The organism is Azospirillum doebereinerae, assembly GCF_003989665.1.
Classification (GTDB): Bacteria; Pseudomonadota; Alphaproteobacteria; order Azospirillales; family Azospirillaceae; genus Azospirillum; species Azospirillum doebereinerae.
Genome location: NZ_RZIJ01000021.1, coordinates 1 through 57,505, shown reverse-complemented (window position 1 = coordinate 57,505; position 57,505 = coordinate 1). Strand labels below are relative to the sequence as shown.

The 57,505-nt window shown below is 68.5% G+C and carries 48 protein-coding genes, 2 tRNA genes and 1 pseudogene (1 of these 51 cut by a window edge); 36 read left to right on the top strand and 15 right to left on the bottom strand.

Annotated features, from left to right (window positions below):
* The 20 genes and pseudogenes from EJ913_RS22825 to EJ913_RS22735 all read left to right on the top strand — a co-directional run.
* Positions 1–429: the 3' portion of a hypothetical protein gene (locus EJ913_RS22825; protein WP_127002211.1), read on the top strand. The gene continues 99 nt to the left of window position 1, outside the view; 429 of the gene's 528 nt are visible here — the last part of the coding sequence; its start codon lies off the left edge, out of view; the stop codon is at positions 427–429.
* Between the two features lie 97 nt (positions 430–526).
* Positions 527–757, top strand: a pseudogene (locus EJ913_RS32740) (IS3 family transposase); the annotation flags it as partial.
* Between the two features lie 440 nt (positions 758–1,197).
* On the top strand, positions 1,198–1,857 hold the full coding sequence (locus EJ913_RS22820) for an isochorismatase family protein (protein ID WP_127002209.1): 660 nt from the start codon (positions 1,198–1,200) through the stop codon (positions 1,855–1,857).
* An 84-nt stretch (positions 1,858–1,941) separates the two neighbouring features.
* Positions 1,942–2,205, top strand: coding sequence for a DUF1427 family protein (locus EJ913_RS22815; RefSeq protein ID WP_127002207.1), 264 nt, complete (start codon positions 1,942–1,944; stop codon positions 2,203–2,205).
* A 72-nt stretch (positions 2,206–2,277) separates the two neighbouring features.
* Positions 2,278–4,131, top strand: a complete 1,854-nt coding sequence (locus EJ913_RS22810; RefSeq protein ID WP_127002205.1) for an amidohydrolase — start codon at positions 2,278–2,280, stop codon at positions 4,129–4,131.
* A gap of 33 nt (positions 4,132–4,164) precedes the next feature.
* Positions 4,165–4,611, top strand: a complete 447-nt coding sequence (locus tag EJ913_RS22805; protein WP_127002203.1) for a DoxX family protein — start codon at positions 4,165–4,167, stop codon at positions 4,609–4,611.
* A 14-nt stretch (positions 4,612–4,625) separates the two neighbouring features.
* Complete coding sequence (locus EJ913_RS22800; protein WP_127002201.1) at positions 4,626–5,327, top strand: YoaK family protein; 702 nt, start codon at positions 4,626–4,628, stop codon at positions 5,325–5,327.
* A 143-nt stretch (positions 5,328–5,470) separates the two neighbouring features.
* Entirely contained in the window at positions 5,471–5,815 is a 345-nt protein-coding gene (locus tag EJ913_RS22795) for a DUF1289 domain-containing protein (protein ID WP_127002199.1), read from the top strand.
* A 117-nt stretch (positions 5,816–5,932) separates the two neighbouring features.
* Entirely contained in the window at positions 5,933–6,604 is a 672-nt protein-coding gene (locus tag EJ913_RS22790; RefSeq protein WP_127002197.1) for a GntR family transcriptional regulator, read from the top strand.
* A 342-nt stretch (positions 6,605–6,946) separates the two neighbouring features.
* Positions 6,947–7,771, top strand: coding sequence for an enoyl-CoA hydratase/isomerase family protein (locus EJ913_RS22785; protein WP_127002195.1), 825 nt, complete (start codon positions 6,947–6,949; stop codon positions 7,769–7,771).
* A 32-nt stretch (positions 7,772–7,803) separates the two neighbouring features.
* Positions 7,804–9,303, top strand: coding sequence for an aldehyde dehydrogenase family protein (locus EJ913_RS22780; protein ID WP_127002193.1), 1,500 nt, complete (start codon positions 7,804–7,806; stop codon positions 9,301–9,303).
* Positions 9,304–9,364: 61 nt separating this feature from the next.
* Positions 9,365–10,573 (top strand): ABC transporter substrate-binding protein, encoded by a 1,209-nt coding sequence (locus EJ913_RS22775; RefSeq protein ID WP_127002191.1) that lies wholly within the window; start codon positions 9,365–9,367, stop codon positions 10,571–10,573.
* Between the two features lie 33 nt (positions 10,574–10,606).
* Positions 10,607–11,518: a 3-hydroxyisobutyrate dehydrogenase gene (gene mmsB, locus EJ913_RS22770; RefSeq protein WP_127002189.1), complete on the top strand. Its 912-nt coding sequence runs from the start codon at positions 10,607–10,609 to the stop codon at positions 11,516–11,518.
* 2 nt (positions 11,519–11,520) lie between these two features.
* Complete coding sequence (locus EJ913_RS22765; RefSeq protein ID WP_127002187.1) at positions 11,521–12,528, top strand: quinone oxidoreductase family protein; 1,008 nt, start codon at positions 11,521–11,523, stop codon at positions 12,526–12,528.
* 34 nt (positions 12,529–12,562) lie between these two features.
* Positions 12,563–14,083 carry an AMP-binding protein gene (locus tag EJ913_RS22760; protein WP_238522117.1) on the top strand — a complete coding sequence of 507 codons (1,521 nt, stop codon included), beginning with the start codon at positions 12,563–12,565 and terminating at the stop codon, positions 14,081–14,083.
* 335 nt (positions 14,084–14,418) lie between these two features.
* Entirely contained in the window at positions 14,419–14,934 is a 516-nt protein-coding gene (locus EJ913_RS22755) for a Fur family transcriptional regulator (protein ID WP_127002185.1), read from the top strand.
* Positions 14,935–15,099: 165 nt separating this feature from the next.
* Positions 15,100–16,158 (top strand): hemin-degrading factor, encoded by a 1,059-nt coding sequence (locus EJ913_RS22750; protein ID WP_127002183.1) that lies wholly within the window; start codon positions 15,100–15,102, stop codon positions 16,156–16,158.
* Entirely contained in the window at positions 16,158–17,051 is an 894-nt protein-coding gene (locus EJ913_RS22745; protein ID WP_127002181.1) for a heme/hemin ABC transporter substrate-binding protein, read from the top strand. Before EJ913_RS22750 ends, EJ913_RS22745 begins: the two co-directional genes overlap by 1 nt.
* A complete protein-coding gene (locus tag EJ913_RS22740) occupies positions 17,048–18,097 on the top strand; it encodes a FecCD family ABC transporter permease (protein ID WP_211099025.1) in 1,050 nt (349 codons plus the stop codon). Before EJ913_RS22745 ends, EJ913_RS22740 begins: the two co-directional genes overlap by 4 nt.
* 5 nt (positions 18,098–18,102) lie before the next feature.
* A complete protein-coding gene (locus EJ913_RS22735; RefSeq protein ID WP_244939466.1) occupies positions 18,103–18,885 on the top strand; it encodes a heme ABC transporter ATP-binding protein in 783 nt (260 codons plus the stop codon).
* 16 nt (positions 18,886–18,901) lie between these two features.
* On the opposite strand, the gene EJ913_RS22730 is transcribed toward EJ913_RS22735, so the two are convergent.
* The 6 genes from EJ913_RS22730 to EJ913_RS22705 all read right to left on the bottom strand — a co-directional run bounded on the left by EJ913_RS22730 (position 18,902) and on the right by EJ913_RS22705 (position 23,815).
* Positions 18,902–19,741, bottom strand: a complete 840-nt coding sequence (locus tag EJ913_RS22730) for a class III extradiol dioxygenase family protein (protein ID WP_127002177.1) — start codon at positions 19,739–19,741, stop codon at positions 18,902–18,904.
* A 2-nt stretch (positions 19,742–19,743) separates the two neighbouring features.
* The gene (locus EJ913_RS22725; protein ID WP_127002175.1) at positions 19,744–20,103 is read right to left on the bottom strand and encodes a protocatechuate 4,5-dioxygenase subunit alpha; all 360 of its coding nucleotides are present in this window, start codon (positions 20,101–20,103) and stop codon (positions 19,744–19,746) included.
* 46 nt (positions 20,104–20,149) lie between these two features.
* Positions 20,150–21,028 carry an amidohydrolase family protein gene (locus tag EJ913_RS22720; RefSeq protein ID WP_127002173.1) on the bottom strand — a complete coding sequence of 293 codons (879 nt, stop codon included), beginning with the start codon at positions 21,026–21,028 and terminating at the stop codon, positions 20,150–20,152.
* A 28-nt stretch (positions 21,029–21,056) separates the two neighbouring features.
* Positions 21,057–22,145: a 4-oxalomesaconate tautomerase gene (locus EJ913_RS22715; protein ID WP_127002171.1), complete on the bottom strand. Its 1,089-nt coding sequence runs from the start codon at positions 22,143–22,145 to the stop codon at positions 21,057–21,059.
* Positions 22,145–22,876 carry a PIG-L deacetylase family protein gene (locus EJ913_RS22710; RefSeq protein WP_127002169.1) on the bottom strand — a complete coding sequence of 244 codons (732 nt, stop codon included), beginning with the start codon at positions 22,874–22,876 and terminating at the stop codon, positions 22,145–22,147. The genes EJ913_RS22715 and EJ913_RS22710 overlap by 1 nt, the downstream gene beginning before the upstream one ends.
* Before the next feature lie 138 nt (positions 22,877–23,014).
* Complete coding sequence (locus tag EJ913_RS22705; RefSeq protein WP_127002167.1) at positions 23,015–23,815, bottom strand: polysaccharide deacetylase family protein; 801 nt, start codon at positions 23,813–23,815, stop codon at positions 23,015–23,017.
* A 495-nt stretch (positions 23,816–24,310) separates the two neighbouring features.
* Here EJ913_RS22705 and EJ913_RS22700 point away from each other — a divergent pair, with 495 nt between their 5' ends.
* The gene (locus tag EJ913_RS22700; protein WP_244939463.1) at positions 24,311–27,463 is read left to right on the top strand and encodes a carbohydrate-binding domain-containing protein; all 3,153 of its coding nucleotides are present in this window, start codon (positions 24,311–24,313) and stop codon (positions 27,461–27,463) included.
* 250 nt (positions 27,464–27,713) lie between these two features.
* Complete coding sequence (locus EJ913_RS22695) at positions 27,714–28,469, top strand: phytochelatin synthase family protein (RefSeq protein ID WP_244939462.1); 756 nt, start codon at positions 27,714–27,716, stop codon at positions 28,467–28,469.
* Positions 28,470–28,479: 10 nt separating this feature from the next.
* Here EJ913_RS22695 and EJ913_RS22690 read toward each other — a convergent pair whose 3' ends face one another.
* From EJ913_RS22690 to EJ913_RS22680, 3 genes are all read right to left on the bottom strand, one after another.
* Complete coding sequence (locus tag EJ913_RS22690) at positions 28,480–29,226, bottom strand: glucose 1-dehydrogenase (protein WP_127002163.1); 747 nt, start codon at positions 29,224–29,226, stop codon at positions 28,480–28,482.
* Between the two features lie 162 nt (positions 29,227–29,388).
* Positions 29,389–29,465: transfer RNA gene (locus EJ913_RS22685), tRNA-Asp, on the bottom strand.
* A 4-nt stretch (positions 29,466–29,469) separates the two neighbouring features.
* Positions 29,470–29,545, bottom strand: a tRNA-Asn gene (locus EJ913_RS22680).
* A 212-nt stretch (positions 29,546–29,757) separates the two neighbouring features.
* On the opposite strand from EJ913_RS22680, the gene EJ913_RS22675 reads away from it, so the two are divergent.
* From EJ913_RS22675 to EJ913_RS22665, 3 genes are all read left to right on the top strand, one after another.
* Positions 29,758–30,336 carry a hypothetical protein gene (locus EJ913_RS22675; protein WP_127002161.1) on the top strand — a complete coding sequence of 193 codons (579 nt, stop codon included), beginning with the start codon at positions 29,758–29,760 and terminating at the stop codon, positions 30,334–30,336.
* A 796-nt stretch (positions 30,337–31,132) separates the two neighbouring features.
* Positions 31,133–33,796 (top strand): cellulase family glycosylhydrolase, encoded by a 2,664-nt coding sequence (locus tag EJ913_RS22670; protein WP_127002159.1) that lies wholly within the window; start codon positions 31,133–31,135, stop codon positions 33,794–33,796.
* Between the two features lie 414 nt (positions 33,797–34,210).
* Positions 34,211–36,211, top strand: a complete 2,001-nt coding sequence (locus EJ913_RS22665; protein WP_127002157.1) for a methyl-accepting chemotaxis protein — start codon at positions 34,211–34,213, stop codon at positions 36,209–36,211.
* Positions 36,212–36,308: 97 nt separating this feature from the next.
* On the opposite strand, the gene gcvA is transcribed toward EJ913_RS22665, so the two are convergent.
* Positions 36,309–37,226 (bottom strand): transcriptional regulator GcvA, encoded by a 918-nt coding sequence (gcvA, locus tag EJ913_RS22660; protein WP_127002155.1) that lies wholly within the window; start codon positions 37,224–37,226, stop codon positions 36,309–36,311.
* A gap of 244 nt (positions 37,227–37,470) precedes the next feature.
* Here gcvA and EJ913_RS22655 point away from each other — a divergent pair, with 244 nt between their 5' ends.
* The 9 genes from EJ913_RS22655 to EJ913_RS22615 all read left to right on the top strand — a co-directional run bounded on the left by EJ913_RS22655 (position 37,471) and on the right by EJ913_RS22615 (position 48,804).
* On the top strand, positions 37,471–38,316 hold the full coding sequence (locus EJ913_RS22655) for a transketolase (RefSeq protein ID WP_127002153.1): 846 nt from the start codon (positions 37,471–37,473) through the stop codon (positions 38,314–38,316).
* Positions 38,313–39,323 (top strand): transketolase family protein, encoded by a 1,011-nt coding sequence (locus tag EJ913_RS22650; RefSeq protein WP_244939461.1) that lies wholly within the window; start codon positions 38,313–38,315, stop codon positions 39,321–39,323. The genes EJ913_RS22655 and EJ913_RS22650 overlap by 4 nt, the downstream gene beginning before the upstream one ends.
* A 234-nt stretch (positions 39,324–39,557) precedes the next feature.
* Positions 39,558–40,322 carry an SDR family NAD(P)-dependent oxidoreductase gene (locus EJ913_RS22645; RefSeq protein WP_127002149.1) on the top strand — a complete coding sequence of 255 codons (765 nt, stop codon included), beginning with the start codon at positions 39,558–39,560 and terminating at the stop codon, positions 40,320–40,322.
* Between the two features lie 26 nt (positions 40,323–40,348).
* A complete protein-coding gene (locus EJ913_RS22640; RefSeq protein WP_127002147.1) occupies positions 40,349–41,263 on the top strand; it encodes an NAD(P)-dependent oxidoreductase in 915 nt (304 codons plus the stop codon).
* Between the two features lie 84 nt (positions 41,264–41,347).
* The gene (locus EJ913_RS22635) at positions 41,348–42,403 is read left to right on the top strand and encodes a TRAP transporter substrate-binding protein (RefSeq protein WP_127002145.1); all 1,056 of its coding nucleotides are present in this window, start codon (positions 41,348–41,350) and stop codon (positions 42,401–42,403) included.
* Positions 42,404–42,407: 4 nt separating this feature from the next.
* Complete coding sequence (locus tag EJ913_RS22630) at positions 42,408–44,288, top strand: TRAP transporter large permease (protein WP_127002143.1); 1,881 nt, start codon at positions 42,408–42,410, stop codon at positions 44,286–44,288.
* A gap of 137 nt (positions 44,289–44,425) precedes the next feature.
* A complete protein-coding gene (gene tkt, locus EJ913_RS22625) occupies positions 44,426–46,405 on the top strand; it encodes a transketolase (RefSeq protein ID WP_127002141.1) in 1,980 nt (659 codons plus the stop codon).
* Between the two features lie 163 nt (positions 46,406–46,568).
* Positions 46,569–47,525: a D-2-hydroxyacid dehydrogenase gene (locus EJ913_RS22620; protein ID WP_127002139.1), complete on the top strand. Its 957-nt coding sequence runs from the start codon at positions 46,569–46,571 to the stop codon at positions 47,523–47,525.
* Between the two features lie 310 nt (positions 47,526–47,835).
* Positions 47,836–48,804 carry an IS5 family transposase gene (locus EJ913_RS22615; protein ID WP_127002137.1) on the top strand — a complete coding sequence of 323 codons (969 nt, stop codon included), beginning with the start codon at positions 47,836–47,838 and terminating at the stop codon, positions 48,802–48,804.
* A gap of 289 nt (positions 48,805–49,093) precedes the next feature.
* Here the strand turns inward: EJ913_RS22615 and EJ913_RS22610 are convergent, their stop codons facing one another.
* The 3 genes from EJ913_RS22610 to EJ913_RS22600 are packed head-to-tail and all read right to left on the bottom strand — an operon-like array spanning position 49,094 to position 52,953.
* Positions 49,094–50,572 (bottom strand): nickel-dependent hydrogenase large subunit, encoded by a 1,479-nt coding sequence (locus tag EJ913_RS22610; RefSeq protein ID WP_244939460.1) that lies wholly within the window; start codon positions 50,570–50,572, stop codon positions 49,094–49,096.
* A gap of 6 nt (positions 50,573–50,578) precedes the next feature.
* Positions 50,579–51,589 (bottom strand): NADH-quinone oxidoreductase subunit B family protein, encoded by a 1,011-nt coding sequence (locus tag EJ913_RS22605; RefSeq protein ID WP_127002135.1) that lies wholly within the window; start codon positions 51,587–51,589, stop codon positions 50,579–50,581.
* Positions 51,586–52,953, bottom strand: a complete 1,368-nt coding sequence (locus EJ913_RS22600; RefSeq protein WP_127002133.1) for a PAS domain-containing sensor histidine kinase — start codon at positions 52,951–52,953, stop codon at positions 51,586–51,588. Before EJ913_RS22600 ends, EJ913_RS22605 begins: the two co-directional genes overlap by 4 nt.
* A gap of 168 nt (positions 52,954–53,121) precedes the next feature.
* On the opposite strand from EJ913_RS22600, the gene EJ913_RS22595 reads away from it, so the two are divergent.
* Positions 53,122–53,604: an Lrp/AsnC family transcriptional regulator gene (locus tag EJ913_RS22595; protein WP_127002131.1), complete on the top strand. Its 483-nt coding sequence runs from the start codon at positions 53,122–53,124 to the stop codon at positions 53,602–53,604.
* On the opposite strand, the gene EJ913_RS22590 is transcribed toward EJ913_RS22595, so the two are convergent.
* Positions 53,587–54,822, bottom strand: coding sequence for a winged helix-turn-helix domain-containing protein (locus EJ913_RS22590; RefSeq protein WP_127002129.1), 1,236 nt, complete (start codon positions 54,820–54,822; stop codon positions 53,587–53,589). The two genes, EJ913_RS22595 and EJ913_RS22590, sit on opposite strands and share 18 nt — an antisense overlap.
* Positions 54,823–54,961: 139 nt before the next feature.
* Positions 54,962–55,768 carry a 2-oxo-tetronate isomerase gene (otnI, locus tag EJ913_RS22585; protein ID WP_127002127.1) on the bottom strand — a complete coding sequence of 269 codons (807 nt, stop codon included), beginning with the start codon at positions 55,766–55,768 and terminating at the stop codon, positions 54,962–54,964.
* A 153-nt stretch (positions 55,769–55,921) separates the two neighbouring features.
* On the opposite strand from otnI, the gene pabB reads away from it, so the two are divergent.
* Positions 55,922–57,283, top strand: a complete 1,362-nt coding sequence (pabB, locus tag EJ913_RS22580; RefSeq protein ID WP_127002125.1) for an aminodeoxychorismate synthase component I — start codon at positions 55,922–55,924, stop codon at positions 57,281–57,283.
* Positions 57,284–57,505 lie beyond the last annotated feature (222 nt).

Genomic DNA, 57,505 nt, shown 5'->3' with positions numbered 1-57,505 from the left:
CTGGTCAACAACGTGCTGGCGGCGGCGAACTGCAACATACTGGGCGGTTTCGATGCCCATCTGCAGACCGCGCGAGCGGAGGTCGAGGCTCTGCGTGCCGAGCTTGCTGCGACTCAGACAAAAGCTGCCGGCATGGACCGCGAGGCTCAGCTCCTGGCCGGCAACCGGGACGCCCTTCAGCGAAAGATGACGAGCGAGAAGCGCGATCTCGATCGCTTGCAGCTGAAGTTGGCAGGCATGAGGGTCGAAGGCGACAAGGCGCGCGCCAAGTTGGCCGCTCTGCAAGAGCAGCTCAAGGTGGCCGAGACGAAATTGTCCGGCATGGACAAAAGCAATGTGACGGCCGAGGAGATTGCGGCCTTGGAAGCCGATATCGCCGCAAGAAAGGAAGCCGTTACGAGACTTTCGGGTCGGGCATTGCAGGAGTAAGCACCGACTGAACCGCTCCGGGTTTCTTGGCGCTCCCATTTCTTTGAGGATGGAGGCATCATCACGAAGCGGACCTCACCCGAATACGCCTTCAAAATTCGCAAGAGTGCGGTTGCGGAGGCCGCGCACCGGCCATGCCGGCTTCGTCTTGGACGCTCTGGACCAAGCACTTCATAACCCGCCGGACGGCCAAGAAGGCAAAGGCCTCGGTCACCACACCGACGGCAGTCAAGTACACCGAGCGCCTGACCCGGCTGGCACCGAGTTGCCGGTCGGCCTCGTCGGCCACTCCTATGACAACACCCCGGCCGAGACGATCAACCGCCTCTCATGCTCAAGCCGAAGTCGTCGCCATAGCGGCGTGGCGCAGTCCAAATGGCCTCCGACCATCCAAGCGATTTACGTTTCCTTCGAGATCATCGGCAGGGTAGGCGCCCGGTCATGCCGCCGAAGGCCGGCGCGGACGCGCCGCACGGCGCTGTGCATCACCCACAAGGATCTCGTCAGAGAAACTCCTCACCTTCATCGGGGGGCTGACCACGATCTACACCTCCCGGCTCGACCTTGGCGAGCAACGGGGAGGCGTCCCTGACGTTGGCATTCACGACGGTGTCATCCTTTCGAGAAAGTTGAACAAGACGTTTGATCTTATCCCAGTATTTCGACGAACCGTTTCGGCTTAACACTGGGGGCACAGGACGAGGTGGCCAACGAGCCGGCCAGCAACGAAGCGACCTCCTCAACATCCCATTGCCCCTGGAGACCGACATGAGCATCACCGCCACCCCGACCCCCGGCAAGTCCCTGCTGTCCCCCAAGGACCACACCCTGGTGCTGATCGACTTCCAGTCGCAGATGGCGTTCGCCACCAAGTCGATCGACACGACGCTGCTGCGCAACAACGCCGCCCTGGTCGCCAACGCCGCCGCCGGCTTCGGCGTTTCGACCATCCTGACCACGGTCGCCGAAAAGAGCTTCTCCGGCCCGATGTTCAGCGAGATCACCGAGCCCTTCCCCGGTCAGGCGCTGCTCGACCGCACCTCGATGAACACCTGGGAGGACGCCGCCGTCATCGACGAGGTCAACCGCATCGGCAAGGACCGCATCGTGTTCGCCGGGCTGTGGACCTCGGTGTGCATCGTCGGCCCGGTGGCCTCGGCGATCGACCAGGGCTTCGACGTCTACTTCATCGCCGACGCCTGCGGCGACATCTCGGCCGAGGCGCATGAGCGCGCGGTGGAGCGGATGATCCAGCTCGGCGCCAAGCCGATGACCGCGCTCCAGTATCTGCTGGAACTCCAGCGCGACTGGGCGCGCGCCGAGACCTACGATCTGGCGACCGGCATCGCGAAGAAGTGGGGCGGCGCCTACGGGCTGGGCGTCACCTACGCCAAGACGATGTTCGGCGCCTCCGAAGGCGGCCACTGAGGGCGGCGGGAGGGGCCGGCGGTGTCCGGCCCCTCCCGACGCTTCCGGAAATCCTGCAACGCTGAGCCTCGGGGGAACGGACCCATGAAACCTTATCTGCTCTCGCTTGGTGCCGGCCTGCTGGTGGGCATCGTCTACAGCCTGCTGAACGTTCGCTCCCCGGCCCCGCCGACCATCGCCCTGATCGGGCTGCTCGGCATCCTGCTGGGCGAGCAGGTGATCCCGGTCGCCAAGCGCCTGTTCGCCGGGCACGAGGTGGCGGCCTTCCTGCGCACCGACTGCGCCGAGCACGTGCTGGGTCAATTGCCCGGCCACGGCAAGGGTGGCAGCGTCGACAAGGGCGCGTAATTCCTTATCCGCCCACCCCGACGCCTCCGGCCCCGCCGCCGATCCCGTCCCACCGCTGAACGGAAACCGATCATGGCATCGACCGACCTGATCCTGACCAACGCGAAGATCACAACGCTCGACCGCGAGAACCCCCAGGCCACGGCGGTCGCCATCCGCGACGGGCGCTTCCTGGCCGTCGGCAACGAGGCCGAGGTGCGGGCCGCCGCCGCGCCCGACGCGGCGGTGATCGACGCCAAGGGCCGCCGGGTCATCCCTGGCCTGATCGACAGCCACATGCACATCATCCGCGGCGGGCTGAACTACAACATGGAGCTGCGCTGGGACGGCGTGCCCAGCCTGTCCGACGCGATGGCGATGCTCAAGCATCAGGCGGCGATCACCCCGCCGCCGCAGTGGGTCCGCGTGGTCGGCGGCTTCACCGAGCACCAGTTCGCCGAAAGGCGCCTGCCGACCATCGAGGAGTTGAACGCCGCCGCCCCCGACACGCCGGTCTTCATCCTGCACCTCTACGACCGGGCGCTGCTCAACGCCGCCGCCCTGCGCGCGGTGGGCTACACCAGGGACACGCCGAACCCGCCGGGCGGCGAGATCGTGCACGACGCGGCCGGCAACCCGACCGGGCTGCTGCTGGCCCAGCCCAACGCGACGATCCTCTACGCGACGCTGGCCAAGGGGCCGAAGCTGCCGCCCGAATACCAGCTCAATTCCACCCGCCATTTCATGCGCGAGATGAACCGGTTGGGCGTGACCGGGGTGATCGACGCCGGCGGCGGCTTCCAGAACTACCCCGACGATTACGCGATCGTCGAGAAGCTGCACGAGGACGGCGAACTGACGCTGCGCATCAGCTACAACCTGTTCACCCAGAAGCCGAAGGAGGAGCTGGCCGATTTCGCCGGCTGGGCCAAGCAGGTGAAACCCGGCGACGGCGACGACACCTACCGCCACAACGGCGCCGGCGAGATGCTGGTGTACTCGGCCGCCGATTTCGAGGATTTCCGCGTCGCCCGCCCGGACATGCCGCCCAGCATGGAGGGCGATCTGGAGCCGGTGGTGCGCCTGCTGGCCGAGAACCGCTGGCCGTGGCGCCTGCACGCCACCTACGACCAGACCATCGGCCGCGCGCTCGACGTGTTCGAGAAGGTCAACCGCGACACGCCCTTCGCCGGCCTGCACTGGTTCTTCGACCACGCCGAGACGATCAGCGACCGCAACATCGACCGGATCGCGGCGCTGGGCGGCGGCATCGCCGTGCAGCACCGCATGGCCTACCAGGGCGAGTATTTCGTCGAGCGCTACGGCGCCAAGGCCGCCGAGCGGACCCCGCCGATCAAGCGGATGATGGAGGCCGGCGTGCCGGTCGGGGCGGGGACCGACGCGACGCGCGTCGCCAGCTACAACCCGTGGGTCTCGCTGTCCTGGCTGGTCACCTCGCGGACTGTCGGGGGCCTGAGCCTGTACCCGGTCGCCAACCGGCTCGACCGCGAGACGGCGCTGCGGCTGTGGACCGAGGCCAACACCTGGTTCTCCAACGAACAGGGCAAGAAGGGGCAGATCAAGGCCGGGCAGTTCGCCGACCTCGCCGTGCTGTCCGACGACTACTTCAGCGTGCCGGAGGACCGCATCGCGCATCTGGGCTCGGTGCTGACACTGCTGGGCGGCAAGGTCGTCCATGGCGAAGGCGATTACGGCCCGCTGGCGCCGGCCTTGCCCAAGCCGATGCCGGACTGGTCGCCGGTCCGGACCTTCGGCGGTTACCACCGCCCCGACGCGGAGCGGACGGCGCTCGCCTCGGCCTGCGGCTGCGCGCAGTCCTGCACCGTCCACGGCCACGACCACGCGGCGGCGCTCGGCGCCGACGTCCCGGCGGCCGACGTCCAGACCTTCTGGGGCGCGCTCGGCTGCGGCTGCTGGGCCGTCTGACCGTTCCACACCCGATCCAGCTGGAGAGTTTCCATGACGCCGCAACGCGACACCCCCGCCTTCGTCGACACGATCCTCGGCTGGCCCGGCCTCTGGTTCCTCGCCCGTCTGGCGCTGGTCGGCGCCTATCTCCTCGGCGGCGCTGTCAAGCTGGGCGACTGGCCGGGGGCGGTGGCGGAGCAGGCTCATTTCGGGCTCCATCCGCCCGCGCTGTGGGCGGCGCTGACCATCGCCGTCGAACTGGTCGGCTCGCTGCTGATCCTGCTCGACCGGGCGGTCTGGCTCGGGGCCGGGATGCTCGGCGTCTTCACCGTGCTGGCCGCCGTCATCGCCAACGGCTTCTGGACGATGGCCGGGCCGGAACGCTTCATGGCGACCAACGCCTTCTTCGAGCATCTGGGGCTGGCCGGCGGCTTCGTCCTCGTCGCCCTGCTGTCCAGCCTGCGCCGCCGTCACCCGGCCTCGGCCGACCGGTTCTGAAAGGGACGCGCTCCATGACCGCCTCACCCGGCCCCGCCGCCCCCTTGCCCTGGCTTCTCCTGCTGCTGTCGGTGACGACCGGGCTGGTCGACGCCATCAGCGTGCTCGGCCTAGGCAAGGTCTTCACCGCCAACATGACCGGCAACATCGTCTTCCTGGGCTTCGCCGCCGCCGGGACGCCGGGCTTCCGCGTCGTTCCCTATCTGGTGGCGTTGCTGTCCTTCCTCGTGGGCGCGCTGGTCGCCGGGCGCACCGGCAAGGCGCACGCCGGCCGGCCGCTGCGGCGCTGGCTGCTGGTCGCGGCCTTCATCGAAGCCGGCCTGCTGTGGATCGCGGCGGTCGTCGCGCTGGATTTCGACATCGCCAGCCAGACGCCGGGGGCAAGCCTCTACGCCATCATCGCGCTGACCGGGCTGGCGATGGGGTTCCGCAACGCCACGATCCGGCAGTTGAAGATTCCCGACCTGACGACCACGGTGCTGACCCTGACGCTGACCGGGCTGGCCGCCGATTCCAGCCTTGCCGGCGGCGCCAACCCCAACTGGCAGCGCCGTGTCGGCGGTGTCTTCGCGATCTTTCTCGGCGCGGTCCTCGGCGCGGTTCTGGTGATGCGGGTGGGGCTGGCGCTTCCCCTCGCCTTGACCGGTCTTCTGGTGATCGTCGGCACGGCCGCCTGCGCCCTTCACCCGGCGTCGGCCGAACCCGTGGCCGCGTGATCCCTTCCGCGATCCGTCCAAGGCCGGTGCTTGATGGGGCGTGGTGTCCATGCTCCACCGGCAAATGGCGACGGCGCCATTGCCCCGCGAAGGAGCCGACACGACATGTCTTCCCGGCAGCCGGACATCGCGCGAAGCACCCTATGAGCACGAAAGACACGAGGAATCCCTGCATCGGAGCCTGCCGTTTCGGCGCGGACGCCGAATGCCGTGGCTGCCATCGTACGAAGGCTGAGGTGAAGGGCTGGAAGCGGTTGTCGGATGGGGAGAAAGCCGCGATCAACCATCGCATCCAGGCACAAGCCGCACTGGAGACGAAGCCGAGCGATGGCAAGCGGCTTCGCAAGCTCGACCGAAAAATCCGGAAACTCGAAGCCAAGCTGAGTGCCTTGAAAGCGGAGCGGGAAACTTCGGCTGGCGCCGCCCTGTCGCGCGCGCCTCCGGAAGGGGGGATCGTGCCGCTCCGCTCAACGACCCTCCGACGCTGAGGAGTTGCGACTTGGTGCACCAAATCACAATTTTGGTATTCTAAACCGCTTGACCGCCATCACCGGGATCGCCACATTGGCGCGTATACGGAACAGATCTTTTGCTCGGAATCTGTGATGCAGGCTGAGAAACCAAGCCGGGTTTCGGAAATGCGCCAAGCCCTCGAACAGGAAATCCTGGAGGGAGCGATACGGCCCGGCGAACGCCTCGATGAACGCGCGCTGGCCGACCGGTTCGGCGTGTCGAGGACCCCGGTGCGGGAGGTGCTGTCGCAACTGGGCTCGACCGGTCTGGTATCCATCAAGCCGGGGGCGGGGGCGTCCGTCGTGCGGATGTCCCCCAAGCAACTCATCGGCATGATGGAAGTGCTGGTCGAACTGGAAGCCTTGGCCGCCGGCCTTGCCGCGCGCCGGATGGCAATAGGCGAGCGCAATCGTCTCAAAAGCGTGCATGATGAAAGTCACGTCGCCGCCTTGGCCGGTGACATCGAGGTCTATGACCGGCTCAACCGCGAACTGCATGAACTGATCTACGCCGGTAGCCGGAACGAACATCTGGAGCAGCAGGCGAAACTGATCCGCAGCCGAATGCGGATATATCGCCAATACCCGTTCCAACACACGGCGCGGCCTTTGAAATCCTACAGCGAGCATGATTTCTTTGTGAAAGCGATCCTCGAAGGGGACAGCGAAGCCGCCCGGATGCACATGCACAATCACATGACCGTAGGCGGCAACATCTTTGTCGACATGGTCGTCGGCATGCCGGCTCTCGGCGAGAGCGCCTAAAAGAGCGTTTCTTGGTCGGAGGCGGCCACGCGCAAGGCGCGGGAAAGCCCTTCGCCGCCAAAACGAACGCCGCTTTCCTGGCGGATACCCGCGCCTGCGCGCGGCTTTCAAACCCACACTCACAGACTGGAACCGGCGGTTTGTTTCGCCGGGCCACTCCGCATGGCGTTATCGGAGCCGGATAATGCGGTTTCCACGGATTGCGGGCATTGTCACCATTTTCGAATTGCATTCCATAAATGATTTTTGGTATGCCATTTATCGTGAATGAAGCGATCCGACGCCGAATTTGGTATTCCTCTACCGCGCCGCAATGAAAAAAGCATGACAGTGGGAGATACGATGAACGGTTGGCCAGAGACCGAAGCCGCCGCGCCGGCGACGACACCATGGCTTACGACGACGGACGCGGTCGCCACGATCCGGCTCAACCGCCCCCGGCAGCACAACCGGATCGATCCGGCGGACATCGTCGTCCTCCATGAGCTGATCGTGACGGCCGAAGCGGATCCCACCGTTCGGGTCCTGGTGCTGACCGGCACGGGAGCGAGCTTTTCCTCCGGCTACGACCTGAGCACTGCCCAAACCTCGGCACGGCCGGGGCCGTCCTCCACCGGTGCGGCCAAGCCGGACACTGCCACGGATGATGGGGAGGTGGCGTTCTCCCGGCTGTGCGACCGGGTCGAGGCGATCCGCGTGCCGACGATCTGCGCCCTGAACGGCGGCGTCTACGGCGGCTCCACCGACCTTGCGCTGGCCTGCGATTTCCGGATCGGCGTGACCGGCATGCGGATGCGCATGCCGGCGGCCCAACTCGGCATCCACTTCTACCCGAGCGGCCTGCGCCGATACGTGTCCCGGCTCGGTCTGGCGACGGCCAAGCGCCTGTTCCTCACCGCCGAAACCATCGGGGCGGAGGAGATGCTGCGGGTCGGCTTCCTTGATCGACTGGTGGAACCCGAGGCGCTGGAAGGGGCGGTGGCGGAGCTGGCCGCGCGCATCGCCGCCTGCGCCCCCCAGGCAACCGCCGGAATCAAGCGGTCGCTCAACGACCTCGCCAACGGCGCGCTGGACGACCGGGCGGGCGAGGCGGCCTTCCGCGCCAGCCTGCGGTCCGACGAATTCACCGAAGCCTTGAAGGTCTGGTCGCAGCGCAAACCTTCCTGAAGGCACCCGACAACCGAAAGCCGAGACGAATCATGGCCGATCAGACACGCGCGCCCACCCTGGATCCCCACGCCCTGGCACGGGAGCTGTCGGGTTTCCTCCTGATCGACGGCGACCTGCGGCCGGCGCTGTCGGGGGCGACCTTCGATGTCGTCAACCCGGCGACTGGCGAGACCGTCGCCACCGCCGCCGAGGGCGACGCGCAGGACGTCGCCGCGGCGGTCGCCGCCGCGTCCAAGGCCCAGCGCGGCTGGGCGCGGCTGCCGGCCCGCGAGCGCGGCCGGCTGGTGGCCGAATGCGGCCGCCGCCTCACCAATCACGCCGAGGAGATCGGCCGGCTGCTCGCTTTGGAGACCGGCAAGGCGATCCGCACCGAAAGCCGGGTCGAGGCCACGCTGGTCTCCGACACGCTGGCCTTTTACGGCGGCCTCGCCTCGGAACTGAAGGGCGAGACGGTGCCCTTCAACCCGTCCATGCTGACCTTTACCCAGCGCGAGCCGATCGGCGTTGTCGGCGCGATCATCCCGTGGAACGTGCCGCTCTACCTGATGGCGCTGAAGATCGCCCCGGCGCTGGTCGCCGGCAACGCGGTCGTCGTCAAGTCGGCCGAGGAGGCGCCGCTGGCCACCCTGCGGGTCATCCAGGTGATGAACCAGGTGCTGCCGGCCGGCGTGCTGAACATCCTGTCGGGCGACGGCCCCGGCTGCGGCGCGCCGCTGGTCGCGCATCCCGGCGTCGGTAAGGTGACCTTCACCGGCTCGGTCGAGACCGGCAAGATCATCGCGCGTCTGGCGGCCGACAAGCTGATCCCGGTCACGCTGGAGCTGGGCGGCAAGAGCCCGATGATCGTGATGGGCGACGCCGACCTCGACCGCGCCATCGACGGCGCCGTCGCCGGCATGCGCTTCACCCGCCAGGGGCAGAGCTGCACCGCCGCCTCGCGCATCTTCGTGCATGAAAGCCTGCACGACGCCTTCGTCGCCAGACTGAAGGCGCGGGTCGACGCGATGACGATGGGCGATCCGCTGGACGAGGCCACCGACATCGGCACCATTGTCTCGCCCCAGCAGTTCGACCGGGTGCAGCGCTACATCGCGCTCGGCGAGACGGTGGTGGGCGCCGTGGCGCACCGCTGCTCGGCCCTGCCGGTGGACGAGCGGCTGACGCGCGGCCTGTTCGTGCAGCCGGTCCTCTTCACCGGCATCCCCAACGACCACGCGCTGGCGCGGGAGGAGATCTTCGGGCCGGTGACCTGCGTCATCGCCTTCCGTGACTATGAGGACGCGCTGGCGATGGCCAACGACAGCGACTTCGGCCTCGCCGCGACCATCTGGACGCGCGACCTGCGCACCGCGATGGACGCGACCCAGCGTCTCCAGGCCGGCTTCGTGCAGGTCAACCAGAACCTCGTCGTCCAGCCGGGCCTGTCCTACGGCGGCGTCAAGCAGTCGGGGCTGGGCAAGGAGGCCTCGTTCGAGGCGATGCTCGACCACTTCACGCACAAGAAGACGGTCATCATCAACATGACCTGATACCCATCATGATTTGAACCAGGAGCCGGCGGCACAAGCCGGCGAAACGGGAGGAAACACCATGACGAAGCCCATTCTCGCCGTCGCGCTCGCGGCGGCGTCGCTGGCGGCTGCCGGCAGCGCGCAGGCCGGCCCGGACGCGATCCGCATCGGCGTGCTCAACGACCAGACCGGGCTCTACGCCGATTTCGGCGGGATCGGCTCGGTCGAGGCGGCGAAGCTGGCGGTGGAGGATTTCGGCGGCACGATCCTCGGCAAGAAGATCGAGATCATCACCGCCGACCACCAGAACAAGCCGGACATCGGCCTGACCATCGCCCGCGAATGGTTCGACGTGCAGCAGGTCGACGCCATCGCCGAGCTGACCAACTCGGCCATCGCCATCGGCGTGCAGAATCTCGCGAAGGAGCGTGGCCGGATCACGCTCGCCACCGCCGCCGGCACCACCCGGCTGACCAACGAGGATTGCTCGCCCACCAGCTTCCACTGGATGTGGGACACCTACTCGCAGGCCACCGGCACCGCCCGCGCCGTGCTCCAGGGTGGCGACAAGAGCTGGTTCCTGCTGGCGGCCGACTACGCCTTCGGCCACCAGATGGCGGCGGAGCTGTCCAAGACCGTGCAGGAGAACGGCGGCACGGTGGCCGGGCAGGTGAAGCACCCGATCGGCAGCGCAGACTTCTCCTCCTTCCTGCTCCAGGCCCAGGCGTCGAAGGCCCAGGTGATCGGGCTGGCCAACGGCGGCACCGATACCTCCAACGCGATCAAGCAGGCGGCGGAGTTCGGCATCACCGACGGCGGCCAGAAGCTGGTCGGCCTCGCCGTCATGATCAGCGACGTGCACGCGCTGGGCCTCGCCAGCGCCAAGGGGTTGATCGCCACCGACGGCTATTACTGGGACCGCGACGAGGGCAGCCGCGAGCTGGCCCGGCGCTTCGAGGCGCGCATGAAGCGCAAGCCCAACATGGTGCAGGCCGGCGTCTATTCCGCCGTGGTCCATTATCTGAAGGCGATGCAGGCCGCCGGCACCGACGACGGCAAGGTGGTGGCCGAGAAGATGCGCGAACTTCCGGTCAACGATCTCATCACCAAGGGCGCCACCGTCCGCGCCGACGGTCGGGTCGCCCGCGACATGTACCTGATCCAGGTGAAGACCCCCGCCGAATCCAAGGGGCCCTGGGACTACTACAAGATCCTCCGCACCATCCCGGCCGATCAGGCGACGATGCCGCTGAGCGAGAGCAAATGCTCTCTGGTCAAGAAGAGCTGACGCGGCCCGAACGGATCTCAGAAGGATAAAGTCATGGCACGGATTGCGTTCATCGGGCTGGGCAACATGGGCCGTCCCATGTGCGACAACCTCGTCAAGGCCGGCAACGGCGTCGTCGGCTACGACATCGCGCCGTCGATGCGCGACGCCTACGCCGCCGCCGGAGGCCGCGTCGCGGCCACCCTGGCCGAGGCGCTGGCCGAGGCCGACACCGTCATCAGCATGATCCCGACCGGCCGTCATGTGCGCGCCGCCTACGAAGGGGAGGGCGGCGTGTTCGCGCTGGCCCGCTCCGGCACGCTGATGATCGACTGCTCGACCATCGACGTGGAGAGCGCGCGGGCGGTCAGCAAGGCGGCTTCCGACGCGGGCTTCGTGATGGTGGACGCGCCGGTCTCCGGCGCCGTCCCGGCGGCCCAGGCCGGCGCCTTGACCTTCATGGTCGGCGGCACCGCCGAGGGCTACGAGCGGGCCTGCCCGGTGCTGTCGGGCATGGGGAAGAACCTGTTCCACGTCGGCGCGTCGGGCAGCGGCACGGCGATGAAGATCTGCAACAACATGATGGCCGGCATGAGCATGGTCGCCATCAGCGAGGTCTTCACGCTGGCGGAGAAGCTCGGCCTCGACAACCAGGCAGTCTACGACGTCGTCAGCCGCTCGTCGGGCAATTGCTGGGCCTTGCAGGTCTACTGCCCGGTTCCGGGGCCGGTGCCGACCTCGCCGGCCAACCGCGACTACCAGCCGGGCTTCACGGCGGCGATGATGCTGAAGGACATGCGCCTGTCCCAGCAGGCGGCCGGCGCCAGCGGCGCCGCGACTCCGCTGGCCGGCGCGTCCGCCGCCTTCTACCAGATGCTGGTGGAGAGCGGTCACGCCGCCAAGGATTTCAGCGCCGTCTTCGAGCTGATCTCGGGCCGCCTCAGCCATTCGCCGGCGGAGGGTTGAGTATGGCCGGCACCACGCCCCAGGGCAACACGGTCCAGGCGGTCCGCGTCCATCAGCCCGGCGGTCCCGAGGCGCTGGTGCTGGAGACGGTCGCGCTGCCTCCCCCCGGTCCGGGGGAGGCGCTGGTCCGCCACACGGCGATCGGCGTCAACCTGATCGACACCTACCACCGCTCCGCCCTGTCCGGGCAATACGCGATCCCGCGCCCGGCGGTGCTGGGCGTGGAGGGGGCGGGCGTCGTCGAGGCGGTCGGCCCCGGTGTCGACACGGTCCGGCCGGGCGACCGCGTGGCCTACTGGATGCTGCTCGGCGCCTACGCCGAAAAGCGCATCGTCCCCGCCGCGCGCCTTGTCAGACTGCCGGACACGGTGTCCGACGCGGTGGCGGCGGCGGCCATGGTCAAGGGCACCACGGCGCAGTACCTGCTGCACCGGGTCTACCCGGTGAAGGCGGGCGACACGCTGCTCGTCCACGCCGCCGCCGGCGGGGTCGGGCAGCTTCTCTGCCAGTGGGCGCGCAGCCTGGGCGCCACGGTGATCGGCACGGTCGGTTCGCCGGAGAAGCTGGACATCGCCCGAAGCGCCGGCTGCGAGCACGCGATCCTGTCCCGTGACGAGGATTTCGCCGTGCGCGTCCGCGACATCACCGGCGGGCGTGGAGTCGACGTGGTCTATGACTCCATCGGACAGGACAGCTTCCTGCGCTCGCTCGACTGCCTGCGGCCATTCGGCATGATGGTGAATTACGGGCAGGCCAGCGGCCCGGTGCCACCGCTGGACATCGGCGTGCTGGCCCAGAAGGGCTCGCTGTTCCTCGCCAAGCCGACGCTGGCCACCGTCACTTGCAGCCGCGCGGACATCGAGGCGCTGGCTGGGAACCTGTTCGCGGCGCTGGCCGAGGGCCGCATCCGGGTCGAGGTCTCCCGGCAGGCGCCGCTCGCCGAGGCGGCGGCGGTGCATCGCGACCTGGAAGCCCGCCGGACGACCGGATCGATCGTTCTGGTCCCTTGAGCGGGCCGGAAGCCGAGAGGCGATTGGAAACGCAATGATGACCGAAAACCTCTACAGCCTGCTCCTGCCGTCCGACCCGCAGGACGATGCGCGCGCCGCCCTCCGGACCGAGACGGACGCGGTGTGGAGCTACGGCGACCTGCGGCGGACGGCGGGCCGGATCGCGCGGCTGCTCCACGAAACCGGCGTTATCCGGGGCGACCGGGTGGCGGTGCAGGTGGAGAAATCACCCGAAGCCCTGTGCCTCTACCTCGCCGTCCTGCAACTCGGCGCGGTCTACCTGCCGCTGAACACCGCCTACACGCTGACCGAACTGCGCTATTTTCTGGGCGACGCGGAGCCGGCGGTCTTCGTCGGGCCGCCGCATTCCGCCGGGGAGGTCGAGGCGCTCGATCCCTCGGTTGCACGGAAGGTTTTGACGCTCGCCCCGGACGGCGGCGGCAGCCTGATGGAGGCCTGCCGTGACCTTGCGCCCTGGGACGCCGTCGCCGACGTGACGGCGGACGAGGTGGCGGCGATCCTCTACACCTCGGGGACGACGGGACGCCCCAAGGGCGCCATGATCACCCACGGCAACCTCGGCTACACCGCGCGCACCCTGACCCGCCTGTGGGGCGTGACCGAAAGCGACGTGCTGCTGCACGGGCTTCCCATCTTCCACGCGCACGGGCTGTTCATCGCCATCAACACGATGCTGCTCGGCCGGGCCTCGATCCTGTTCCTGGCGAAGTTCAACGCGGACCGCGTGGTCGCCTTGCTGCCGCGCGCGACGCTGTTCATGGGGGTGCCGACGCTCTACACCCGCTTGCTCGCCGACCCGCATCTGACGCCGGCGCTGTGCCGGGCCATGCGGCTGTTCACCTGCGGGTCGGCACCGCTGTCGGCGGAGACCTTCGCGCGCTTCGAGGAGCGCACCGGCCACCGCATCCTCGAACGCTACGGCATGACAGAGACCGCGATCATCACCACGAACCCGCTGGAGGGCGAGCGGGTGCCCGGCACGGTCGGCTATCCGCTGCCGGGGCTGGAGATCCGCGTCGCCGACGAGGCCGGACGGGCCGTGGCGCCGGGAGAGGTCGGCGGGCTGGAACTGCGCGGCCCGAACGTCTTCAAGGGCTATTGGCGGATGCCCGAAAAGACGGCGGCGGAATTCCGTCCCGACGGCTTCTTCATCACCGGCGATCTGGTCAGCCTCGCCCCGGACGGGCGGGTCAGCATCGTCAGCCGCGCCAAGGATCTGATCATTTCCGGCGGCTACAACGTCTACCCCCGCGAGGTGGAAAGCGTCCTCGGCCGCATCGCGGGCGTGCGCGACGCCGCCGTCATCGGCGTGCCGCACCCGGATTTCGGCGAAGGGGTGATGGCGGTGGTCGAGCGCCAGCCGGAATGCGGTGCCCTTGACGGGGCGGAGATCGTCGCCCAGGCGGCCCGCGAGCTTGCGGGGTACAAGCTGCCCAAGATCGTGGTAATCCAGGATTCCCTTCCCCGCAACGCCATGGGAAAGGTGCAGAAGAACGAGCTTCGCGAGCGGCACAAGGATGCGTTCAAGAGGTGAATTGCGTTTCCGCGTGCGGCAAATTCATGTGCACAGCGCGGATCCTGCGACAGCCCGGCCTCCATGCGGAGACCGGGCTGTCGCATTTCGTGGCAGCGCCCGGCTCGACCGGATCAACTCTACCCATTCGATATATGACCAAACCGGACAACCCATGCGGGTCGGCCGAAAGGGGAAGATCGCCAAATAAATCGGATCGGACGCATCTTTCCTGTGAAAGAGTCGGGGGGCTCGAACGTCTCAGTAAAGGGGGAGGCAATGCGTCGGGACAAGCGACGCGTGGCCGGGGAGCAACCGGGCACCCGCGTGGGCGGGGCAGAAAGGGTTACGATCCGATGACGTCGCTGGAACGGCTTTGCCAGGAACGGGGATTGTCGATGAGCCGGCAGCGCCGGCTGATCATCCGCGTGCTGAGCGAGGCGCGCACGCATCTGAGCGCCGCCGACCTCCATCAGCGGGTGACCGAACTCGACCCGGACATCAGCCTCGCCACCATCTACCGGACGCTGACGATCTTCGAGGAGGAGGGCGTCCTCAAGCGTCTCGACTTCGGCGACCGCAAGATGCGCTACGAGCAGGCGGACAAGGAACCGCACGACCATCTGCTGGACACCACGGACGGCTCGGTGGTGGAGTTCCAGGCGCCGGAGGTTGCCGCGCTGCTGGCGACCATCGCCGCCCGGCTCGGCTACCGGCTGGACGGCTACCGGCTGGACGTGTTCGCGTCGCCGGACGACTCCCGCGCCGAGTCCGCGCGCGCTTGTGTGACGGCCGTGCAACCTCCGGCGAAACGGCCGAGAAGCCGCCACCATCACCATGACGGCCGGGAACACAGCGCGCCGGGACGGTGAGTTTTTGGCAGGCCCCCATCCCCCGCGCCCGCGCGTGGCGCGTGGCCTTGACGACCGGAGTCGCCGTCTCCACTCTGATCGTGATGTCGGCTGCCTCGCCGCCAGCCATGCCGCGATGACCCTTCTCTTGGCCAGCCTGAGGCGCTTCACCAGGGGATTTCGACGATGAGCGACCGCAGCTCCGACCTTCTTGCCCGCATCGAGGCCTTGCGCGCCGCCGAACCGCGCCTGCGCGCCCGCGACCTCGCCCAGAGGCTGGGCGTGAGCGAGGCGGAGTTCGTGGCCGCCGGCTGCGGCCGCAGCGCGACGCGGCTGCGCCCCGACTGGGCCGAACTTTTGCGGGCGCTGGAGCCGCTGGGGGAGGTCATGGCGCTGACCCGCAACGACAGCGCGGTGCACGAGCGCCATGGAATCTACCGCAACGTCCAGATCCATGGGATGCAGGCCCTGGTGCTGGACGAGGACATCGACCTTCGCATCTTCCTCGGTCGCTGGCACCACGGCTTCGCGGTGGCGGAGGGCGCGGCGGAACAGCCGCGCCGCAGCCTGCAAATCTTCGACGTCGACGGCACGGCGGTCCACAAGATCTACGTCACCGGCAAGACCGACGCCCAGGCATACGCGGCGCTGGTCGCCGCCTTTCGCGCCGGGGACCAGAGCCCGGCCCTGACGGTGACGCCCAAGGCCGACGCGGGGACAGGCGACGGCGTGGCCGACGATCAGATCGACGTGCCGGCCTTCCGCGCCGCCTGGGACGGGTTGCAGGACACGCACGACTTCTTTCCGCTGCTGCGCCGCTTCAAGCTGGCCCGCACCCAGGCCCTGCGGCTGGGCGGGGAGGGGCGGGCGGAAGCCATCCCGGTCGACGCGCCGCGCCGGGTTTTGGAATTGGCCTCGGCGCGCGGCACGCCGATCATGGTCTTCGTCGGCAGCCCCGGCGTGATCCAGATCCACACCGGCCCAGTCGTCCGGATCGAGCCGGCGGGGCCGTGGATCAACGTGCTGGACCCGGCCTTCAACCTGCATTTGCGCGAGGATGCGGTGACCGACGCGTGGATCGTGCGCAAGCCGACGCAGGACGGCACCGTCACCTCGGTCGAGGTGTTCGACGGTGCGGGCAACACCATCGCCCTGTTCTTCGGCAAGCGCAAACCGGGACAGCCGGAAGACCCGGCGTGGCGCGATCTGGTCGCCGCGCTGGCCCTGGCGCGGGACGCCGCGTGATGCCGGCCCTGTCCTTGCGCCGTCCGTTACGCCGTCGCGCGCTGCTGGGCGGTTTGGCGGCGCTGCCGGCCCTCGGTGGTGTCTTGGGCGGCACACTGCATGCGGCGGCTCCCGAACGCATCGTCGCGCTGGGCGGCGCGGTGACTGAGACGGTCCACGCGCTGGGCCGCAGCGGCGAACTGGTCGGCATCGACCGCACCAGTCTGTTCCCGCCCGATCTGGTGCGCGGGCTGCCCCAGGTCGGCTATGTCCGCACGCTGGCGGCGGAGGGCGTGCTGTCGCTGAACCCGACGCTGATCCTGGCCTCGGCCGACGCCGGGCCGCCCGCCACGCTGGAGCAGCTGGAGCGCTCGGGCGTCCGTCTGGTCCGCCTGCCGGAAGCGGTCGACGCCGAGGGCGCCGCCCGGCTGATCCGCGCCGTCGGCGCCGCGCTGGACCGCGGGGTGGAGGGCGAGGCGCTGGCCACCGCGCTGGAGCGCGACCTCGCCATCCTGTCCGCTGCCCAGGCCGGCCATCCGCCGGGGCCGCGCGTGCTGTTCGTGCTGGGCATCGGCAGCGGCCCGCCGATGGTCGGCGGGCGCCACACCGGCGCCGAGGGCATCATCCGGCTGGCCGGTGGCCGCAACGCCATCGACGGCTTCGAGGGCTACAAGCCGCTGTCGCCGGAAGCCGCTCTGGTCGCCGCCCCCGACCTGATCCTGACCACCGAGCAGTCGCTGACCCAGCTCGGCGGCCCCGCCGGGCTGCTGGCGCGGCCGGAGCTGGCCGGCACCCCCGCCGGCCGGGCCGGGCGGGTCGCCGCCTTCGACGCGCTGTATCTGCTGGGCTTCGGCCCACGCACCGGGCAGGCGGCGCGCGACCTCGCCAAGGCGTTGACGGAGAGGAACGGTTGAGCGGTGCGGTCCTGCCGCGCCGACGGGCGGTCCAGGCCCGCCACCGCGTGGTGGCGCTGAGCGGTCTGGCGCTGCTGGTTCTGGCCGCCGCCTTCGCGTCCCTGCTGGTGGGGGCGATGGCCATTCCCCCGGCGACGGTCTGGGCGGTGCTGACCGAGGGGGCCGGCGATCTCGGGCAGCGCACGGCGATCCTCGATCTGCGGCTGCCGCGCACGCTGATGGGGCTGCTGGTGGGGGCGAGCCTGGGGTTGGGCGGCGCCGCGCTTCAGGGTTTGTTCCGCAACCCGCTGGCCGATCCGGCCCTGGTCGGGGTGTCGGGCGGGGCGGCGCTGGCCGCCGTCACCGCCATCGTGCTGGGCGACGCGCTGGTCGCCGTGGCGCCGTGGGTGGCTCCGTGGTCGCGGTGGTTCGTCGCGCTGGCCGCCTTCCTCGGCGCCATGGCGGCGGCGCTCTGCGTGCTGGGACTGGGGCGCGGGGTCGCCACCACCATGCTGCTGGCCGGGATCGGGGTCAACGCGCTGGCGATGGCCGGCATCGGCCTGCTGGTTTTCGGGGCCAACGACCGGCAGCTGCGCGACATCACCTTCTGGAATCTCGGCAGCGTCGGCGGCGCCACATGGCCGGCGGTCGCGGTGATCGCCCCCCTCATCCTGGCGGCGGCGCTGCTGATCCTGTCCTGCGCGCGCGGGCTGGACGCGCTGACGCTGGGGGACCGGCAGGCGGCGCATCTCGGCGTGCCGGTCGAGCGGCTGGGGCTGCTGGTGGTCGGCGGGGTGGCGCTGGCGGTGGGGGCGGCGGTGTCTATGTCGGGCATCGTCGGCTTCGTCGGGCTGATCGTGCCGCATCTGGTGCGCCTGTGCGCCGGGCCGGACCACCGCACGCTGCTGCCCGGATCGGCGCTGATGGGGGCGGCGCTGATGGTCGGCGCCGATTGCGTGGCGCGGAGCGTCGTCGCCCCGGCCGAGCTGCCGGTCGGGCTGGTCACCGCGCTGATCGGCACGCCCTTCTTCCTGTGGCTGATCCGCCGCCGGGGGGCCGCCGCGTGACCGCCATGACCGCGATGATCGAGGCGCGCGGCATCGTCGTCCGCCATGGCCGCGACCCGGTGCTGCACGGCGTCGACGCGGCGGTGCGGGCGGGGCGCGTGCTGGCGGTGCTGGGGCCGAACGGGGCGGGGAAGTCGACCCTGCTCGGCGCCCTGGCCGGCGATCTGCGGCCGGCTGCTGGGAGCCTGACCTTCGACGGGCGCCCGCTGGCCGGCTGGCGCCCGCGCGATCTGGCGCGCCACCGCGCCGTGCTGCCTCAGAACGCCGTCGCCGCCCCGGATTTCCTGGTGGAGGAGGTGGTCGCGCTCGGCCGCCTGCCCTTCGCCCGCAGCGCCGAGGCGCTGGACGACGCCCGCGCGGTCGCCGACGCCCTGCGCGACGCCGGGGCCGAGGCGTTGGCCGGGCGACTCTACGGCGCGCTGTCGGGGGGCGAGCGGCAGCGGGTGCAATGGGCGCGGCTGCTGGCGCAGATCTGGTCGCGGACGACCCGCCCCGGCGCCGTCCTGCTGGACGAGCCGACGGCCGCCATGGATCTGGCGCACCAGACCGCCCTGCTGCGCGAGGCCCGCGCGCTGGCTGGGCGCGGGCTGGCGGTGGCGGCGGTGCTGCACGATGTCAACGCCGCCGCGCTCTACGCCGACGACGCGCTGCTGCTGCGCGACGGGCGGGTCGTCGGGTCCGGGCCGGTGGCGGAGCTGTTGCAGCCCAGCCCGCTCACCGCCTGTTTCGGCGTTCCGGTCGAACGCCTGACCCGCGCCGACGGTCGCCCGGCCTTCGTGGTGGGGTAAGGGCCGGGCTTGGCGGTTACGCGCTTTCCAGCACCAACAGGCCGGCGCCGGTGTTGGAGATCGGGATGTGGTAGTTGCTGTGGACCTTCGACACCTTGTCCCCCAGCGCGCCGCGCATGATCAGCCACAGGATCAACTCGGCCCCCTGCGCGCCGGCCAGCCGGACCAGATCGTGGATGGAGTAGCGCGCCAGGGTCTCCGGCTCGTCGACGATCTTCTCCAGGCACATCAGGTCGAAGGCCTTGTTGATGAAGCCCGCCCGCTCGCCGTCCAGCTGGTGCGACAACCCGCCGGTGCCCAGCACCACGACCTTCAGGTCCTTGCCGTAGGACTCGACCGCCCGGCCGATGGCTTGCCCCAACTTGAAGCAGCGGGCCGGGGTCGGCAGCGGGTGCTGCACCGTGTTGACCGCCACCGGGATGGTCTTGACCGTCCTCGCGGCACGGTCGGGCCACAGCAGCGACATCGGCACGGTGAAGCCGTGGTCGACCGCCATCTCCTGGCAGGAGCAGATGTCGAACTCGTCGGCCACCAGCGATTCGATCAGGTGCCAGGACAGCTCCGGGTCGCCCGGATAGGGGGGAAGCGGCTGCAGGCCCCAGCCCTCGTCGCGGTTCTCGTACTCGAAGGCGGCGCCGACCGAGAAGGTCGGCATCTTGTCGAGGAAGAAGTTCAGGCCGTGGTCGTTGTAGACGACGATGGCGACGTCCGGCTTGACCTTGTCCAGCCACGCGCGAACCGCCGGGTAGCCGTCGAAGAACGGCTTCCAGTAAGGATCCTCGAACAGCTCCTTGGCGATGGCGTTGCCGATCGCGGGGATGTGGGAGGTGGTGACGCCACCGACGATCTTGGCCATGGTCAGTGCCCCGCCGCTTGGAGTTTCGCCTTGAATTCCTCGACCGTCATGCCGGTCTGCTGGGCGCCGACGTCCTGGACGTTCAAGCCGAGCATGCCGATGAACTTGGCGAGGTAGTAGATGTTGCCGCCGGCCGCGATCAGGTCGAGCGCGTTGCGCGCCTTGATCGCCGCCTTCTGGGCCTCGTTCAGGCCGAAGCGGTCGCAATAGCCGTCCTCGTCGGCCAGGAAGGCGGCGCGGCCGGCTTCCTCGTTGAACGAATAGCACATCTTGTTCAGGGCATAGCCGCGCATCGCCATGGCCCCGTCGAAGATGACGGTTCCGGGGATCGGGTCCTTGGTGGGGGAGGGTTGCAGGGGCATCGGCGTTTCCTCGTGTGTTTTCTTGAGCAGGGCTTCTTGTTCCGGATCAGCTCCAGTAGAGCCGCATCGGGTTGTCCACCAGCAGCGCCCGCTGCTTGGCGGCGTCGGTGGCGATGTGGGGGATGACGTCCACCAGGGCGCCGTCGTCGGGCATGTGGGTCGTCATGTTCGGGTGCGGCCAGTCGGTGCCCCACAGCACGCGGTCGGTGAAGCGGTCCACCAGGGTACGGGCGAAAGGCACCACGTCGGCGTAGTTGGTCGCCGACCCCTCGACGCTGAGGCGCTCGGGGCAGCTCACCTTCGACCAGATGTGCGGGTTGTCGGCCATCAGGGCGACGAAGCGCTGGAAATCGGGGTGGCCGGCCCCCTTGGCGATGTCGGGGCGGCCCATGTGGTCGACCACGACGGTGGTCGGGAGTCCGCTCAGGAAGGGGGTCAGCTCCTCCAGGTCGGGCGCTTCGAAATAGACGACGATGTGCCAGCCGAGCCGGGCGATCCGCTCGGCGATGCCGCGGTAGAACTCCTTCGGGGTGGCGTCGACCAGACGCTTGACGAAGTTGAAGCGCACGCCGCGCACCCCGGCCTCGTGCAGGGCGTGGAGTTCCGTTTCGGTGACGGAGGGGGCGACCGAGGCGACGCCGCGCGCCAGCCCGTTCGATGCCATCAGCGCGTCGACCATCGCCCGGTTGTCGTGCCCGTGGCAGGTCGCCTGGACGATGACGTTCCGCTCGAAGCCGAGGAAATCGCGCAGCGCGAACAGCGCCTCCTTCGGCGCGTCGCCGGGGGTGTATTTGCGCTGCGGCGCGTAGGGGAAGACGTCGCCCGGTCCGAAGACGTGGCAGTGGGCGTCCACCGCCCCCGGCGGCGGGGTGTAGGACGGCTTGCGCGGGGCGGGGTGGAAGGTCAGCAGGCTGTTGGCGTCCATCGGACAAACCCCTTCGGAAAAATGCGCGTCAGTCGGCGAAGATCACGCCGTCGAACAGTTTGCGGGCGGTGCGCAGGATGGCGGCGCGCGCGACCCCGCCCCGGTCGTCGAGGTCGAGGACGACCGTCATCTCGCCGGTCGGGTGCTCGATGCTCAGGCTCTTGCGGCGCCCATCGGGAACGACCGCCAGCGCGGCGGCGGGCGATTCCGGCAGGGCGCAGGCGGTGGCGACGCTGACCGCGCCCAGCACGCCGATGGAGGCGTGGCAGCGGTGCGGGATGAAGGTCCGGGTGGAGATCGTCCCGCCGCCCTGCGCCGGGCTGACCAGCGTCATCTTCGGCACCGTCTTGTCGCGCACGTCGCCCAGGTTCATCCGGGGGCCGGCCTGGAGGCGGATCGATTCCAGCTTGGCCTTCAGGCTTGTGTCGGCGTCGAGCTGTTCGCGGGTCTCGGTTCCGGTCACGCCCAGATCGGCGGCGCGGATCACCACCACCGGCATGCCGTTGTCGATGCAGGTGACCGGCACGCCGTCGAACTCGTCCACCGTGTTGCCGGTTGGCAGCAGCGCCCCGCAGGACGAGCCCGCCGTGTCGCGGAACAGCACCGGGACGGCGGCGGCGCTGCCCGGCACCCCGTCGATCACCGCTCCGCCCCGGTAGGTGACGCGGCCGCCCGGCGTCGCCACGCTGGCCTCGGCGACCTGACCCGTGTTCTCCATGTAGATCGTCACATTTGTCTCGCCGTCCCGCGCCGGGACCAGCCCGCGCTCGATGGCGAAGGGACCGACGCCGGCCAGGATGTTGCCGCAGTTCTGCGCGTCGGTGACGATGGCCCGGTCGACGACGACCTGGAGGAACAGGTAGTCGACGTCGATCCCCGGCCGTTCCGACCGCTTGACCACCGCGACCTTGCTGGTCAGCGGGTCGGCCCCACCCATCCCGTCGATCTGGCGCGGGTCGGGCGATCCCATGGCGCGCAGCAGGAAGGCGTCGCGGTCGTCGCGGTCGTCCGGAAGGTCTTCGGCCAGGAAATAGCCGCCCTTCGACGTGCCGCCGCGCATCCACAGGCAGCGGATTCCCTCGAAGACGGTCGTTTCCTCCGCCGGTGTCGGGGCCATCACAGCTCGTCCACGGTGCGGGGGTAGACCGTCTGGAAGCCCTCGGCGTAGCGCGCGTTGCGTCCGCCCGCCTGCCCGCCGGAGTTGCGGCGGAAATGGTTGCCGCGGTTCTGCGCCAGATTGGTGTAGTAGTCCCACAGGTGTTCCTGCCCGGCCATGCATTCGATGGCGGCGCGCTTGCGGTCCCACACCTCGGTGATGTCGAGGAAGACATCGGGCTTCCAGCCCATCTGCTCGGTCTGGTGCGGCTCGAACAGATAGAGTTGCGGGGCGCCCAGCACCTTTTCGCCCGGATTGTGGCCCCAGGCCTGGGCGATCATCCGGCATTCGATCAGCAGCTTGGTCGCGAAGGAATGGTCGGTGTTGTAGGGGTCGTAGTGGGAATGGCTCATCATGAAGCCGGGCCGCACCTTGCGGATCACGTCGACCAGCCGGAACTTGGCCTCGCGATCGACCTCCAGCGGGTAGTCGCCCAGGTCGAAGAACTGGATGTCGTGGGCGTTCAGCGCCTTGGCGGCGGCTTCGGCCTCCTTGCGGCGCTCGGTCTTCACATGGTCGAGGGTGCAGCCCTCCTGCTTCCACAGCTTGGCCGATTCGCCGCGCTCGCCGTAGGACAGGCAGACGATGGTGACGTCGCAGCCACGCGCCTGATGGAGCGCGATGGCGCCGCCGGCCCGCCAGACGAAATCGGCGGAATGGGCGCTGAGCACCAGCGCGGTCTTGTCGGCCATGGTTGGCAACTCCCTCTGTCATGCAGGGAAATGGTTCGTGTTGCCGTCATCATCGCCGAACCGGCGGGCATTTCCATTTGGAAGCCCGCAGGACTTATTGGGTTTTGCTATAGCCTTCAGAAAGGTCTCCCGCCGGCGTCACTTAGCGGGGGACGGGTGAAGCATCGCCAAGGGGGTGGCGACGGCGAGCCGCATGGCCTCTTGCCATTCGGTCATCGTCACGAAGCGGTATCCCTTCCGCTCCCCGTCCTCCAGGATTCGCGACAGCGCCTGGAGCGAGGCGGGCTTGGTGCTGTGCATCAGGACGACGGCGCCCGGCGCCAGCCGTTCCGTGACGCGCTGGACGATCGCGTCGGTGCCGAGTCCCTTCCAGTCCTGGGAATCCACGGTCCACAGCACGGTCTGCAGGCCATGGGCCTGGGCGAGCGCCGTGACGGTTTCGTCGAAATCGCCGTAGGGCGGCCGAAACCACGCCGGATGGATGCCGGCGCCGGCCAGGGCGGCGTTCGCCTTGCCCAGGTTCCGGTCGCGTTGCGCGGCCGGAAGGTCGGTCATCATCGGGTGGGTCTGGCTGTGGCTGCCGACCTCGTTGCCGGACGCCGCCAGCGCCAGGGCGATGTCCCGGTGCTGCATGACCTTGCCGCCGATGCAGAAGAAGGTCGCCTTCGCCCCATGCCGCCGCAAAATCTCCAGGATGCGGAGATCGTTCGGATCCGGCCCGTCGTCGATGGTGAGCGCGACGACGCGGGCGAAGGGCGACTCCCGATCGACGTCCCCGAGATCCAGCGCCGCGCCGGGAAGCAGATGCTCGGTCGCGAAGGGGGCGTAGCCGTGGGTGGCCGTGTGGCTTCGTGGCTGGGCGGCGGCGGGAAGGGAAGCCACCGCCAGCGCGATGACCGCGCCAAGGGCGGCGCGGTGGATTGTCGGTTCGGCAGGCATGTCCACGCGGCGGCTTTGAAAAGGGGCAGAGGGCGCGAGGTTTGGCCGGATACGCGGCGTTGAGCAAGAGCTTTGCGTGTGACCGTGCGGTCGGAAGGACGCGGTCGGGGGCGCCGCACCGATGCCAAGCGGTGACGGGTGTTCGCGTCCAGGAGGTCGGAACGGCGTCGGCTCACCAAGGAATAGAAATGATCGACCCCGTTGCCGGTTCGGCGGTAAAAAACGGCGTTGTAGGAAAGGCGGACAAGAACAGAGCGTGCGATTTAGGAGGAGCTTGTCCAAACCAAGCGTAGGCTTGGCCGAAATGATCCTGTCTTTTCAGGGAATCGCGACTCGACCTGAGCATGGATTGTACGGCTCATTCGAGGTAGTCTGAATTTTGTCACGGGATTCCGGGCGTTTAAGAAAATCCTAACCATAAGGGTTAGCTCCCCGTTAAAGCGGGTCGCTCAGCCTCCGGGTGCAAAGACATTCTGTCGAACTCTGGAGGTCATCATGGCTAGCGCAACCGACGGGCTGATCGAGGTCGTCTTCGCGGTCAACGCTTGGGGAACGGTCGCGGGCGGCAAGTGGCCGCACTTCGTCCTTCGGGTCGATGGCGCCGTCATCGGCGAGGCCACCGTCGCGTCGGCCACCCAGTCCCGCTACGTCTTCACCGCCAAGGTTCCGGCCGACAAGGCGCACGCCCTGCAACTGCAGTACGACAACGACGACACGGTCAACGGCGTCGACCGCAACCTGTTCGTCAAGTCGTTCGAGGTCAACGGCAAGACCATCCTCGCCATCGACCCCTCGGTCAAATACGACACCGGGGCGGTCGACGGGCTGAACGTGATCGCCGGACAGACCGAGATGTACTGGCCGGGCGCCCTCAACGTGTCGCTGGGCAAGGATCTGTTCCCGTCTGCGACCACCACCCCGACCGATCCCACCCCCGCCACCATGACCAGCCAGATCACCGTGAAGGCCTGGGGCGTCACCGCCGGCGGCCAGCCGCCGCACTTCAAACTGCTGGTCGACGACGTGGTGGTCGGCGACGCGCGGGTCGCGGCGACCTCGGCCACCGACTACAAGTTCACGGTCAACGTGGACCCGAACGAGGCCCACAAGATCCAGATCTGGTACGACAACGACGCCACCGTCAACGGCGTCGACCGCAACCTTTACGTCAAGTCGATCGACATCGACGGCCAGACCATCGCCGCGACCTCCCAGATGGCCTCCTACGACAAGGGCGCGGTCGACGGCAAATTCGTCGTCGCCGGGCAGGAGGGGCTGTTCTGGGGCGGCGCGCTGACCTTCGGCGTGCCCGAGGAGTATTTCGGCGGCGCCTACGTTCCGCCGCCTCCGCCGCCCCCGCCGCCGGTCCTCACGGCGACGGAGATCGTCGTCAACGCCTCCGGCGCCTCGGCCGGCGGGGTGGCGCCGCACTTCAAGGTGCTGGTCGACGGGCAGGTCATCGGCGACGGCCGCGCCACCAGCGGCACCACCACGCCCTTCACTTTCAAGACGGCGCTGGACGCGACCGTCGGCCACACGGTCCAAATCTGGTACGACAACGACTCCACCGTCAACGGCCAGGACCGCAACCTGTACGTCAAGTCGGTGTCGATCAACGGCCACACCGTCGCCGCCACCGACAGCATCGTCACCTACGACAAGGGCGCCGTGGACGGCAAGGACGTGGTCAAGGGCCAGGAGGGTCTCTTCTGGGGCGGCGCGCTGAACGTCAAGGCCGGCGCCGAGCTGTTCCAGCCGGCCCCCGCCGCCCCGCCGACCGCGCCGACCCAGCCCGCCTTCTACGTCGCCACCAACGGCAAGGATTCCTGGTCGGGCAAGCTGGCCGCCCCCAACGCCGACGGCACCGACGGCCCCTTCGCGACGCTGGAGGCGGCGCGCAACGCGATGCGGGCCGATTCCTCCATCGACACCACCTACATCCGCGAGGGCACCTACCACCTGACCAAGACGTTGGAACTGACGGCGCTCGACAAGGGCAACGGCTTCCAGAACTACCCCGGTGAGAAGCCGGTGCTGAGCGGCGGCGAGAAGGTCACCGGCTTCACCAGCGAAGGCAACGGGATCTATTCCGCCAAGCTCTCGACCGCCTCCGGCCTCGACCTGATCGTCGGCGGGGTGCGCCAGCATCTGGCGGAGAAATACGCCTACGACAGCGCCGACGTGACCTCGGGCTGGCATTTCGCCGACGCGGCCGCCGCCGGTCCCAGCGGGTCGCAGATCCGCTTCCACAGCGGCGAGGTGACGGCGGCGGACATCCAGTCCGGCACGCTGATCCAGGTGATGGACGCGGAGCGGCTGGGCGACACGCTGACCAGCATCGCCAGCTTCAACGCCGCCACCCGCACCCTCGTCCTGAAGAACGGCGCCTCGCTGCCCTTCGCCGAGGGCACCACCTACAAGCTGCTGAACAACGCCTCCTACGTCGATCAGGTGGGCGAGTTCGCGTGGCGTCCCAGCGACGGCAAGCTGGTCTACAAGGCGGCGGACGCGTCCTTCGCCGCGTCGGGGGTGGAGATCCCCCGGCTGGCGACGCTGATCAAGCTGAACGGGGCCAGCGACGTGACGCTGGACGGCTTGAAATTCATGAACACCACCACCGACGGCAACGCGCTGGAGCTGGTGAGGTCGTCGGGCAACCACATCAGCGACAACAGCTTCGTCAACGTCGGCACGGCGATCAAGCTGGGTTCGGCCTCGTCGAACAACCAGATCGCCCACAACACGCTGAACCATCTCGCCGACAGCGGCATCGAGATGGACGGGCGCAGCAACGCCAACATCCTCTACGCCAACACCATCAGCAACATCGGCGAGGTGCGCAAGGCGGTGTCTGGCATCATCGGCACCGGGGTGGACAACAACGTCATCTCCAACAACGACATCGACCACAGCGCGCGCTACGGCATCTCGCTGAAGGATTACGGCGGCACCACCAACACGGCCAACCACGACAACGTCATCCAGTACAACCGGATCTCCTACACCGGGCTGGAGACCGCCGACGGCGGCGCCATCGAGATCCTGGGTCGGTCGAGCACCGACAGCGGCCTGATCATCCAGGGCAACCGGATCGAGCACGCCAGCGGTCTGGCGACCAGCAACGCCGACCAGTGGATTTACGGCCAGAAGGGCTTCGGCATCTATCTGGACGACATGGCCGGCGGCGTCACCGTGCGCGACAACTTCATCAAGGACGCCGACTGGGCCTCGATCCAGATCCACGGCGGCGACAACAACACGGTGACCAACAACTTCGCGGTCATCGCCAGCAACAAGGAGGACTTCATCCGCGTCGAGTGGCAGCCGGTGCACGGCGCGGTCGGCATGCCCTACAACAACACCATCACCGGCAACGTCGTGCAGGGGACCCTGCCGCTCGACGACTACATCGAGCTGCTGACCGCCAACGACCCGGTGATCGACCGCAACCTCGTCTACAACGTGCCGACCTACGGCGACCACGACGTGACCGGCAAGCCGATGTTCAACAACCCGTACTACGGGGACTACTCGCTGCAGGCGTCGTCGCCCGCCTTCGCCATGGGCATCCACGACCTCGCCTGGGCCAAGATGGGGGTCGTCGGCTATGAGGCGGCGGGGATGATCGCCTTCTGGGACGCGGTCTGACGCTTGTGGGTTAGCCACCCCGGTCCAGCCGGCCGGGGCCGGGCGGAGCGCTGTTTTCCATGGGACCCGTTCCCGAGGAAAAGGGCCTCCGCCCATGCCCGTCTCTGCCCCCCGTTCCGCGCCTGTCTTCACGCCGGCCTTGCTTTCCGCGTTCCATCAGCTTGGCCGTTGCGTTGCAGCGCACCATATAGGGCTCCGTGTTGCCGGGCGGCGCGAGCCGGCGCGGCGGGAATCACAGAGACCGTTTTCGATGACAGCGAAGATCATGGCGGCCGGCGTCGCGTTGTGGATGGCCTGCGTGGCGGCGCCCGTCCGCGCGCAAGAGGAAGACAACAGGCCGAAATTCGGCCCGGACGCGATTCCGATCACGCGCGCCGCCGAGTATGTCCGTCACGCCCTGGCGCCGGACTACTGGGCGCTCGCCCCTTTCTACGTGCCGCAGTCGACGGGCAGCGCCTGTTCGCTCGCCAGCGTGACGATGATGCTGAACGCGCTGCGCGGCCTGCCGGGGCTGGCGTCGGACCGGCTGGTCACCCAGCGCCAACTGCTCGACGCGGTCGGTGACGAGCATTGGCGCGACGCGGTGGCGGAGAACGGGGAGGGCATCTCCTTCACCGAGCTGGAGCTGTACGTCCGCCGCAGCCTGGACGCCTACGGCCTGACCAACGCCGAGGTCGAGGTCTTCCGCCCGCGCGACGCCTCGCCGGAGACGCTGGCGGAGCTGCGTCGGATCCTGACCGAGAACGAGCAGGGCGACAGCGACATCATCCTCCTGGCCTACGACCAGGGGACGCTGACCGGGGATCTCGGCTACGGCCACATCGCCCCGCTCGGCGCCTATGACGCGGCCAGCCGGCGGGTCCTGATCATGGACCCGGACCGGAGCTGGTACGTCCCCTACTGGTCGAGCGACGTCAAGCTGCTGGACGCCATGCTGAAGCCCGACCGCGCCGACCCGGAGGGCAGCGGCCTGATCCGCGTCCGCACCCGCCGGGTTTCGGGCTGAGGTTGTTTCCCTACACGCAGCGCCCGCCGTCGACCTCCAGGCAGACTCCGGTCAGGAAGGCCGCCTCGTCGGAGCACAGGTAGAGCGCCGCGTTGGCGACGTCCGCCGGGGTGGACAGCCGGCCAAGCGGGATGGAGGCCAGGAACTGGGCGCGGCGCTCGGGCGAATCCTCGCCCATGAAGCGGTGCAGCATGCCGGTCTCGGCGGCCACGGGGGCGATGGCGCAGACGCGCACCTTGTGGGGCGCCAGTTCCACCGCCATCGACTTGGTCAGGGTGAGGACCGCCCCCTTGGAGCCGTTGTACCAGGTCAGGTTCGGACGCGGACGCAGCCCGGCGGTGGAGGCGATGTTCAGGATGATGCCGCCGCCCTGGGCGCGGAACACCGGCACGGCGTGGATGGCGCTGTGGTAGATCGATTTCACGTTGACGGCGTAGATGCGGTCGAAGGTGGCCTCGTCGACCTCCAGCATCGATCCGTAGCGGTGGGTGTAGCCGGCGTTGTTGATCAGGATGTCGAGCCGTCCGAAGGCGCCGATGGCGGCCGAGACGATGGCCTCGTAATCCTCGCCGACCGCCACGTCGGCCCGCACGGCCAGCGCCGTCTCGCCGATGGAGTCGGCGACCCGGCCCGCCGCGGCCTCGTCGAGATCGGCGACGATGACGTGGGCGCCTTCCGCGGCGAAGCGCCGGGCGATGCCTTCTCCGAAGCCCGATCCGCCGCCGGTGACGACGGCAACCTTGTCCGACAGACGCATGAGATGGTTCTCCCCTGGGTGGCCGGCCCGGATGTCCGGACATATCCGGATAGGGGCCGATTGTTGGGAACACCACTCATTATAGCGCGAAGCCGCCCGGTGGGGCAGCCGCCATCGTTCGCTGTCGATCTGGGGGAAATTTCCGCAGAGGGAAAGGAAGAATGGCGCGAGTGACGGGACTTGAACCCGCGGCCTCCGGCGTGACAGGCCGGCGCTCTAACCAACTGAGCTACACCCGCGCTTTGGCTCCCGGTGCTGGACTCGAACCAGCGACAAGCGGATTAACAGTCCGCTGCTCTACCAACTGAGCTAACCGGGAACGTTGGGAGGCCGACTTATAGGGCTGGTTCCCCGATCTGGCAAGCACAAAATCGCAAGGCTCCGATTTTTTTGTCCCATCCACATGTTCGCTGTGACAACCGACCCACGGCGCACGCGATGGTTGATGAGGCGCGCGCGCCGGATCTTGACAGACAGGGCCGCTTTCAGGCTTCTTCTGCCACACCCCACCATCAGCTTCGCAAGGCCCCGATGTCCGAGGTCGTTCCCTTCGCCGCCGCCCGCGCGGCGCTGATCGCTCGCCTGACCGAACAGCTTCCGCCTTCGGCCGAATGGGCGGGGCGCCTGATGCTGATGCCCGACGGCCAACGGGTGGAACCGATGCCCGACGACGCCGCGGTGGAATCGCTGCGCGCCTTCCGCGCGGGGCTGGGCGAGGCCGTCGGCGCCGCCGCCTGTTCGGTCGGCGGGGTCTGGGTGTCGCGCGAGGATTGCCTGGACTGGGACGGGCTGCTGGCCCCGTTGGCGGTCGCCGCCGCCTATGTGGTGGGGCGCACGCAGTCGGCCGGGGGCTTCGCGGCCGAGCTGTTCCGCTGCAAGACCGCGCTGGCCGGCTGGGGCGTGCGGGGGCTGCGCGGGGACGCCGCCGTGGCGCGGGCCGCCGGCTACGCCGTGGTATCGGTCAGCCGCCGCCCGGACGACCAGGAGATCGTTCTGGACCGGGTGATGGACACCTTCGCCTTCGCCATGCAGAGCCTGGGCGAGCCGACGGTGACCACCGACGACCTCGATCGCCGTCTGGTCCGCCGCGCCGTCCCCATGCGGCGCTGAGGCGCGGCCGCGTTTTTCGGCCCTCCCCAAGCGGGTCGGTGCTTTTCCGGCAGCCGTGATCCGGCGGCGCGGCTCCCTTCGGGGAGCCGTTTCGCGTTTGCACGCCGTCTGGCGGCCATTTAATAGGTATTTATACCTTTAAAAAAATCAGCCGGAATTGCGCCTGCCACGATCAAGGCAGGTGTTTTTCATTAACCAATTCAGTGTTTCACCGCTCTGCTCCGTCGGGGATGGACGCCGCGCCAGCCATGGCTCGCGCCTCCAGGCGGAGCGTCGACCGGGTTGTGAGCCACGCCGCTGGGCGTTTGGCGGCGTGGAAAAATTCCAAGACATAGGATGGGGGTGGCGGCATTCGCGTCCTGGGGGAAAGGGTGAATTCTGGTGAGGTGGCAGTATCATTGCCGAGGAAGAGGCTGCTTCTTTGCGTATGATCAAACGTTCTCCTGGGTCCGGATCGGCCGGATGTTAGCGAGCACGGAAAAGAGGCTCCCTCAGCCTTTTGGGAAAACCTTGGACATGGGCTGAAGCATCCGGCCGATACAAGCTGATACGCCCCCCTCCCCTTGATCCTGCGCGGCAGGGCTGTGCACAAAAAGAGACACGGATTCAGGCCGATTTTTCGGCGCAGGAGCCGGTGGCGAGAGGTTTCTGTGGCATTCCTGCGCCAGGGAAGCGGGGAAATCGCGGTCCCATCTTTGCCACAAGGTGCGCGGTATTTTAACCAAATTCCGCAATATCTCGTTAAGGATTTGGGGTCACCGTTGGCGTCAACCCAACGAGACAAGGAAAATTTTCCATGGCAACGACCACGAACGCCCGCAGCATCGTCGTGAACGCCTATGGCCAGTCCGGCGACAGCATCGCCGCCCATTTCCGCCTGTTGGTCGACGGCAAGGAGGTCGGTCAGGCGACCACGACGTCGGCGTCCAAGGCCTACAGCTTCACCGCCGATCTCGCGAGCGACGTCGCGCACACCATCAAGGTGGCCTACGACAACGACGCGGTGAACAGCAGCTACCGCGACCTCTACGTCCAGTCGGTGGTCGTCGACGGCAAGACCATGCTGCCGACCCAGGCGGTCTACGAGCGCTACGACACCGGCGCCACCACCACGACGCAGGCCGGCCAGTCCGGCATGTGGTGGGACGGCGCGCTGAGCTTCACCACCCAGCCGACCACCGCCAGCGGCACGACCGCCGGGACAACGGGCTCCGGCACGACGACCGGCTCCACCGGCGGAACGACGAGCGGGTCGGGCACCTCCGCCTCCACCACATCCGCTTCCACCATCGTGGTGAACGCGCAGGGCACGGCGGCCGGCGGCGTGAACGCGCATTTCAAGGTCCTGGTGGACGGCACCGCCATCGGCGAGGGCACCGCGACCACCAGCGCGCATGACTACAGCTTCACCACCTCGCTGACGGCGGATCAGGCGCACAAGGTGCAGATCCAGTACGACAACGACGCCTATATCAACGGTCAGGACCGCAACCTGACGGTCAACTCCATCAAGGTGAACGGCCATTCCTATTCCGCCACCGACAGCGCGGTGACCTACGACAAGGGCGCGCTCGACGGGAAGGACGTGATCGCCGGCCAGAAGGGCCTGTGGTGGAACGGCACGCTGGTGGTGGACGCCGACAAGTCCCACTTCACCGCGACGACCGACACCAGCAGCGGCACCAGCGGCAGCGGCACCACCACCGGCGGCACCGGAACGGGCACCGTCACCACGCCGGCGCTCTCGGTCAGCGACGCGACGGTGAAGGAGCCGACCGCCTCCACCACCTCCACCACGACCATCGCCGACGGCTACCTCCACACCGAGGGCAGCCAGATCGTCGACAGCGCCGGCAACAACGTCAAGCTGACCGGCGTCAACTGGTTCGGCGCCGAGGGCTACGCCTTCGCGCCCCAGGGGCTGTGGGAGGACAGCTACCAGAACATGATGGATCAGATGAAGTCGCTGGGCTTCAACACGATCCGCCTGCCCTGGTCGGACGCCATGCTGGACAATGGCGGCCAAACGCCGACCGGCATCGACTACAACCTGAACCCCGACCTCAAGGGCCTGAACGCGCTCCAAATCTTCGACAAGATCGTCGATTACGCCGACCAGACCGGCATGAAGATCATCCTCGACCACCACCGCTCGGACGACGGCGCCTCGGCCAACGAGAACGGGCTGTGGTACACCTCGGCCCACCCGGAATCGATGATGATCGCCAACTCGACCATGCTGGCGGAGCGCTACTCCGACAACCCGTCGGTCATCGGCATGGATCTGCACAACGAGCCGCACGGTCAGGCCACCTGGGGCGACGGCAACCTCGCCACCGATTGGGCCGCCGCCGCCGAGCGCATCGGCAACGCCATCCAGAAGGTCAACCCCAACCTGCTGCTGATCGTCGAGGGCGTCGAGAACTACGGCGGATCGACCTATTGGTGGGGCGGCAACCTCGACGGGACCAAGACCAGCCCGGTGGAGTTCAACGTCGACAACCAACTGGTCTATTCGGTCCACGACTACCCGCCGTCGATGGCGGGCTTCGGCTGGTTCTCCGACTCCAGCTTCCCGAACAACATGTCGTCGGTGTGGACGGACGCCTGGGGCTATCTGGTGCAGAACGACGTCGCACCGGTGCTGGTCGGCGAATTCGGGACGAAGTTGGCGACCACCCAGGACACCCAGTGGCTGAACGCGATCACCGACTACATGAACGGCGACTGGAACGGTGACGGGAAGAGCGATCTGGCGGCCGGCGACCAGGGCGTGAGCTGGACCTATTGGGCCTGGAGCCCCGGCTCGGGCGACACCGGCGGCATCCTGAACGACGACTACACCGTCAACACCGCCAAGGTAAACATCATCAAGGAGGCGATGTACTCCGGCTCCACCAGCGGCACCGCCACGGCGGACGCGGTCTTCACGGTGAAGCTCGCCTCGGCCTCGACCGAGACGGTGACGGTCAAATACGCCACCGCCGACGGCACGGCCAAGGCCGGCTCGGACTACACGGCGGCCAGCGGCACGCTGACCTTCGCGCCGGGCGAGACCGCCAAGACCGTGACCGTCAAGGTGCTGAGCGACAGCGCCGCCGAGGGAGCCGAGACCTTCAGCCTGAACCTGTCCGGCGCGACCAAGGCGACGCTGGCCGACGCGACCGGCCTCGGCACCATCACCGACGCGTCCAGCACCACGGCGAGCACCGCGTCCGCCGCCTCGGCGACCGCCGCGTCGCTGGTGACGACCACGGCCGCCACCACGGCGGATGCGGCCACCACCGACGTGTGGGCGCACACCGTGACCACGGCGGCGACCGACGCGACGGACACGACTGCTGCGCACAGCCTCTCCACGGCGGACATCCTGAGCGGCCTCACGACCGACGCCGCGACCACGGCCGCCGCCGAGGTTCTGCACGCGAACGACTGGTACATCCATCAACACGTCGCCTGACCGGGCGCAGAGGGAATTTGTGAACAGGGGCGGTCCTGGGGCCGCCCCCTTCGTCGTTTGCCGGGAGCCCCTGGAGAAAAATCAACCTTTGACGGATCTTTGGCGACGGAATGCACCGAAGGTGGGGCAAGCTCTGTCTGATTTTGGTTACAAGCCAAATGGTTTAACATCTGACTAAATTTTCGCGGAATGGACGGTTCGATTTGCAAACTGCGATTGTGCGCAAAAGTGATATGGAAAACTGGAGATGACGGAAGCTGTAGCCTTTGGCGCCCGCCTCCACAAATGTCATACTAAATCGTTTGCATAATCGGGTATGCTGTCGTGACAAACCGATCCGGCCATCGGCATGGGTTTTGCTGATTGATCGGCAGATGAACATGGTCTCTTCATCCGTACCCGAGGATCAGAGCAATGCGTGACAATGGCTCGATCACCAACAAAGAAGTCGAACTGGCAGAAGGTCAACTTCTGGTTTCTCGAACCGACACGAAAGGACGCATTGTCTTCGTAAACAAGGCGTTCGTGGACATCAGCGGCTTTACCGAAACGGAATTGCTGGGCTCTCCACACAATTTGGTTCGCCATCCGCATATGCCGAAGGAAGCGTTCGCCAATCTTTGGGAAACGATCAAGGCGGGGCGGCCCTGGGAAGGGCTGGTCAAGAACCGCTCAAAGACTGGGGACTATTATTGGGTGAAGGCCAACGTCACGCCGGTGACGGAGAACGGCCAGATCACCGAATACATTTCCATCCGTTCCAGGCCGTCGCGGGAGGCGGTCGCCGAGGCCGAGCGCGTCTACGCCGCGATCCGTTCCGGTACCAGCCATAACGTCGCCCTGGCGGACGGCGAGATCGTCCGCCGCAGCGTCGGCGGGACGATCCGCACGGGCGCCTACAGCGTCGCCGGACGGCTCGCCGCCGCCTTCACCGTCCTCATCCTGGTCATGGCCGGTCTCGGCGCGCCGGACCTGGTGGGGGTGAAGCTGTCGGGCGCCTTCGCCGCCGGGCTGATGCTGTTCGGCATCCTGTTCGCCATTGGCGCCGGCTTCGTCATTTTGAACACGATGAAGCGCCCGCTCGGGATGGTGGAGCTGCATCTCGACGCCATCGCGCGCGGCGACCTGATCGCCAGCATCCCCAGCTCGGGCGTCGCCGAGTTCAAGCGCATCCGCTCGCAGCTCAACGCGGTCAAGGCCAAGCTGAGCTACGCCATCCAGGAGCGCAGCGAACGCCACCGCCAGACCGAGGAGGAGCGCATCGCCGCCATGCTGAGGATGGCCGAGACGGTGGAGCGCGAAGCCAGCCACGCCGTCGAGCAAGTGGCGTTGCGCACCGGCGGCATGAGCCAGGACGCCGACGGCATGGCCGGCGCCGCCGAGCGCGTCAGCCTGAACGCGCAGAACGTGTCGGCCGCCGCCGAGCAGGCCCTGGCCAACGCCCAGACGGTGGCCTCGGCGACCGAGGAACTGGCCGCGTCGATCCGCGAGATCTCCTCGCAGATCGCCCATTCCAGCGCGGTGACCCGCCACGCCGTGGCGACCGGCCATCACACGCAGGAGACGATCCAATCGCTGTCCAACGCGGTCGGCCGCATCGGCGACGTGGTGAAGCTGATCGACGACATCGCCAGCCAGACCAACCTTTTGGCGCTCAACGCCACCATCGAGGCGGCCCGCGCGGGGGAAGCCGGCAAGGGTTTCGCGGTGGTCGCCCAGGAGGTCAAGAACCTCGCCAACCAGACCGCCCGCTCGACCGAGGAGATCACCCAGTTGATCGCCGAGGTGCAGGGCGTGACCGGCACCGCCGTTGGCGCGGTGGCGGAGATCGGCAACACCATCGGCGAGATCGACCAGATCACCGGCGCCATCGCCGCCGCGATGGAGGAGCAGGCCGCTGCGACCCAGGAAATCAGCCGCAACGTGGTCGAGACCTCGAAAGCCGCGCAGGAGGTGTCGTCGCGCATCGCCGCCGTGTCGCAGGAAGCCGAACAGACCGGGGCGCAGGCCGCCCATGTCCGCGCCGGGTCGGGCGATGTGGCGCACAGCATCGAGGCGTTGCGGCAGACGCTGGTCCGCGTGGTGCGCACCTCCACCGAAGAGGCGAATCGCCGCCGCAAGCCGCGCTACCCGGTGAACCATAGCGGCTCGGTGCAGGCCGGGGGGCGCCAGTGGACCACGCGGGTCATCAATCTGTCTCTCGAAGGCGCCATGCTTGCCGGAGCGACGGACATCGGCACCGCCGATCGCGGGTCGCTCACGCTCGATGGGTTCAGCGTCCGTGTTCCCTTCACGGTGCGGGGCCTGGGCGACAACGCCGTCCACGTGAAGTTCGACGAGGCGGATCCGGCGATGGTCGCGTTCCGGGAAACCTTCGAACGCCTGACCAAGAACCTGCAGCCGCTCGCCGCCTGACGGCCTGGCCCTTCGGTATGCGTTAGGGTGCCCTTCTGCCCTTGGGGGGAAGGGCCTTTTTTTATGCCTGTGCAAAGGGCCAGGGTGGGGGCAAAGCCTACCCGACCGGCCGGTTCGTTCCGTTGGGAACGCGCTCCAGCTCCGCGAACAGCCAGTCTTGAAAACTGCGGAGCTTCGGCAGTTCGGCTCGGGATTTCAGCAGGTTGACGGTGTAGCCCTGCACCTTCAGCCCCTCCGTCCCGAAGGGGGCGACCAGCCGCCCGGCCTCCAACTCGCGCTGGACCAGCAGCAGGCTGTCCAGGCACACGCCCAAGCCGTCCACCGCCGCGCTGATCGCCATGAAGGAGCGGTCGAAGCGCAGGCCGCGCGTGATGTCGAGCTTCACCTTGCGGTGCTGCCGCATCCAGTCGCGCCAGCCGACGAGGCAGGCCTCACTGTGGATCAGGTGGTGATGGCGCAGATCGCCGGGGCTGCGGATCGGGTGCGCCCCCTCGGCCAACTCCGGGGCGCAGAGCGGGACGATGGTCTCGGGCGGCAGGGGCAGCACCAGCGTTCCCGTCGGCTGCAAGCGGGTGCCGTAGCGGATGTCGAGATCCACCGCCTCCGTCGTCAGGTCGGCCGGCGTCGTCGAGGCGTTCAGCCGCACGTCGATGTCCGGGTTCAGCGCGCTGAAGCGGGCGAGGCGCGGCATCAGCCATTGCGTGGCGAAGCTGGGCGTCGAGTGAACGGTCAGGATGTCGCTCTTTTCCGTCTGGCCGACGTTGCGGGTGGCGAGGTCGATCCGGGCGAAGGCGGCGGTGATCTCCTCGGCGTAGCGCCGGCCGGCGTCGGTCAGGATCACCGCGCGGTGGACGCGGTGGAACAGCCGGACGCCGATGTCCTCCTCGAGAATTTTGATCTGGTGACTGATTGCTGACGGGGTCACCAGCATTTCCTCCGCCGCAAGCGCGAAGGAGGAGAGGCGGGCGGCGGCCTCAAAGGCTTGCACCGCCTTCAAAGAGACACGATGCGGCATCGCACCATCACATGAATTGAGTTCACCTATCCGGCTTTATTATTCGTTTGAGCCACGGACGGCAAGGAAATAGGATTATTTCAAGCCGCCGAGACATTTTCATGCGACGCGGCGCTCCAGAAATAAAAGCGGTCCGACCGATTCGGACAAAACCGCGCGATCGCCGTCGCCGAACCCCGTGCGACGCCCGAACGCCGGATCCCCGAGTGGTGGGCCCGAATTGGTGGACCAAGGGAGACCCCGTGTGAACACGACCCCCATAGGGCACAACATCACGCTCGCCGAACGCGCCTACCGCATCCGCCGCAACGCCCTGCTGATGGGCGAGGTGCAGGGGCAGGGCTACATCGGGCAGGCGCTCGACATCGCCGACGTGTTGGCCGTCAGCTATTTCCACGCCATGAGCTACCGTCCGGAGGATCCGGACTGGGAGGAGCGCGACCGCTTCATGCTGTCGAACGGGCATTATGCCATCGCGCTCTACGCCGCGCTGATCGAAGCCGGTATCGTTCCCCAGGAGGAGCTGGAGACCTACGGCAGCGACGACAGCCGCCTGCCGATGTCGGGCATGGCCAGCTACACGCCGGGCATGGAGATGTCGGGCGGCTCGCTCGGCCTCGGGCTCAGCCTCGCGGTCGGCCGCTGTCTGGGGCTGAAGCGCAAGGGGTCGGCCTCGACCGTCTACACGCTGTTCTCGGACGGCGAGCTGGACGAGGGATCGGTCTGGGAAGCGATCATGTCGGCGGCCCATTACAAGCTCGACAACCTGATCGCCATGGTGGACGTCAACAACCAGCAGGCCGACGGCCCCTCCACCCAGGTGATGGCCTTCGAGCCGCTGACGGACAAGCTGAACGCGTTCGGCTGGTTCACCCAGCGGATCGACGGCAACGACATGGACGCCGTGGTCGCCGCCTTCGACGCGGCCAAGGCGCACCCCGAGGCCAAGCCCCGGATGATCATCTGCGACACCAAGATGGGCAAGGGCGTGCCCTTCCTGGAAGCCCGCGAGAAAAACCACTTCATCCGCGTGGACGCGCACGAATGGCGGCTCGCCCTCGACGCGCTGGACGCCGGGAGGAATGCATGAGCGCGCCGAACACCCCCGCCGCCGGAAAGCCCAAGCTGAAGACCTCGGCGATGATCGCGTCGATCGCCGGCGAGGGCCAGCGGACCAAGCCCGCCCCCTTCGGCCACGCGCTGGTCGAGTTAGCGCGCAGCCGGCCCGAGATCGTCGGCATGACCGCCGATCTGGCCAAATACACCGACCTGCACATCTTCGCCAAGGAATACCCCGACCGCTTCTACCAGATGGGCATGGCGGAGCAGCTGCTGATGGGCGCGGCGTCGGGCATGGCGCATGAGGGGATGATGCCCTTCGTGACGACCTACGCGGTGTTCGCCGCGCGCCGGGCCTACGACTTCATCCATCAGGCGATCGCCGAGGAGAACCGCAACGTCAAGATCGCCTGCGCGCTGCCCGGCCTGACCTCCGGCTACGGCCCCAGCCATCAGGCAGCCGAGGATCTGGCGCTGTTCCGCGCCATGCCGAACCTGACGGTGATCGACCCCTGCGACGCGCTGGAGATCGAGCAGGCCGTTCCGGCGATGGCCGCGCACCAGGGGCCGGTCTACATGCGGCTGCTGCGGGGCAGCGTGCCGCTGGTGCTCGACGAGTACGACTACAAATTCGAACTCGGCAAGGCCAAGCTGCTGCGCGACGGCAACGACGTGCTGGTGATCTCGTCCGGCATCATGACGATGCGGGCGCTGGAGGTGGCGACCGCGTTGGCCGTCGACAAGGTGGACGTCGGCGTGCTGCACGTTCCGACCATCAAGCCGCTCGACACCACGACCATCCTGCGCGAGGCCGCCAAGACCGGCCGTCTGGTGGTGGTGGCCGAGAACCACACCGTCATCGGCGGCCTGGGCGAGGCGGTGGCCGGCGCGCTGCTGCGCGGCGGGGTGACGCCGATCTTCCGTCAGATCGGGCTTCCCGACGAGTTCCTCGACGCCGGCGCGCTGCCGACCCTGCACGACCGCTACGGCATCTCGACCGACGCGATGTCCGCCACCATCAAGGGCTGGCTGGGCTGAGATTCTCTCCCTCTCCCATCCCTGTGCTGAAACCCTCTCCCCCCGGGGAGAGGGCAGGGTGAGGGGGACGCACAGCGACCGTCCAACGGCACCAACCGCCGACCCGACTCTTTTCCGGCCTCGGGCCGCAACGCCCCCTCACCGGCCCTGCGGGCCACCCTCTCCCCAGGGGGGAGAGGGCTATGGAGAAGCGGGCGGCATCTTCAAGAATTCACCCAAAAAGGGAACCCAATCGTGCAGCAATCCTCTCTCCTGGACGGCAAGGTCGCCGTCATCTCCGGCGCCGCCTCCCTGCGCGGGATCGGCATGGCCACCGCCCGCCTGTTCGCCGAGCACGGCGCCACCATCGCCATCCTCGACCTCGACGGCAAGGCGGCGGCCGAGGCGGCGGCGCTGATCGGCCCCGCCCATCGCGGCTATGCCTGCAACGTCACCGACCGCGCCGGCTGCCAGACGGCGGTCGATCAGGTCGTGGCCGAACTGGGCGGCGTCGACATCCTGATCAACAACGCCGGCATCACCCAGCCGGTCAAGACGCTCGACATCGACCCGGCGAGCTGGGACCGCATCCTCGACGTGAACCTGCGCGGCGTGCTGTACCTGTCGCAGGCCGCCATCCCGGCGATGAAGACGCGCGGCGGCGGGGCCATCGCCTGCATGTCGTCGGTCTCGGCCCAGCGCGGCGGCGGCATCCTCGGCGGCCCGCACTACTCGGCGGCCAAGGCCGGCGTGCTCGGTCTCGCCAAGGCGATGGCGCGCGAGTTCGGCCCGGACAACATCCGCGTCAACTGCGTCACCCCCGGCCTGATCCAGACCGACATCAACGCCGGCAAGATCAGCGACGACAAGCGCGTCGAGATCCTGGCCGGCATCCCGCTGAACCGCCTGGGCGACCCGCGCGACGTGGCCGGCGCCTTCCTGTTCCTGGCCTCGCCGCTGTCCTCCTACATCACCGGCGCGGTCATTGACGTCAACGGCGGCATGCTGATCCACGGCTGAGGCCGAAAGCGCAACGGAGAACCAGGATGTTGGACGTCGTGGACAAGCAAAGCCCCGGAACCGCCGGAACAATCGGCTTCGTCGGGCTGGGCGCGATGGGCCTGCCGATGGCGAGGAACCTTCTGGCGCGCGGTTTCGCGGTGCGGGGCTACGACCTGCGGGCCGCCGCTGGGGAGTCCCTGGCCGAGGCGGGCGGCCACCCCGCGTCCAGCGTCGCCGACGCGGCCGCCGGTGCCGACACGCTGATCCTGATGGTCGTCAACGCGGCCCAGGCGGACGCGGCCCTGTTCGCGCAGGGCGGGCTGGACGCCCTGCGCTCCGGCGGCACCGTCGTGCTGATGTCGACCTGCCCGCCGACCGCCGTGGAGCGGCTGGCCGAGCGGGTGGAGGCGGCGGGCCGCCGCTTCGTCGACGCTCCGGTCTCCGGCGGCATGGTCGGGGCCGTCGCCGGCTCGCTGACCATCATGGCCGCCGGCCCCGCCGCGACGGTGGCCTCGGTGCGGCCGGCGCTCGACGCGCTCGGCAGCAAGGTCGTCCATGTCGGCGAGCGGCCGGGGCAGGGCGCCATGGTCAAGACGGTCAACCAACTGCTCTGCGGCGTCCACATCGCCGTCGCCGCCGAGGCGCTGTCGCTGGCCGGCAAGGTCGGCATCGACGCGGGCGTAATGCTCGACATCCTCGGCGGCTCGGCGGCGTCGAGCTGGATGCTGCGGGACCGCGGCCCGCGCATGGTCCAGGCCGAGCCTTCGGTGACCAGCGCGGTCGACATCTTCGTCAAGGATCTGGGCATCGTGCTGGAAGCCGGGCGGGACATCAAGGCGGCGCTGCCGCTGGCGGCGGTCGCCCACCAGATGTTCCTCGCCACCTCGGGGCGCGGCGACGGCGCCGCCGACGACAGCCAGGTGATCCGGGCCTACAAGGCCCTGAACGGCCAGGGCTGAATAAAGGTCAGACCTGATACCGGACCCGGCCCGCATCGTCTCTTATCGTCATCACACCACGAAAAAAACGGGAGGATTGTTGCCATGACCACGCGTTCCACCACCAGGGCCACGACCCGCGCCGGCATCTCGCGCCGCACCCTTCTCGCGTCGGGCGCCGCGCTGTCGGCCGTCGTGCCGCTCTGCGGGATCCTCTCGCGCCCGGCGTCGGCCGCCGAATTCTCCTACAAGATGGCGACGGGCCAGGACCCGACCCATCCGGTCAACATCCGGGCCCAGGAAGCGCTGAACCGCATCCGCGAGGCCACCGGCGGCCGGCTCGACATCGCGCTGTTCCCGGCCAACCAACTGGGCTCCGACACCGATCTGCTGGGTCAGGTGCGCAACGGCGGCGTCGAGTTCTTCAACCTCTCGGCCTCGATCCTCGCGACCCTCACCCCGGTCACCGGCATCGTCAACACCGGCTTCGCCTTCGCCGACTACGACACCGTCTGGAAGGCGATGGACGGCGAGCTCGGCACCCACATCCGCGCCCAGATCGCCAAGTCGGGCCTGATCACCGCGTCGCGCATCTGGGACAACGGCTTCCGCCACATCTCGTCCTCGACCCGCGAGATCCGCACGCCCGACGACCTGAAGGGCTTCAAGATCCGCGTGCCCCCCGCGCCGATGCTGACCTCGCTGTTCAAGGCGCTGGAAGCCGGCCCGACCCCGATCAACTTCAACGAGCTGTACTCCGCCCTCCAGACCAAGGTGGTCGAGGGGCAGGAGAACCCGCTGGCCATCATCGCCACGGCCAAGCTCTACGAGGTGCAGAAGACCATCAGCCTGACCGGCCATGTCTGGGACGGCTACTGGATTCTCGGCAACCGCCGCGCCTGGGAAAAGCTGCCGGCCGACCTGCGCGCGGTGGTGGAGAAGGAGCTCGACCGCTCGGCCTTCGAGCAGCGCGCCGACATCGCCGGGCTCAGCAACTCGCTCCAGCAGGATCTGAGCGGCAAGGGCATCACCTTCCTGAAGGCCGACGCCGACGCCTTCCGCGCCAACCTGCGCAAGACCAGCTTCTACGGCGACTGGAAGACCAAATACGGCGAGGAGGCGTGGGGCCTGCTCGAAAAGTCCGTCGGCAAGCTGGCCTGATCCGATGGCCAGCACGCACCACGCACCCGCGGTGCCCGGCGGCGGCGCCGCCACCACACCGCATCGCTGGGCGACCGTCCTCGACGGCGTCCTCGGTCCCCTCGTGGAAATACCCGCCGCCCTGCTGGTGGTGGCGGAGATCGTCGTCCTGCTGGCCGGCGTGGTCAGCCGCTACCTGCTGCACAGCCCGCTGGTGTGGTCGGACGAGTTGGCCTCCATCCTGTTCCTCTGGCTGGCGATGCTGGGTTCCGTCGTCGCCTTCCGCCGGGGCGGGCACATGCGGATGACGGCGCTGGTCGGCATGGCCTCGCCCCGCATGCAGGCCTTCCTCGAAGCGGTGGCCATCGCCGCGCCGCTGGCCTTCCTGCTGCTGGTGATCGGTCCCTCCATCGAGTTCGCGGAGGAGGAGACCTTCATCACCACCCCGGCGATGGAGCTGACCAACGCGTGGCGCGCCGCGGCGCTGCCCGTCGGTTCGATCCTGATGGCGGTGGTCGCCGTGCTGCGGCTGATGCAGGTCGCCGACTGGCGGGTGGCGGCCGGCGCCCTGGCGGCGGTCGCGGCGGTCGCGGCGCTGTTCCTCGGGCTGGAGCCGGTCTTCCGCGGCCTTGGCAACCTCAACCTGCTGGTCTTCTTCGTCGGGTTGGTCGCGGTGTCGGTGCTGGCCGGGGTGCCCATCGCCTTCTCCTTCGGGCTGGCGACCTTCGGCTACCTTGCGCTCACCACCAACACGCCGCTGCTGGTCGTCGTCGGCCGCATGGACGAGGGCATGTCGCACCTGATCCTGCTGTCGGTGCCGCTGTTCGTCTTCCTCGGCCTGTTGATCGAGATGACCGGCATGGCCGCCGCGATGGTCGGCTTCCTCGCCAGCCTGCTGGGCCATGTGCGGGGCGGTCTGTCCTACGTGCTGGTCGGCGCCATGTACCTCGTGTCGGGCATCTCCGGCTCCAAGGCGGCGGACATGGCGGCGGTGGCGCCGGTGCTGTTCCCCGAGATGAAGGCGCGCGGCGCCAAGGAAGGCGATCTGGTGGCGCTGCTGTCGGCCACCGGCGCGCAGACCGAGACCATCCCGCCCTCGCTGGTGCTGATCACGCTGGGGTCGGTCACAGGGGTGTCGATCTCGGCCCTGTTCACCGGCGGCATGCTGCCGGGCGTGGTGCTGGGGATCACCCTGTGCGCCGTGGTCTGGTGGCGTTACCGCAGCGACGACCTGTCCAACGTGCGGCGGGCGACGCGCGGCGAGATCGGGCGCAAGCTGCTGATCGCCTTCCCGGCCATAGCCCTGCCCTTCGTCATCCGGGCCGCCGTTGTGGAAGGGGTGGCGACGGCGACCGAGGTCTCCACCATCGGCATCGTCTACTCCGTCGCCGCCGGCTTGCTGATCTACCGCCGCTTCGACTGGGCGCGGCTGAAGCCGATGCTGATCGACACGGCGTCGCTGTCGGGCGCCATCCTGCTGATCATCGGGGCGGCGACCGCCATGGCTTGGGCGTTGACCCAATCGGGCTTCTCCGGCCAGTTGGCCCGGACGATGGCGGCCCTGCCGGGCGGGGCGATCATGTTCATGGTCACCTCCATCGTCGCCTTCATCATTCTGGGCAGCGTGCTGGAAGGCATCCCCGCCATCGTGCTGTTCGGCCCGCTGCTGTTCCCCATCGCCCGCCAGATGGGCATCCACGACGTGCACTACGCGATGGTCGTCATCCTCGCCATGGGCATCGGGCTGTTCGCGCCGCCCTTCGGCGTCGGCTACTACGCGGCCTGCGCGATCAGCCGCATCCACCCCGACGAGGGCATGAAGCCCATCGTCGGCTACATCCTGGCGCTGATCGTCGGTTTGATCGTGGTCGCGGCGGTGCCGTGGATCTCAATCGGCTTCCTCTGAGGGTGCGCACTTCCCCCGCCGCGTCCGCTTCCGGGCGGTCGGCGGGGGATTTTTCCAGGCACCTCCTTTTCTCTTCCTCCGATCCGAACAAACGCGCCGTGCCCCCCTTGAGCGACGGCGAACGGGAGATTTTTGCCATGCCCACCGTCGATCCCCGGCTGATGGCCAACGCGATCCGGTTCCTGTCCATCGACGCCATCGAGCGCGCGGCGGAAGGCCACCAGGGCGTCCCGCTCGGCATGGCGGAGATCGCCACCGCGCTCTACGGCCGGCACCTGAAGTTCGACGCCGCCGATCCGCTGTGGCCCGACCGCGACCGGGTGGTGCTGTCCAACGGACACGGCTCGATGCTGCTCTATGCGCTGCTGTATCTCACCGGCAACCCGCGCATCACGCTGGATCAGGTCAAGAGCTTCCGGGAATTCGGATCCCACTGTGCCGGCCACCCGGAATACGACCCGCCGGCCGGCATCGAGGTCACCACTGGGCCGCTGGGGCAAGGCATCGCCAACGCCTTCGGTATGGCGCTGGCCGAGGCCCATCTCAACGCGAAGTTCGGCTCCGGCATCGTCGATCACCACACCTACGCCTTCGTCGGCGACGGCTGCCTCCAGGAGGGCATCGGGCAGGAGGTGATCTCGCTGGCCGGTCACCTGCGACTCGGCAAGCTGGTGTTCTTCTGGGACGACAACCGCATAACCGACGACGGCGGCACCGAGCTGTCGATCAGCGAGGACGTGGCCGAGCGCTTCCGCGTCGCCGGCTGGCACGTGCAAAAGGTGGACGGCCACGACCATGAGGCGGTGTCCAACGCCATCGCGGCGGCCCGCGGGGATCCGCGCCCGTCGATGATCGCCTGCCGCACGATCATCGCGCGCGGCATTCCCCGCTTACAGGGCCTGCGCGGCGGCCACAGCGCCCGGCTGTTTCCGGAGGATCTGGCCGCGACCCGCGCGGCGCTGGACTGGCCACACGGCCCTTTCGCGGTGCCGGACGACGTGCTGGGCGCGTGGCGCGCCGCCGGTTCGCGCGGCGTTCCTGAGCGCGCGGCGTGGCGGGAGCGCGTGCTGGCGCTGCCTCCGGCCGACCGCGCGCTGTTCGAGCGCATCCAGGCCGGCGGCCTGCCCGAGGGCTGGCGCGACGTGATCGCCGCCTACAAGACGCGCGCGGCGGAGACCGCGCCGGAGCAGCCCTCCGTGCAAAGCTCCGGCGAGGTCGTCGCCCTGCTGACCGACCTGTTCCCCGAGATGGTCGTCGCCTGCGCTGACTTGGAGGCGCCGACCAACCACAAGCGCCACCTGACCGCCTTCACCGCCGAGGACCGCAACGGCGCCTACGTCCATTGCGGCGTGCGCGAGCATCTGATGGGCGCCATGGCCAACGGCATGGCCGCGCATGGTGGGGTGGTGCCGCTGAGCGTCACCTATCTGGCCTTCTCCGACTACGAGCGCCCGGCGATGCGCATGGCGGCGCTGATGGGTTTGCCGGTGCGCTTCGTGTTCAGCCACGATTCCATCGGCATCGGCAAGAACGGCCCGACCCACCAGCCGGTCGAGATCCTGGCCTCGCTGCGCGCCATGCCGAACATGCTGGTGCTGCGCCCGGCCGACGCGGTGGAGACCGCCGAAGCCTGGGAGATCGCCCTGGAGCACCGCAGCGGCCCCAGCACGCTGGTCTTTTCCAAGCAGCCTTTGCCGGCGGTGCGCCGCGTCCATGAGCCCGGAAACCGCGTCCGGCGCGGCGCCTACGTGCTGGCGGAAGGCGAGGGCGGGGCGCGGCGGGTGACCCTGCTGGCCACCGGGTCGGAGGTCGCGGTGGCGCTGGCGGCGCGCGAGCGTTTGCAGGCCGAGGGTGTTCCAACCGCCGTGGTGTCGATGCCCTGCTGGGAGCTGTTCGATCGGCAGGACGCGGCGTACCGCGACGCGGTGCTGAGTATCGGCACAGTTCGGGTCGGGGTGGAGGCGGCGCTGCGCTTCGGCTGGGACCAGTATCTGGGCATCGATGGCGGCTTCGTCGGCATGACCGGCTTCGGCGCGTCGGGGCCGGTGGACCGGCTGTTCGAGCATTTCGGAATCACGCCGGAGGGCGTGGTCGCCGAGGTGAAGCGGCGGCTCTGATAAGGTTGCGGCGCTCTCCCTGCCCCTTCCCCGCCTTCGGCGGGAGAGGAAACTGCTGTAGCCCTCCCGCAAGGCTCCCGTCTCCTCTTCCGCACAGCGGGGGAGGGATGGGGAGGGGGCATCCACCGTCCATACTCTCTCAACGTCCACTCCCGAGCCCCCCATGCACAAGATCGTCATCCTCGACCGCGCAACGCTGGCCCCGCAGATCCGCGTGCGCCGCCCCGCCTTCGACCACGAACTGGTCGAGCACGCTCACACCGCCCCCGACCAAGTGGTCGAACGCCTGACCGGCGCCACCATCGCCGTCACCAACAAGGTCCGATTGACCGTCGAGGTGCTGGAACGGCTTCCCGACCTGAAGTTGATCGCCGTCGCCGCCACTGGCACCGACTGCGTGGACACGGCCTATTGCCGGCGCCACGGCATCGCGGTGTCGAACATCCGTGGCTACGCCGTCAGCACGGTGCCGGAGCACACCTTCGCCCTGATCCTGGCTTTGCGCCGCAGCATCGTCGGCTTCCGCGAGGATGTGCTGAACGGCGAATGGCAGAAATCCGGCCAGTTCTGCTTCTTCAACCACCCGATCCGCGACCTGCGCGGCGCCCGCCTCGGCATCGTCGGCGAGGGCGTGCTGGGCCAGCGCGTCGCCGAACTCGGCCGTGCCTTCGGCATGATCCCGCTCTTCGCCGCCCACAAGGGCAAGAGCGGCCTCGGCCCCCTCTACACGCCCTGGGACGAGGTGCTGGAGACCAGCGACGTCATCACCCTGCACAGCCCGCTGACACCCGAAACGCGTGGCATGATCGGCCTGTCCGAATTCCGCCGGATGAAGCGCAAGCCGCTGATCGTCAACACCGCGCGTGGCGGTCTGGTGGTCGAGGCCGATCTGGTGGCGGCGCTCGACGAGGGGCTGATCTCCGGCGCCGGCTTCGACGTGGTGGAGACCGAGCCGCCCGCGCCGGCCAACCCGCTGATGAGCGTCGCCGGCCGTCCCAACGTGATCGTCACCCCGCACGTCGCCTGGGCATCTGACGAGGCGCAGCAGAGTCTGGCCGACCAGTTGATCGACAACATCGAAAACTTCGCCGCCGGCCGGCCGAGCAACCTCGTGCCGTGAATCTGGATGGAACCATAACCTGTTCCGCCAGCCCCCATAACCTGTCACGTTGGACACATAAAATGATCCGTCCACAACCGCACTCCAACGCAACGGGCGAGGGCGCGGGACCGCTGTGAAAACGGTTCCAGCTCGGCAAACTTCGTTGTAAATTCCCGACGCTTTAAGAGTGCGGATCGGAACCGGTCTGCGATCAAGGCATATCAACGGCCTCAGCATGCCAGACCGGGGTTTTGATCGGCGCCGCGTTGTTGCACGGATAGGCGCGTTGTCGTAGGCCGCGGCCTCGTTTCCGCCTGGATCGCCCGCCATGCCCTACAAGGCCAATGCCGTTCGTCGCCATCACATTCCGCGGCCGAAGCGCAAAGTGACGAATTGGGCGCAGTACGCCGCCGCCTTGCGTCAGCGCGGCAGCCTCACGGTCTGGGTCAGCGAGGAGGCGATCAAGCAGTGGAAGGCGGCGCCGCGGACTACACCGGGCGGGCAGCCGAGCTATTCGGACCTGGCGATCACCACCGCGCTCATGCTGCGCGCGGTGTTTCGTCTGGCGCTGCGCCAGACCGAAGGGCTCCTCGCCTCCATCCTCCACCTGCTCGGCCTGGATCTGCCGGTGCCGGAGCACTCGACCCTCGCCCGCCGCGCCCGGACGGTGACGCTGGCGTCATTACCGCGGTCGGCCGGCGGGCCCATCCACCTGCTGGTGGACAGCACCGGGCTGAAGCTATGGGGGCCGGGCGAATGGCTGATCGAGAAGCATGGCACCAAAAGGCGGCGCTCCTGGCGGGCGCTGCATATCGGCCTGGACGCCGCGAGTGGCCGGATTGTCGCGGCCACGCTGACGGACCGCGGTGTTGATGACGCCTCCCAAGTCGCCCCTTTGCTCGATCAGATCTCCCAGCCCGTGGCCTCGGTGACTGGGGATGGCGCGTATGACCGGACCGCGGTCTACGCGTCGGTCCACGAACGCCATCCCGACGCCGCGGTGGTGGCGCCGCCCCGCCGCGACGCCGTGCTCAGCGACACCGCCACCACGTCACCGACCCAACGCGATCGCCACATCCAGACGATCACGGAGACGGGCCGGATGGCGTGGCAGCGGACCAGTGGCTACAACAAGCGGGCCGGCGTTGAGAGCCAAATGGCGCGTTGGAAGGGCGTCCTCGGCGACACGCTGCGCTTCCACTCCGATCAGGCGCAAGCCACCGGGGTCATTGTTGGCGTCGCGGTCCTCAACCGCATGCTCGATCTTGGACGCCCGAACTCCGTCCGCGTCGCCTGAGCAACGACCGGCTGGGGCGATTTCTTGCCCTCATCACCTCCATGCAACAGCCCATCTCTTGAGTTAAATCGGGCGATCAGGGCGCTTCCGACCGTCCACAGCGCCGCCCAGCCATCCATGGCGCCGCGCAGGCTGAGGCGGGTGATGAGGTCGCTCCACCAGGGCATGAAGAGTTCCTTGCTGGGCTCCGTTCGCTCTGCGTTCCTCGGTGGTTGCCAACGCTGCCGAATGAATTCCGAGAAAATTTCGAGCGACCATGGATAGTAAATTGATTTAACTGAATAAAATTTCAATGCACCGTGCAGACCATGCATGGATCGAAAGACCGGACGATGTGCTGGACCGATAGTGGCGAGGCCTCTCCCGGACGCACCGGGGCACCGACCAGCGCTTGTTCCAGAGGTCCCGGCACGCCGTCCAGGTCGCGGGGGGAGAAGTTCCAGGTGGTGGGGGCGATGATCTGGTAGCCGGCGATCCTGCCATGCTCCACCCGCAGCCAATGGCCGAGCGCGCCGCGCGCCGCCTCGGTCAGGCCGATGGACTGGGCGGTGTCCGGCATTCCACCCTGGACGCACCAGGGACCGGCGAGGTCCAGGCCGCGCAGCCATTGCTCCATCGCGCGGGTGGTTCGGGCCTTCTCTAGCAGACGGGCGACGACGCGGCTGTGAACGTTGGCGCCGTCGCGGGCGACCAGCGCACGGACCAAAGGGTGCCCGTCGATCAACTGGCGCGCGATGGCGCCGGTCTCGAAGGGGCGGCCGGAGAGGCGCGGCGCCTTGCACCAAGTGTAGCCCTCCTCGTCGGTGCCGTCGGGAACGGTCGATCCGACGAAGGGGGCGTGCGGGCGGTCCTGCCCGGCCATGCGGCTGAAGCGGTGGTGCTCGGCGACCTCGCCCGGATCATAGGCGGCGTCCCGGCCGTCGGCGAAAACGCCGCGCCGGTAGAGATGCCCGCCGTCCGGCGACGGGTAGGCGCCATGGCTGAGGAAATGGTCGTAGGCGCGGCCGAGACGGGGCAGTTCCAGATCCTCGGCGATCTCTAGGAACAGGCGGAAATCGCCTTCCGGCCCGGCCGTGCGCCAGCGGTCGAGATCCTCCGGCGCCGCCAGATCCAGCACCGCGTCCAGCGGGGCGCCGAACAGGCTGGTTTCCAGGAAACGGCGGAAGGCGCCGACGATGGCCAGCAGCCGCACCCGGTCGCGGGCGTCCACCGCGCGGGCGACGCCGCCCGGCTGGAGGGTCAGGGTGTGCGGCCACTTGCCGCCCATCAGCCCCAGGATGTGGAACAGCTCGGTCCGCGCCGCCATCGCCCGGCGGACGCTGGTCCCCTGCGCCGCCTTGAACCGCGCCTCGGCGCGGTCGAACCAGGGACGGTCCGCGTAGGCGCTGCGGGCGAAGTCGGGCATGAAGAACAGGTGGAAGTGGGTCAGATGGTCGGCGATGTTCTCGGTCGCCGTCATCAGGTTGGTCGCCAGCAGCCCGTTGCGCGGGACCGTCAGCCCCTGGATTCCGGCCAGCGCCAGCGCCGCCGCATGGGATTGCGACACCGAGCAGATGCCGCAGATGCGCGGCGCCACCACCAGCGCGTCGAGCGGGTCGCGGCCCTCCAGAATCCGCTCGAACCCCCGGAACAACGGGGAGTTCACATAGGCGGCCGACACGGCACCATCGGCGATCTCCAGCCGCACCTCCAAGTCGCCCTCGACGCGGTTGAAGGGGCCGACGATCAGGCGGCGCTTGGTGTCCTCGGTCCCGGTGTTTTGAGGCACGGCGGTTCAGCTCTTGTTGGTGTTGCGCACGGTCGGGGGCACGACGATGCGGTCGGCGGCGGCGTTGCGGCGCACGCGCTCCGGCGTTGCCGCCTTGGCGAGCGAGGCCAGCGCCACGAACCACGCCTTGGGCATGTCGGTCGGCAGGCCGATGGGGATACCAGCGAATTTTGGGGTCTGCTGGAACGGATGCCCCGGCTCCTCGAAGCCCGGCGCCGTGCAGTTGATGCAGGCGTAGCCGCCGCGCGTGCAGGATCCCTCGCCGTTCCACAGCCGCGTGTTGCAGTCGGCGTGCGCCTGGGTGCCGAGGCATCCCATATGCTCCATCAGACAGCCGAGGTCCGAAGGCTTCTCGGCGCTGGCCTTGTACTCGTAATACTCGTTGCGGGGGCAACCATGATGGACGAGGTGGTCGGCGTAGAAGCGCGGGCGCTGGTAGACGTCGAGGTCGCCGGATGCCAGCGTGTCCTCGGCCAGCAGCATCAGCGTCTCCGTCACCCAGTTCGGATGGGTTGGGCAGCCGGCCACGTTGATCACCGGCAGGCCGGAGCGCGTACGGAACTCCCCGCCCAGCGCGCCACCGCGCCGGGCGCCGTCGTACTGGAGGCCGCAGGCGTCGGTGATGTTCTCGCCCGCCGCCGTGATCCCGCCATAGGCGGCGCAGGTCCCGACTGCCACGACATGCCCGGCCATGGCGGCCAGCGCGCGGACCCAGTCGATCGTCGGCCGCCCGGTGCCGGCCAGCACATGGAAGCGCCCAGTGCCGTTCGGACCGCGCAGCAGTGAGCCTTCGACGCACAGCACGTCCAGCGGCTCCGCCCCCGACAGGATGCGGTCGAACAGGGCAACGGCCTCGGCCCCGGTTTCCTCCGACAGGCTGGGGTGCCAGAGAAGCCGAATGTTCGCGGCCTCCAGCACCGTGAGCAGATCAGGCGATTCGGCGCAGAGCAGCGACATGGTGCAGCCGCCGCAGCCGCCCGATTGCAGCCACAGTACCGACAGCGGGCGGTCTCTCATCGGCTGGAATCCTTGGCGGCGGCTTCGGACCGGCCGGCGGCCGGCAGGGTCAGCGTGAACAGGGCGCCGCCGTCCGGGTGGTTGGCGGCGGTCAGGGTACCGCCATGGTCCTTGACCAGTTGGTAGCTGATCGACAGCCCCAGCCCGGTCCCCTTGCCGACCGGCTTGGTGGTGAAGAAGGGGTCGAACACCCGCCCCAATATCTCGTCCGGAATGCCGTGGCCGGTGTCCCGGACGGTGATGGTCACCGTTCCATCCTGCTGGCGGGCGTGCAGTTCCAGCCGCTTGGCGCGCGCGGCGGCCATGGCGTCGACGGCGTTCTGGACGAGGTTCATCGCGACCTGATGCAGATGCCCTGGATGGCCGGCGATGTCCAGCGTGTCGGGCAGGTCGAAGACGACGGCCAGATCGGGCGTCTGCGCCTTGGCGACCCAGTTCACGGCGGAGCGCAGCAGGGCGGCGGCGTCGAAGCGCTCCGAAGCGTGCTTCTGCTCCGAGGAGAAACGGCGCAGCTCGGCGACGATGTCGCGCACGCGCTCGGTCCCCTCCAGCATGCCGTCCAGCGTGGCGGGCAGGTCGGAGCGGGCGCGGTCGATGCGCAGGTCCCGGCGCAGGGCCGCGAGGTCCTCGGGCGAAGCGCCTTCGTGCACCTTGTCGAGATAGGCGGTGAGCCGGTCCACGTAGCGGCGCAGCGCGTGGGCGTTGCCGTAGACGAAGGAGATCGGGTTGTTCAGTTCATGCGCCACCCCGGCGACGAGGCGGCCGAGGGAGGCCATCTTCTCCGAATGGACCAACTGCTGCTGTGTCTGCTTCAGCCCCTCGTGCGCGGCGGCCAAATCGCGGTAAGCGCGGCGCAGCTCGCCGATGGGGCGGCCGACCAGCACCAGCCCGATGGCGTGACCGCGCTGGTCGTAGCGCACCGTGCTGTTGACCGACACCGGGAAGGGGCCGGTGGGACCGCGCAAGGACAGCTCCACATCGCTGCCGCCCTCGCGCTGGAGCGCCGCCGCGCACAGCCGCGCGAAGGCCGCGTGAGAGCCGGGATCGAGGAAGTCCGGCAGCGGCCGCCCAGCCAGATCGCGGCTGGGATGGCCCAGCGCGCGTTCGGCGGCGGGGTTGCTCTGCTCGATCCGGCCATTGCGGTCGCAGGCGATGAGCACGTCGGTCATCGACCCCAGCACGCTGGCGATGAAGGCCTGCGCCTCCTCCAGCTCGGCGTTCTTGCGTTCCAGCTCCACCTGCTGCGAGACGAGGTTGGCGTAGGTCTCGTCCATCTTCTGGATCACGTCGATCCAGGCACTCTCGGCGTCGGCGTCCGACAGCAGGCCGGGCAGGGAGAAGGGCTGGGACAAGGGCGCGTTCATCGGGAGGACAGGCCTTGCGGATGGCTGAGCCGGATTGTTGGCAGATCATTCTGTCATGGCACTCTATCATGGCGCTTCCGGCCGGTGCGCGGAATCCCGTTTATCCGGCGATGGGGCTGTGTTTAGCTTTTCGCGGATGGTGGCTCCGGGCGGTGGCGGGGAAGGCGGATGGCGGTGACGATCAAGCTCGACCGGCACGAAAGGGGCATCCTGGCGGCGTTGCAGGACAACGCCCGCTTGACCATGCAGGAGCTGGGGGAGGCGGTCGGGTTGTCGGCCTCGCCCTGCTGGCGGCGCGTGCGGTCGATGGAGGAGATCGGCGTGATCCGCCGCTACACCGTCCATCTCGACCCGCGCAAGCTGGGGCTGGGCGAATGCGTCTTCGCCCACGTCACTTTGGAGCGCCACAAGGAGAACGCGGTCGATCAGTTCGAAACCGCCATCGCCGCGATGCCGGAGGTGCTGGAATGCTTCGCCGTCACCGGCGAGGCGGATTACCTGCTGCGCATCGTCGTGCCCACCACCGAGGATTACGGACGTTTCCTCAGCGAACGGATCTTCTCCATCCCGGCGGTCGCGCATGTGAAGTCCAGCGTGACCCTGAAGGAGGTGAAGTTCGAAACCCGCCTGCCGCTAACCCACCTCGACTGAGATCGTCAACGCGTTGGCCAGCGCCGGGGCGAGGTCGCCGGCCCCGACCACCGTGACGCGGCCAAGCCCCAGCCAGCCGGCCAGCCGCCGCAATTCGACAGCCAACGCGTCGGCCACCGGGCCATGCGCCGCATCCGGCTCGGCGTGGGCGGCCTGGATCAGCAGTGTTCCGGCCTTGCGGTCGGATTTCAGGTCGACTCGCGCGGCGATCCGCTCGTCCATCAGGAAAGGCAGCACGTAATAGCCGTGTTCGCGTTTTTCGGCCGGCGTGTAGATCTCCAACCGGAAGCGAAGGCCGAACAGCCGCTCGGTGCGCTGGCGCTCCCAGATCAGCGAGTCGAACGGCGACAGCAGGGCGCGAGGGCCGACCTTGCGCGGGCGGCGTGCGTCGGGGGCGAGGTAAGCGGGCTTCGCCCAGCCCTCCACCGTCACCGGCAGCAAATCGCCCGCCTCGACCAGTTCGGCGATCCGCAGCCGCGCGTCGGCGGGATCGAGCCGGTGGTAGTCGCGCAGGTCGCGTTCGGTGGCGATGCCGTGGGCGCGGGCGGCGATGCGCAGCAGGGCGCGCTGGGCCTCGGCCTCGTCCGGTGTGGGCGTGGCGAGGACGGTGGCGGGCAGCACGCGTTCGGGCAGGTCGTAGAGCCGTTCGAAACCGCGCCGCCCGGCGGTGGTGAGCAGCCCGGCCCAGAACAGGAACTCCACCGCCCGCTTGCCGTCGCTCCAGCCCCACCAGCCGCCTTGGCCGCGCCCGGCCTCCGACAGTTCCGAAGCGCCCAGCGGCCCGCGCGCCGCCACCTCGGCCAGCACCGAATCGATGTAGGGGCGGCGCTCGGCGGCGAAGCGCGCCAGCTCGCCATAGATGCCGTCGCCGCGCTCGGCCCGCGCCATGCGCCAGCGGAACAGGGGCTGCTGCTCGACCGGGATCAGCGACGCCTCGTGGCCCCAATACTCGAACAGGCACCGCCGCTTGCCGCCATAGGCGAGCCGGTCGAGCAGTCCGGCCTCGTAGGCGCCGAGCCGCGAGAAGAGCGGCAGGTAATGCGAGCGGACCAGCACGTTGACGGAATCGATCTGCACCAGTCCCAGCCGCCCGACCATCTTGCGGACATGGCGCGCCTCGACCGGCGCGGTGCCGGCGGAAGGGGAAGCGGCGAAGCCCTGTGCGGCGATGGCGATGCGGCGGGCTTCGCGGAGGGACAGCGTATCGGGGCGCGGCATGGGGCGGGGGCCGGACAGGGAGCGGGGCGGACACGATACAGGAGAAAACAATCATGATCACGGAGGTTGCCCGATACGCGGCGGGCACGGAGCCGATCCTCCGAAGATCAAGGGTGTCATGCGGCCAGCGGTGGCTTGATCATGAACGGTCGAGACCGGAGCGATCGATGCCGGCCCGCCAAGCCGCGAGCCAGCCGAGCCCCTCCTCGGTCCGTCCCCTCGGCCGGTATTCGCAGCCGATGAAGCCGTCATAGCCGGTGGTGGCCAGGATCTCGAACAGGTAAGGGTAATGGACTTCGCCGCTGTCCGGTTCGTGCCGGTCGGGCACTCCGGCGATCTGGACATGGTCGGTGAGGTCGGCGTTGGCGCGGATGCGGGTGGCGAGGTCGCCCTCGCTGATCTGCGCGTGGTAGAGGTCGAGCTGCAGGCGCAGGTTCGGTGCGCCGACCCGCCCGATCACCTCCCTGGCCAGGGTGGTGCGGTCCATCAGGTAGCCCGGCATGTCGCGGGTGTTGATCGGTTCGACCAGCAGGGTCAGCCTGGCGTCCAGGCAGGCCGAAGCGGCAACGCGCAGATTGCCGACATAGGTCTCCAGCGCCATGGCGCGGTCCAACCCCGGCGGGACGATGCCCGCCATGCAGTGCAGGCGCCGGTTGCCCAGAGCGCGCGCGTAGGCGATGGCGCGGTCCACGCCCGCGCGGAACTCCGCCTCGCGTCCGGGAAGGCAGGCGATGCCACGCTCCCCCGCCTCCCAATCGCCGGGCGGCAGGTTGAACAGCGCCAGCGCCAGGTTGTTGGCGTTCAGTTCCGCCGCCAGCGTTTCGGCCGGAAACCCGTAGGGGAACAGGAACTCCACGGCGTCGAAACCGGCTGCGGCCGCAGCGGCGAAACGCTCCGGAAAGGGGCGTTCGGTGAACAAAAGGCTCAGGTTGGCAGCGAAGCGCATCGCTATGGCCCTTGCGTGTCGTGGTGGTCCCCGCGATGGGTTGTGGTCCATCCCCCCATCGGCGTCCAGCGCCGCATCGACTCCCGGGGACATGGAGGTGGCGGCGGCGAGCGGCATCGGGTAGAGACGGCCGGGTTGCCACGGACGGACGTCATGATCGCTATCCCCGTCGACCATACCTGCCCGGCGCTCGCCTTCTGTCGTTGGAGCGGCGAGCCTTGGGCCATGCTGCTCGACAGCGCCGCCCGGCATTCCGACCATGGGCGCTACAGCTACATCGTCGCCGATCCCGTCCGCACCGTCGAATCCGTTGACGGGCAGGTGCTGGTGGACGGCGTTCCGGTGGGCGGCTCACCCTTCGACGCGCTGGCGGGCCTGCTGGCGGCTTACGACCCGACACCCGGCCTCGCACCCGTTCCCTTCACCGGCGGCGCGGTCGGGTTCCTCGGCTACGAGGCGGGTCGGTTCCTGGAAACCCTGCCGACCCGCCATGGCAACTTCGGCGGCCAGCCCGATCTCGCCTTCGGCCTCTACGACGTGGTCGCCGCCTTCGACCACGCGGAGCAACGCGCCTGGGTCGTCGCGTCGCGGCCGGAGGCGGAGGGCCGCGCCCGCGCGATGGCGACGCGTCTGGCCGACCCGATGCCACCGCCCGGCCGCGTGGTTCCCGCGCCCTGGCGCAGCGAGTTGACGCGCGATGAATACCGCGCGAAGATCGAACGGGTGCTGGCCTACATCCGGGCCGGCGACATCTATCAGGCGAACTTCACGCAGCGCTTCCTCGCCGACCGGCCGGCGGGGCTGGATCCCTACGCCCTGTTCGAGCGGCTGCGAGCGCTCAGCCCGGCGCCCTTTGCGGCCTTCCTCAACCTCGGTCCGCGCCTGTCCATCGCCAGCGCCTCGCCGGAGCGCTTCCTCCGGCTGGAGAGCGACGGGCGCATCGAGACCCGGCCGATCAAGGGCACGCGCCCGCGCCGCGCCGACCCTGCGGCCGACGCGGCGGAGGCGGCGGCCCTGCTGGCCAGCCCGAAGGACCGGGCGGAAAACCTGATGATCACCGACCTGCTGCGCAACGATCTGGCCCGCGTGTCCCGGATCGGCAGCGTAAAGGTCCCGGTGTTGTACGGGCTGGAGAGCTTCGCGTCGGTCCATCACCTCGTCTCGGTGGTGCGGGCGGAGCTGCGCCCCGGCCTCGGCCCGGTGGACCTGCTGCGGGCGACCTTCCCCGGCGGGTCGATCACCGGGGCTCCCAAGATCCGCGCGATGGAGATCATCGACGAGTTGGAGGAGGCACGGCGCGGCGCCTATTGCGGTTCGGTCGCCTGGATCGGCTTCGACGGCGCCATGGACAGCAGCGTCGTCATACGCACCCTGTCGGTGACGCCGGACCATGTGATCGCCCAAGCCGGCGGCGGCATCGTCGCGGATTCCGATCCGCAGGACGAGCATGACGAGATGATGGTCAAATTGCGCCCTTTGCTGCGCAGCCTGGAGGAGGTCTGGATGGAACCATAACCTGTTCCGCCAGCCCCCATAACCTGTCACGTTGGACACATAAAATGATCCGTCCACAACCGCACTCCAACGCAACGGGCGAGGACGCGGGACCACTGTGAAAACGGTTCCGGCTCGGCAAACTTCGTTGTAAATTCCCGACGCTTTAGAGCATCGCGCCTGAAATCTGAATCGGCGGTTGCGCTTGGGCCGCTGACGTGATTCACCATTGTTGGAGGTGGA

Coding starts and splice junctions, on each gene's coding strand:
- EJ913_RS22730 (WP_127002177.1), bottom strand. CDS start 19,741: ATGGCCAAGATCGTCGGTGGCGTCACCACCTCCCACATCCCCGCGATC.
- EJ913_RS22595 (WP_127002131.1), top strand. CDS start 53,122: ATGGCGGTGACGATCAAGCTCGACCGGCACGAAAGGGGCATCCTGGCG.
- EJ913_RS22795 (WP_127002199.1), top strand. CDS start 5,471: ATGAGCACGAAAGACACGAGGAATCCCTGCATCGGAGCCTGCCGTTTC.
- EJ913_RS22735 (WP_244939466.1), top strand. CDS start 18,103: ATGACCGCGATGATCGAGGCGCGCGGCATCGTCGTCCGCCATGGCCGC.
- EJ913_RS22760 (WP_238522117.1), top strand. CDS start 12,563: ATGATGACCGAAAACCTCTACAGCCTGCTCCTGCCGTCCGACCCGCAG.
- EJ913_RS22815 (WP_127002207.1), top strand. CDS start 1,942: ATGAAACCTTATCTGCTCTCGCTTGGTGCCGGCCTGCTGGTGGGCATC.
- EJ913_RS22780 (WP_127002193.1), top strand. CDS start 7,804: ATGGCCGATCAGACACGCGCGCCCACCCTGGATCCCCACGCCCTGGCA.
- EJ913_RS22710 (WP_127002169.1), bottom strand. CDS start 22,876: ATGGCCGACAAGACCGCGCTGGTGCTCAGCGCCCATTCCGCCGATTTC.
- otnI (WP_127002127.1), bottom strand. CDS start 55,768: ATGCGCTTCGCTGCCAACCTGAGCCTTTTGTTCACCGAACGCCCCTTT.
- EJ913_RS22670 (WP_127002159.1), top strand. CDS start 31,133: ATGGCAACGACCACGAACGCCCGCAGCATCGTCGTGAACGCCTATGGC.
- EJ913_RS22640 (WP_127002147.1), top strand. CDS start 40,349: ATGTTGGACGTCGTGGACAAGCAAAGCCCCGGAACCGCCGGAACAATC.
- EJ913_RS22745 (WP_127002181.1), top strand. CDS start 16,158: ATGCCGGCCCTGTCCTTGCGCCGTCCGTTACGCCGTCGCGCGCTGCTG.
- EJ913_RS22635 (WP_127002145.1), top strand. CDS start 41,348: ATGACCACGCGTTCCACCACCAGGGCCACGACCCGCGCCGGCATCTCG.
- EJ913_RS22765 (WP_127002187.1), top strand. CDS start 11,521: ATGGCCGGCACCACGCCCCAGGGCAACACGGTCCAGGCGGTCCGCGTC.
- EJ913_RS22705 (WP_127002167.1), bottom strand. CDS start 23,815: ATGCCTGCCGAACCGACAATCCACCGCGCCGCCCTTGGCGCGGTCATC.
- EJ913_RS22720 (WP_127002173.1), bottom strand. CDS start 21,028: ATGGACGCCAACAGCCTGCTGACCTTCCACCCCGCCCCGCGCAAGCCG.
- EJ913_RS22630 (WP_127002143.1), top strand. CDS start 42,408: ATGGCCAGCACGCACCACGCACCCGCGGTGCCCGGCGGCGGCGCCGCC.
- EJ913_RS22805 (WP_127002203.1), top strand. CDS start 4,165: ATGACGCCGCAACGCGACACCCCCGCCTTCGTCGACACGATCCTCGGC.
- EJ913_RS22800 (WP_127002201.1), top strand. CDS start 4,626: ATGACCGCCTCACCCGGCCCCGCCGCCCCCTTGCCCTGGCTTCTCCTG.
- EJ913_RS22755 (WP_127002185.1), top strand. CDS start 14,419: ATGACGTCGCTGGAACGGCTTTGCCAGGAACGGGGATTGTCGATGAGC.
- EJ913_RS22790 (WP_127002197.1), top strand. CDS start 5,933: ATGCAGGCTGAGAAACCAAGCCGGGTTTCGGAAATGCGCCAAGCCCTC.
- EJ913_RS22620 (WP_127002139.1), top strand. CDS start 46,569: ATGCACAAGATCGTCATCCTCGACCGCGCAACGCTGGCCCCGCAGATC.
- EJ913_RS22775 (WP_127002191.1), top strand. CDS start 9,365: ATGACGAAGCCCATTCTCGCCGTCGCGCTCGCGGCGGCGTCGCTGGCG.
- EJ913_RS22820 (WP_127002209.1), top strand. CDS start 1,198: ATGAGCATCACCGCCACCCCGACCCCCGGCAAGTCCCTGCTGTCCCCC.
- EJ913_RS22810 (WP_127002205.1), top strand. CDS start 2,278: ATGGCATCGACCGACCTGATCCTGACCAACGCGAAGATCACAACGCTC.
- EJ913_RS22650 (WP_244939461.1), top strand. CDS start 38,313: ATGAGCGCGCCGAACACCCCCGCCGCCGGAAAGCCCAAGCTGAAGACC.
- EJ913_RS22665 (WP_127002157.1), top strand. CDS start 34,211: ATGCGTGACAATGGCTCGATCACCAACAAAGAAGTCGAACTGGCAGAA.
- EJ913_RS22750 (WP_127002183.1), top strand. CDS start 15,100: ATGAGCGACCGCAGCTCCGACCTTCTTGCCCGCATCGAGGCCTTGCGC.
- EJ913_RS22695 (WP_244939462.1), top strand. CDS start 27,714: ATGACAGCGAAGATCATGGCGGCCGGCGTCGCGTTGTGGATGGCCTGC.
- EJ913_RS22715 (WP_127002171.1), bottom strand. CDS start 22,145: ATGGCCCCGACACCGGCGGAGGAAACGACCGTCTTCGAGGGAATCCGC.
- EJ913_RS22615 (WP_127002137.1), top strand. CDS start 47,836: ATGCCCTACAAGGCCAATGCCGTTCGTCGCCATCACATTCCGCGGCCG.
- EJ913_RS22785 (WP_127002195.1), top strand. CDS start 6,947: ATGAACGGTTGGCCAGAGACCGAAGCCGCCGCGCCGGCGACGACACCA.
- tkt (WP_127002141.1), top strand. CDS start 44,426: ATGCCCACCGTCGATCCCCGGCTGATGGCCAACGCGATCCGGTTCCTG.
- mmsB (WP_127002189.1), top strand. CDS start 10,607: ATGGCACGGATTGCGTTCATCGGGCTGGGCAACATGGGCCGTCCCATG.
- EJ913_RS22725 (WP_127002175.1), bottom strand. CDS start 20,103: ATGCCCCTGCAACCCTCCCCCACCAAGGACCCGATCCCCGGAACCGTC.
- EJ913_RS22690 (WP_127002163.1), bottom strand. CDS start 29,226: ATGCGTCTGTCGGACAAGGTTGCCGTCGTCACCGGCGGCGGATCGGGC.
- pabB (WP_127002125.1), top strand. CDS start 55,922: ATGATCGCTATCCCCGTCGACCATACCTGCCCGGCGCTCGCCTTCTGT.
- EJ913_RS22590 (WP_127002129.1), bottom strand. CDS start 54,822: ATGCCGCGCCCCGATACGCTGTCCCTCCGCGAAGCCCGCCGCATCGCC.
- EJ913_RS22600 (WP_127002133.1), bottom strand. CDS start 52,953: ATGAACGCGCCCTTGTCCCAGCCCTTCTCCCTGCCCGGCCTGCTGTCG.
- EJ913_RS22700 (WP_244939463.1), top strand. CDS start 24,311: ATGGCTAGCGCAACCGACGGGCTGATCGAGGTCGTCTTCGCGGTCAAC.
- EJ913_RS22675 (WP_127002161.1), top strand. CDS start 29,758: ATGTCCGAGGTCGTTCCCTTCGCCGCCGCCCGCGCGGCGCTGATCGCT.
- gcvA (WP_127002155.1), bottom strand. CDS start 37,226: ATGCCGCATCGTGTCTCTTTGAAGGCGGTGCAAGCCTTTGAGGCCGCC.
- EJ913_RS22605 (WP_127002135.1), bottom strand. CDS start 51,589: ATGAGAGACCGCCCGCTGTCGGTACTGTGGCTGCAATCGGGCGGCTGC.